Source organism: Pseudarthrobacter sp. MDT3-1, from assembly GCF_054510755.1.
The window spans coordinates 1-55,891 of sequence record NZ_JBTNDX010000016.1 but is presented as its reverse complement, the minus strand read 5'-3'; the positions used below and the strand labels follow the sequence as shown (position 1 = coordinate 55,891).

Annotated in this window: 55 protein-coding genes and 1 pseudogene (1 of these 56 cut by a window edge); 35 read left to right on the top strand and 21 right to left on the bottom strand. The window is 64.9% G+C overall.

Going from position 1 to position 55,891, the window contains the following annotated elements; genetic code table 11:
* The 8 genes from gcvT to purU form a co-directional block, all read left to right on the top strand.
* Positions 1–692 carry the 3' portion of a glycine cleavage system aminomethyltransferase GcvT gene (gcvT, locus tag ACX80X_RS13635; RefSeq protein WP_459312334.1) on the top strand. 421 nt of this gene lie to the left of the window's left edge, so 692 of the gene's 1,113 nt are visible here — the last part of the coding sequence; its start codon lies off the left edge, out of view; its stop codon occupies positions 690–692.
* A 214-nt stretch (positions 693–906) separates the two neighbouring features.
* The gene (gcvH, locus tag ACX80X_RS13630; RefSeq protein ID WP_252598640.1) at positions 907–1,290 is read left to right on the top strand and encodes a glycine cleavage system protein GcvH; all 384 of its coding nucleotides are present in this window, start codon (positions 907–909) and stop codon (positions 1,288–1,290) included.
* The gene (gene glyA / locus ACX80X_RS13625; protein ID WP_308216152.1) at positions 1,287–2,612 is read left to right on the top strand and encodes a serine hydroxymethyltransferase; all 1,326 of its coding nucleotides are present in this window, start codon (positions 1,287–1,289) and stop codon (positions 2,610–2,612) included. The genes gcvH and glyA overlap by 4 nt, the downstream gene beginning before the upstream one ends.
* A 168-nt stretch (positions 2,613–2,780) precedes the next feature.
* The gene (locus ACX80X_RS13620) at positions 2,781–4,178 is read left to right on the top strand and encodes an L-serine ammonia-lyase (protein ID WP_252598639.1); all 1,398 of its coding nucleotides are present in this window, start codon (positions 2,781–2,783) and stop codon (positions 4,176–4,178) included.
* A gap of 13 nt (positions 4,179–4,191) precedes the next feature.
* A complete protein-coding gene (lipA, locus tag ACX80X_RS13615) occupies positions 4,192–5,202 on the top strand; it encodes a lipoyl synthase (RefSeq protein ID WP_058931452.1) in 1,011 nt (336 codons plus the stop codon).
* A 41-nt stretch (positions 5,203–5,243) separates the two neighbouring features.
* Entirely contained in the window at positions 5,244–6,071 is an 828-nt protein-coding gene (locus tag ACX80X_RS13610; RefSeq protein ID WP_459312332.1) for a methylenetetrahydrofolate reductase, read from the top strand.
* The gene (cycA, locus tag ACX80X_RS13605) at positions 6,061–7,554 is read left to right on the top strand and encodes a D-serine/D-alanine/glycine transporter (protein WP_252598637.1); all 1,494 of its coding nucleotides are present in this window, start codon (positions 6,061–6,063) and stop codon (positions 7,552–7,554) included. Before ACX80X_RS13610 ends, cycA begins: the two co-directional genes overlap by 11 nt.
* On the top strand, positions 7,555–8,409 hold the full coding sequence (purU, locus tag ACX80X_RS13600) for a formyltetrahydrofolate deformylase (protein WP_252598636.1): 855 nt from the start codon (positions 7,555–7,557) through the stop codon (positions 8,407–8,409).
* A gap of 146 nt (positions 8,410–8,555) precedes the next feature.
* Here the strand turns inward: purU and ACX80X_RS13595 are convergent, their stop codons facing one another.
* Positions 8,556–9,296 (bottom strand): GAF and ANTAR domain-containing protein, encoded by a 741-nt coding sequence (locus tag ACX80X_RS13595; RefSeq protein WP_252598635.1) that lies wholly within the window; start codon positions 9,294–9,296, stop codon positions 8,556–8,558.
* A 128-nt stretch (positions 9,297–9,424) separates the two neighbouring features.
* Positions 9,425–10,159 carry a GAF and ANTAR domain-containing protein gene (locus ACX80X_RS13590; RefSeq protein ID WP_459312329.1) on the bottom strand — a complete coding sequence of 245 codons (735 nt, stop codon included), beginning with the start codon at positions 10,157–10,159 and terminating at the stop codon, positions 9,425–9,427.
* Positions 10,160–10,272: 113 nt separating this feature from the next.
* Here ACX80X_RS13590 and ACX80X_RS13585 point away from each other — a divergent pair, with 113 nt between their 5' ends.
* Positions 10,273–11,484, top strand: coding sequence for an AAA family ATPase (locus tag ACX80X_RS13585; protein WP_256471253.1), 1,212 nt, complete (start codon positions 10,273–10,275; stop codon positions 11,482–11,484).
* A 28-nt stretch (positions 11,485–11,512) separates the two neighbouring features.
* Here the strand turns inward: ACX80X_RS13585 and ACX80X_RS13580 are convergent, their stop codons facing one another.
* On the bottom strand, positions 11,513–11,728 hold the full coding sequence (locus ACX80X_RS13580; protein ID WP_252598633.1) for a hypothetical protein: 216 nt from the start codon (positions 11,726–11,728) through the stop codon (positions 11,513–11,515).
* A gap of 122 nt (positions 11,729–11,850) precedes the next feature.
* On the opposite strand from ACX80X_RS13580, the gene ACX80X_RS13575 reads away from it, so the two are divergent.
* Positions 11,851–12,669 (top strand): pyruvate, water dikinase regulatory protein, encoded by an 819-nt coding sequence (locus tag ACX80X_RS13575; protein ID WP_252598632.1) that lies wholly within the window; start codon positions 11,851–11,853, stop codon positions 12,667–12,669.
* 153 nt (positions 12,670–12,822) lie between these two features.
* Positions 12,823–15,222, top strand: coding sequence for a phosphoenolpyruvate synthase (ppsA, locus tag ACX80X_RS13570; RefSeq protein ID WP_252611521.1), 2,400 nt, complete (start codon positions 12,823–12,825; stop codon positions 15,220–15,222).
* A 620-nt stretch (positions 15,223–15,842) separates the two neighbouring features.
* Here the strand turns inward: ppsA and ACX80X_RS13565 are convergent.
* From ACX80X_RS13565 to ACX80X_RS13530, 8 genes are all read right to left on the bottom strand, one after another.
* Positions 15,843–16,259, bottom strand: a complete 417-nt coding sequence (locus tag ACX80X_RS13565) for a hypothetical protein (protein WP_459312326.1) — start codon at positions 16,257–16,259, stop codon at positions 15,843–15,845.
* A gap of 122 nt (positions 16,260–16,381) precedes the next feature.
* A complete protein-coding gene (locus ACX80X_RS13560; RefSeq protein WP_252598629.1) occupies positions 16,382–17,386 on the bottom strand; it encodes a beta-ketoacyl-ACP synthase III in 1,005 nt (334 codons plus the stop codon).
* A gap of 239 nt (positions 17,387–17,625) precedes the next feature.
* Positions 17,626–17,865, bottom strand: a complete 240-nt coding sequence (locus tag ACX80X_RS13555; protein WP_252598628.1) for a hypothetical protein — start codon at positions 17,863–17,865, stop codon at positions 17,626–17,628.
* Positions 17,866–17,913: 48 nt separating this feature from the next.
* Positions 17,914–19,653 carry an aa3-type cytochrome oxidase subunit I gene (gene ctaD / locus ACX80X_RS13550; protein ID WP_252598627.1) on the bottom strand — a complete coding sequence of 580 codons (1,740 nt, stop codon included), beginning with the start codon at positions 19,651–19,653 and terminating at the stop codon, positions 17,914–17,916.
* Positions 19,650–20,387 (bottom strand): class I SAM-dependent methyltransferase, encoded by a 738-nt coding sequence (locus tag ACX80X_RS13545; RefSeq protein ID WP_252598626.1) that lies wholly within the window; start codon positions 20,385–20,387, stop codon positions 19,650–19,652. The genes ctaD and ACX80X_RS13545 overlap by 4 nt, the downstream gene beginning before the upstream one ends.
* Positions 20,384–20,650, bottom strand: a complete 267-nt coding sequence (locus tag ACX80X_RS13540) for a hypothetical protein (RefSeq protein ID WP_252598625.1) — start codon at positions 20,648–20,650, stop codon at positions 20,384–20,386. The genes ACX80X_RS13545 and ACX80X_RS13540 overlap by 4 nt, the downstream gene beginning before the upstream one ends.
* Positions 20,651–20,667: 17 nt before the next feature.
* On the bottom strand, positions 20,668–22,407 hold the full coding sequence (locus ACX80X_RS13535) for a SulP family inorganic anion transporter (RefSeq protein ID WP_252598624.1): 1,740 nt from the start codon (positions 22,405–22,407) through the stop codon (positions 20,668–20,670).
* Positions 22,407–22,784: an ArsR/SmtB family transcription factor gene (locus tag ACX80X_RS13530; protein WP_252598623.1), complete on the bottom strand. Its 378-nt coding sequence runs from the start codon at positions 22,782–22,784 to the stop codon at positions 22,407–22,409. The genes ACX80X_RS13535 and ACX80X_RS13530 overlap by 1 nt, the downstream gene beginning before the upstream one ends.
* 254 nt (positions 22,785–23,038) lie before the next feature.
* Here ACX80X_RS13530 and ACX80X_RS13525 point away from each other — a divergent pair, with 254 nt between their 5' ends.
* The 5 genes from ACX80X_RS13525 (at position 23,039) to ACX80X_RS13505 (ending at position 28,126) form a co-directional block, all read left to right on the top strand.
* Positions 23,039–23,497 carry a hypothetical protein gene (locus tag ACX80X_RS13525; RefSeq protein ID WP_252598622.1) on the top strand — a complete coding sequence of 153 codons (459 nt, stop codon included), beginning with the start codon at positions 23,039–23,041 and terminating at the stop codon, positions 23,495–23,497.
* The gene (locus ACX80X_RS13520; protein WP_252598621.1) at positions 23,494–23,925 is read left to right on the top strand and encodes a DUF6278 family protein; all 432 of its coding nucleotides are present in this window, start codon (positions 23,494–23,496) and stop codon (positions 23,923–23,925) included. The genes ACX80X_RS13525 and ACX80X_RS13520 overlap by 4 nt, the downstream gene beginning before the upstream one ends.
* A gap of 330 nt (positions 23,926–24,255) precedes the next feature.
* Positions 24,256–26,115, top strand: coding sequence for a phosphoenolpyruvate carboxykinase (GTP) (locus ACX80X_RS13515; RefSeq protein WP_252598620.1), 1,860 nt, complete (start codon positions 24,256–24,258; stop codon positions 26,113–26,115).
* 113 nt (positions 26,116–26,228) lie between these two features.
* Positions 26,229–27,449 (top strand): NADP-dependent isocitrate dehydrogenase, encoded by a 1,221-nt coding sequence (locus tag ACX80X_RS13510; RefSeq protein ID WP_252598619.1) that lies wholly within the window; start codon positions 26,229–26,231, stop codon positions 27,447–27,449.
* Between the two features lie 248 nt (positions 27,450–27,697).
* Complete coding sequence (locus ACX80X_RS13505) at positions 27,698–28,126, top strand: pyridoxamine 5'-phosphate oxidase family protein (RefSeq protein ID WP_252598618.1); 429 nt, start codon at positions 27,698–27,700, stop codon at positions 28,124–28,126.
* Positions 28,127–28,738: 612 nt separating this feature from the next.
* On the opposite strand, the gene ACX80X_RS13500 is transcribed toward ACX80X_RS13505, so the two are convergent.
* Both ACX80X_RS13500 and ACX80X_RS13495 read right to left on the bottom strand, forming a co-directional pair.
* Positions 28,739–29,140 (bottom strand): VOC family protein, encoded by a 402-nt coding sequence (locus ACX80X_RS13500; protein WP_252598617.1) that lies wholly within the window; start codon positions 29,138–29,140, stop codon positions 28,739–28,741.
* A 22-nt stretch (positions 29,141–29,162) separates the two neighbouring features.
* Positions 29,163–29,588: a helix-turn-helix transcriptional regulator gene (locus tag ACX80X_RS13495; RefSeq protein WP_252598616.1), complete on the bottom strand. Its 426-nt coding sequence runs from the start codon at positions 29,586–29,588 to the stop codon at positions 29,163–29,165.
* 259 nt (positions 29,589–29,847) lie between these two features.
* On the opposite strand from ACX80X_RS13495, the gene ACX80X_RS13490 reads away from it, so the two are divergent.
* From ACX80X_RS13490 to ACX80X_RS13480, 3 genes are all read left to right on the top strand, one after another.
* Entirely contained in the window at positions 29,848–30,051 is a 204-nt protein-coding gene (locus ACX80X_RS13490; protein WP_252598615.1) for a helix-turn-helix transcriptional regulator, read from the top strand.
* On the top strand, positions 30,044–31,234 hold the full coding sequence (locus tag ACX80X_RS13485; protein WP_252598614.1) for a type II toxin-antitoxin system HipA family toxin: 1,191 nt from the start codon (positions 30,044–30,046) through the stop codon (positions 31,232–31,234). The genes ACX80X_RS13490 and ACX80X_RS13485 overlap by 8 nt, the downstream gene beginning before the upstream one ends.
* 442 nt (positions 31,235–31,676) lie before the next feature.
* Positions 31,677–34,211 (top strand): AMP-binding protein, encoded by a 2,535-nt coding sequence (locus tag ACX80X_RS13480; RefSeq protein WP_459312320.1) that lies wholly within the window; start codon positions 31,677–31,679, stop codon positions 34,209–34,211.
* 51 nt (positions 34,212–34,262) lie between these two features.
* On the opposite strand, the gene ACX80X_RS13475 is transcribed toward ACX80X_RS13480, so the two are convergent.
* Entirely contained in the window at positions 34,263–35,027 is a 765-nt protein-coding gene (locus tag ACX80X_RS13475; protein ID WP_252598612.1) for an alpha/beta fold hydrolase, read from the bottom strand.
* Between the two features lie 356 nt (positions 35,028–35,383).
* Here ACX80X_RS13475 and ACX80X_RS13470 point away from each other — a divergent pair, with 356 nt between their 5' ends.
* The 3 genes from ACX80X_RS13470 (at position 35,384) to ACX80X_RS13460 (ending at position 37,215) form a co-directional block, all read left to right on the top strand.
* Positions 35,384–35,674: a hypothetical protein gene (locus ACX80X_RS13470; protein WP_252598611.1), complete on the top strand. Its 291-nt coding sequence runs from the start codon at positions 35,384–35,386 to the stop codon at positions 35,672–35,674.
* 176 nt (positions 35,675–35,850) lie between these two features.
* On the top strand, positions 35,851–36,606 hold the full coding sequence (locus ACX80X_RS13465) for an ArsR/SmtB family transcription factor (RefSeq protein ID WP_252598610.1): 756 nt from the start codon (positions 35,851–35,853) through the stop codon (positions 36,604–36,606).
* A 234-nt stretch (positions 36,607–36,840) separates the two neighbouring features.
* On the top strand, positions 36,841–37,215 hold the full coding sequence (locus tag ACX80X_RS13460) for a cupin domain-containing protein (RefSeq protein ID WP_252598609.1): 375 nt from the start codon (positions 36,841–36,843) through the stop codon (positions 37,213–37,215).
* Between the two features lie 105 nt (positions 37,216–37,320).
* Here the strand turns inward: ACX80X_RS13460 and ACX80X_RS13455 are convergent, their stop codons facing one another.
* Entirely contained in the window at positions 37,321–38,529 is a 1,209-nt protein-coding gene (locus ACX80X_RS13455; RefSeq protein ID WP_252598608.1) for a Fic family protein, read from the bottom strand.
* A gap of 306 nt (positions 38,530–38,835) precedes the next feature.
* On the opposite strand from ACX80X_RS13455, the gene ACX80X_RS13450 reads away from it, so the two are divergent.
* Positions 38,836–39,342 carry a hypothetical protein gene (locus ACX80X_RS13450; RefSeq protein WP_459312317.1) on the top strand — a complete coding sequence of 169 codons (507 nt, stop codon included), beginning with the start codon at positions 38,836–38,838 and terminating at the stop codon, positions 39,340–39,342.
* 132 nt (positions 39,343–39,474) lie between these two features.
* Here ACX80X_RS13450 and ACX80X_RS13445 read toward each other — a convergent pair whose 3' ends face one another.
* Positions 39,475–40,449, bottom strand: coding sequence for a hypothetical protein (locus tag ACX80X_RS13445; protein ID WP_459312315.1), 975 nt, complete (start codon positions 40,447–40,449; stop codon positions 39,475–39,477).
* Between the two features lie 306 nt (positions 40,450–40,755).
* Between ACX80X_RS13445 and paaA the strand changes: the two genes are divergently transcribed.
* The 8 genes from paaA to ACX80X_RS13405 all read left to right on the top strand — a co-directional run bounded on the left by paaA (position 40,756) and on the right by ACX80X_RS13405 (position 48,592).
* Positions 40,756–41,763, top strand: a complete 1,008-nt coding sequence (gene paaA, locus ACX80X_RS13440; protein WP_252598605.1) for a 1,2-phenylacetyl-CoA epoxidase subunit PaaA — start codon at positions 40,756–40,758, stop codon at positions 41,761–41,763.
* On the top strand, positions 41,760–42,077 hold the full coding sequence (paaB, locus tag ACX80X_RS13435; protein WP_252598604.1) for a 1,2-phenylacetyl-CoA epoxidase subunit PaaB: 318 nt from the start codon (positions 41,760–41,762) through the stop codon (positions 42,075–42,077). Before paaA ends, paaB begins: the two co-directional genes overlap by 4 nt.
* Positions 42,074–42,910 carry a 1,2-phenylacetyl-CoA epoxidase subunit PaaC gene (gene paaC / locus ACX80X_RS13430; RefSeq protein WP_252598603.1) on the top strand — a complete coding sequence of 279 codons (837 nt, stop codon included), beginning with the start codon at positions 42,074–42,076 and terminating at the stop codon, positions 42,908–42,910. Before paaB ends, paaC begins: the two co-directional genes overlap by 4 nt.
* Positions 42,907–43,428, top strand: a complete 522-nt coding sequence (gene paaD, locus ACX80X_RS13425; RefSeq protein ID WP_252598602.1) for a 1,2-phenylacetyl-CoA epoxidase subunit PaaD — start codon at positions 42,907–42,909, stop codon at positions 43,426–43,428. The genes paaC and paaD overlap by 4 nt, the downstream gene beginning before the upstream one ends.
* Positions 43,429–43,437: 9 nt before the next feature.
* The gene (gene paaE, locus ACX80X_RS13420; protein WP_252598601.1) at positions 43,438–44,679 is read left to right on the top strand and encodes a 1,2-phenylacetyl-CoA epoxidase subunit PaaE; all 1,242 of its coding nucleotides are present in this window, start codon (positions 43,438–43,440) and stop codon (positions 44,677–44,679) included.
* 105 nt (positions 44,680–44,784) lie between these two features.
* Complete coding sequence (locus ACX80X_RS13415) at positions 44,785–45,564, top strand: enoyl-CoA hydratase/isomerase family protein (protein WP_252598600.1); 780 nt, start codon at positions 44,785–44,787, stop codon at positions 45,562–45,564.
* A 775-nt stretch (positions 45,565–46,339) separates the two neighbouring features.
* Complete coding sequence (locus ACX80X_RS13410; protein ID WP_459312311.1) at positions 46,340–47,512, top strand: acyltransferase family protein; 1,173 nt, start codon at positions 46,340–46,342, stop codon at positions 47,510–47,512.
* Between the two features lie 282 nt (positions 47,513–47,794).
* Entirely contained in the window at positions 47,795–48,592 is a 798-nt protein-coding gene (locus ACX80X_RS13405; RefSeq protein ID WP_459312309.1) for an SGNH/GDSL hydrolase family protein, read from the top strand.
* A 44-nt stretch (positions 48,593–48,636) separates the two neighbouring features.
* Here ACX80X_RS13405 and ACX80X_RS13400 read toward each other — a convergent pair whose 3' ends face one another.
* From ACX80X_RS13400 to ACX80X_RS13390, 3 genes are all read right to left on the bottom strand, one after another.
* Positions 48,637–49,101 carry an Lrp/AsnC family transcriptional regulator gene (locus ACX80X_RS13400; protein WP_056345240.1) on the bottom strand — a complete coding sequence of 155 codons (465 nt, stop codon included), beginning with the start codon at positions 49,099–49,101 and terminating at the stop codon, positions 48,637–48,639.
* 141 nt (positions 49,102–49,242) lie between these two features.
* Positions 49,243–49,872 (bottom strand): RES family NAD+ phosphorylase, encoded by a 630-nt coding sequence (locus ACX80X_RS13395; RefSeq protein ID WP_459312307.1) that lies wholly within the window; start codon positions 49,870–49,872, stop codon positions 49,243–49,245.
* Positions 49,872–50,456 (bottom strand): helix-turn-helix domain-containing protein, encoded by a 585-nt coding sequence (locus ACX80X_RS13390; RefSeq protein WP_459312305.1) that lies wholly within the window; start codon positions 50,454–50,456, stop codon positions 49,872–49,874. The genes ACX80X_RS13395 and ACX80X_RS13390 overlap by 1 nt, the downstream gene beginning before the upstream one ends.
* A 305-nt stretch (positions 50,457–50,761) precedes the next feature.
* Between ACX80X_RS13390 and ACX80X_RS13385 the strand changes: the two genes are divergently transcribed.
* The 4 genes and pseudogenes from ACX80X_RS13385 to ACX80X_RS13370 form a co-directional block, all read left to right on the top strand.
* Positions 50,762–51,979 (top strand): thiamine pyrophosphate-dependent dehydrogenase E1 component subunit alpha, encoded by a 1,218-nt coding sequence (locus ACX80X_RS13385; RefSeq protein ID WP_459312303.1) that lies wholly within the window; start codon positions 50,762–50,764, stop codon positions 51,977–51,979.
* On the top strand, positions 51,976–53,088 hold the full coding sequence (locus tag ACX80X_RS13380) for an alpha-ketoacid dehydrogenase subunit beta (RefSeq protein ID WP_459312301.1): 1,113 nt from the start codon (positions 51,976–51,978) through the stop codon (positions 53,086–53,088). The genes ACX80X_RS13385 and ACX80X_RS13380 overlap by 4 nt, the downstream gene beginning before the upstream one ends.
* Before the next feature lie 2 nt (positions 53,089–53,090).
* Complete coding sequence (locus ACX80X_RS13375) at positions 53,091–54,470, top strand: dihydrolipoamide acetyltransferase family protein (RefSeq protein ID WP_459312299.1); 1,380 nt, start codon at positions 53,091–53,093, stop codon at positions 54,468–54,470.
* Positions 54,471–54,617 (top strand): annotated as a pseudogene (locus ACX80X_RS13370) (helix-turn-helix domain-containing protein); the annotation flags it as partial. It abuts the gene before it with no gap.
* Positions 54,618–54,707: 90 nt separating this feature from the next.
* On the opposite strand, the gene ACX80X_RS13365 reads toward ACX80X_RS13370, so the two are convergent.
* The gene (locus tag ACX80X_RS13365) at positions 54,708–55,121 is read right to left on the bottom strand and encodes a DUF7793 family protein (RefSeq protein ID WP_459312297.1); all 414 of its coding nucleotides are present in this window, start codon (positions 55,119–55,121) and stop codon (positions 54,708–54,710) included.
* Between the two features lie 248 nt (positions 55,122–55,369).
* Positions 55,370–55,795, bottom strand: coding sequence for a DUF302 domain-containing protein (locus ACX80X_RS13360; protein WP_459312295.1), 426 nt, complete (start codon positions 55,793–55,795; stop codon positions 55,370–55,372).
* Between the last annotated feature and the right edge of the window lie 96 nt (positions 55,796–55,891).

Sequence of the window (55,891 nt, the reverse complement as noted above, 5' to 3'; positions counted from 1 at the left end):
CCATCACGTCGCTGATCGCGGTCCAGGGTCCCAAGGCAGAGGCCATCCTGCTCAAGCTGACCGCTGAGGCCCAGCACCCGCTCGTCACAGACCTGAAGTACTACGCGTTCAACGAACTCACCGTGGCCGGCCACAACGTCATCCTGGCCCGCACCGGTTACACCGGCGAGGACGGCTTCGAGCTCTTTGTAGCGAACGACGGCGCCGCCTCCCTGTGGGCATCCGTCGCCGAAGCGGGGGCCGAGTTCGGCATCGTCCCGTGCGGCCTCGCCTCCCGCGATTCGCTCCGCCTCGAAGCGGGCATGCCGCTGTACGGCAACGAGCTTTCCCTCGAAGGGTCACCGTTCGACGCCGGCCTGGGTGGCGTTGTGGCGCTCAAGAGCAAGGAAGGCGACTTCGTGGGCCGCGCCGCCCTGGAAGCCGCCAAGGAAGCCGGGTCAAAGCGTAAGCTGGTGGGCTTGAAAGGTCTCGGCCGTCGCGCCGGCCGCGGGCACTACCCGGTGCTCAAGGGCGGCGCAGAGGTTGGCGAAGTCACCTCCGGCCAGCCCAGCCCCACCCTCGGCTACCCGGTCGCGATGGCCTATGTCGACGTCGAGCACGCCGAGGTTGGCACCGCCCTGGACATCGACCTGCGCGGCAAGGCAGAGCCTTTCGAGGTTGTCGCCCTGCCGTTCTACAAGCGCCAAAAGTAAGCCAAGTCCGGAACCGGCAGGCCGGAGTTTTCACGCGTGCTGCTCCTTCGTCGCTCTGACGCACGCTTTCGAAAACCCCGTCCCGCCGGCCCCTCGGGGGGTCCGCGGTATCCGGCAGCATGCGTCAAAGCGAGGAACGAGCAGCATGCAGAGGATATCGGGGAACGCCCGGCCCAACTCGACCACCCACAGATTTCGAACGTAAGGAACACACATGGCTAAGGTTGCCGCTGAACTGAAGTACTCCGCTGAGCACGAGTGGATCGCCTTTGATGGCTCTGGTCCGTCCGTTGTTGGCGTGTCCGCTGTTGCCGCTGAGGCGCTGGGCGACATCGTCTACGTGGACCTGCCCGAGGTTGGCTCCACAGTGACCGCGGGGGAGACCTGCGGCGAGATCGAGTCCACCAAGTCCGTCTCTGACCTGTACTCCCCGGTGACGGGCGAGGTCACGGAAATCAACGAAGACGCCATCGGCGATCCTGCACTGATCAACTCCGATCCGTACGGTGCCGGCTGGCTGTTCAAGGTGACCGTCGAGTCCGAGGGCCCGCTGCTGTCCGCCCAGGAATACGCCGAAGTAAACGGTGGCGAACTGTGAGCCCCGCTGCAGCAGGCACCGCAGTTTTTGAGCAGGTAGTTTCCGCGAGCCTGGACACCGACCTGTCGGTGCTGGACCCCGAGATCGCCGTCAAGATCGACGACGAACTGCGCCGCCAGCGCAATGGCCTGGAAATGATCGCCTCCGAGAACCACACGGCCGTTGCCGTGATGCAGGCGCAGGGCTCGGTCCTGACCAACAAGTACGCCGAGGGCTACCCGGGCAAGCGCTACTACGGTGGCTGCGAGCACGTGGACGTCATCGAGCAGCTGGCCATCGACCGCGTCAAGGCCCTGTTCGGTGCCGAGTTCGCCAACGTGCAGCCGCACTCCGGCGCCCAGGCCAACGCCTCGGTCATGCACGCGCTGATCAAGCCGGGCGATACCATCATGGGCCTGAACCTGGCCCACGGCGGCCACCTGACCCACGGCATGAAGATCAACTTCTCCGGCAAGCTATACAACGTGGTCCCGTACCAGGTCCGCGAAGACACCCACACCATTGACATGGCCGAGGTGGAGCGCCTGGCGCTGGAGCACAAGCCGCAGCTGATTGTCGCCGGCTGGTCGGCCTACGCCCGCCAGCTGGACTTCGCCGAGTTCCGCCGGATCGCCGATCTGGTGGGTGCCTTCCTGATGGTGGACATGGCGCACTTCGCCGGTCTGGTGGCGGCTGGCCTGCACCCGAGCCCCGTGCCGCACGCCCACGTCACCACGTCCACCACGCACAAGACCCTCGCCGGTCCGCGCGGCGGCATCATCCTCTCCAACGACGCCGCGATCGCCAAGAAGATCAACTCGGCTGTCTTCCCCGGACAGCAGGGCGGCCCGCTGGAGCACGTCATCGCCGGCAAGGCCGTGGCCTTCAAGATCGCAGCAACGCCGGAGTTCAAGGAACGCCAGGAGCGCGTCCTCGCCGGCGCCAGCATCCTGGCCGACCGCCTGGTCCAGCCGGACGTCACCGCCAAGGGCATCAACGTGATCTCCGGCGGCACCGACGTCCACCTGGTCCTGGTTGACCTGCGCAACTGCGAATTGGACGGCCAGCAGGCCGAGGACCGCCTCGCCGCGATTGACATCACCGTCAACCGCAACGCCGTACCGTTCGACCCGCGCCCTCCGATGGTCACCTCCGGCCTCCGGATCGGCACCCCCGCGCTGGCCACCCGTGGTTTCGGCGAGGCAGCTTTCCGTGAAGTTGCGGACATCATCGCCGAGGCATTGATTGCCGACGCCGACGCGGACCTTTCCGGCCTGCGTCACCGGGTAGAGGCACTCGCCGCCGCCCACCCGCTGTACCCGTCTGTCGCAAACCTCAGCTGAGGTGCCGGGGCCGGCGGACCGGAGTTTTCACGCGTGCTGCTCCTTCGTCGCTCTGACGCACGCTTTCGAAAACCCCCGCCCGCCGGCCCCTACAGGGAGTTCGGTCTTCCTGCGGCTTACGCAGGATGCCCGGCTCGTCATTAGTAATTTTTTAGTTAGGAAGTCATCATGGCCGTTGGAGTCTTTGATTTGTTCTCCGTCGGGATCGGGCCGTCGAGCTCTCACACGGTGGGGCCGATGCGCGCTGCCGCCGTGTTTGCCGAGGAGCTCAAGGGCTCCGGCAGCCTGGACGGGGTGGCGGGGCTGCGGGTGGACCTGTACGGGTCGCTGGCGGCAACCGGCCATGGCCACGGCACCATGACGGCCATCCTCCTGGGCCTGGAGGGTTTCCACCCCGAGAAGATCCTGCCGGCCGAGGTGGAGGAGCGGCTCGCCGCCATCGCCGAAACCGGTACCCTCCAGCTCGCTGGTTCCGTTCCCCTGCCGTACGGGGTCAAGGACATGGTCCTGCGGCCGCTCACTGTCTTGCCGCGGCACACCAACGGCATGACCTTCACGGTCACTGACGAGGCAGGCGAAGTCCTCCACAAGGCAACGTTCTTCTCCGTCGGCGGCGGCTTCATTGTCCGCGAAGGCGAAGAGGACGCGGCCCTGAAGGAACTGGACGAGTCCAAGAAGGAACTGCCGCTGCCGTTCCGCACCGCCGCGGAGTTGCTGGGCCGGTGCCAGTCCAAGGGCCTGTCCATCGGCGACATCATGTTCGTCAACGAACGTGCGTCCCGGTCCGAGGCGGAAATCCGCGAAGGCCTGCTGCACATCTACTCCGTGATGGAGGAGTGTGTGGCAACCAGCCTCAAGCGTGAGGGGCTGCTGCCCGGGGGACTGAAGGTCCGCCGTCGTGCTCCGGACTGGCATGAGCGGCTCGAAAAGGAGGACAAGGACCGGGACGCGAAGTACTGGCAGGAATGGGTGAACCTCATCGCCCTGGCAGTGAACGAGGAGAACGCGTCCGGCGGCCGGGTTGTCACGGCGCCCACCAACGGTGCTGCGGGGATCATCCCGGCAGTCCTGTACTACGCGCTGCATTTCGCGCCCGGCATGGACAAGGCCACGCAGCAAGACCGCGACGACGTTGTGGTCAAGTTCCTGCTCACGGCCGGTGCCATCGGGGTGCTGTACAAGGAGCAGGCGTCCATTTCGGGTGCCGAGGTGGGCTGCCAGGGCGAGGTGGGATCGGCGTCGTCCATGGCGGCTGGTGCACTCGCTGAGGTGATGGGCGGGACGCCCCAGCAGGTGGAGAACGCGGCGGAGATCGCGATGGAACACAACCTGGGCCTGACGTGCGATCCGATCGGCGGGCTGGTCCAGGTGCCGTGCATCGAACGGAACGCGATTGCGGCGGCGAAGGCCATCAACGCAGCAAAGATGGCCCTGTGGGGGGACGGTACGCACCGGGTGTCCCTGGACGAGGTGATCGTGACCATGCGCGAGACCGGCAGGGACATGAGCTCCAAGTACAAGGAAACAGCCATGGGCGGCCTCGCCGTCAACGTAGTGGAATGCTAAGGGAAGAGAACTGATGACACTGGCACCAGAAGGCCGGAAGCTGCTGCGCGTTGAGCAGCGCAACTCTGCAGTACCTGTGGAGCGGAAGCCGGAGTGGATCAAGGCGAAGGTCCAGATGGGTCCGGAGTATGTCCAGCTCAAGAACCTGGTCAAGAAGGAAGGCCTGCACACGGTGTGTGAGGAGGCCGGCTGCCCGAACATTTTTGAGTGCTGGGAAGACAAGGAAGCCACGTTCCTGATCGGCGGGTCCGAATGCACCCGGCGCTGTGATTTCTGCCAGATCGACACGGGCAAGCCGTCCCCGGTGGACATGTTCGAGCCCACGAAGGTGGCCCGCTCGGTCCTGGCGATGCAGCTGCGCTACGCCACGGTCACCGGTGTGGCCCGTGATGACCTGGCCGATGAGGGCGTGTGGCTGTATGCCGAGACGGTCCGGAAGATCCACGAGCTGAACCCGGGCACCGGCGTCGAACTGCTGATCCCTGACTTCTCCGGCAAGCCCGAGCACATCGCGGCGATCTGCGATTCGAAGCCGGAGGTCTTCGCGCACAACGTCGAGACCGTGCCCCGGATTTTCAAGCGCATCCGGCCCGCGTTCCGGTACGACCGGTCCCTGGATGTCATCACCCAGGGCCGCAAGCTGGGGATGGTGACCAAGTCCAACCTGATCCTGGGTATGGGCGAGACCCGCGAGGAGATCTCAGAAGCCCTGCGGGACCTGCACGAGGCCGGGTGTGACCTGATCACCATCACCCAATACCTGCGCCCCTCCGAACGGCACCTGCCGGTGGACCGCTGGGTCAAGCCGCAGGAGTTCGTGGACCTCCAGGACGAGGCCAATGAGATCGGGTTCCTCGGGGTCATGTCCGGGCCGCTGGTCCGTTCCTCCTACCGGGCCGGCCGGCTCTGGGCCACCGCGATGCGCAAGAAGGGCTGGGAAATCCCCGCCGAACTCGCGCACATCGAGTCCTCCGGCAGCACCCGCCAGGAAGCCAGCTCACTGCTGGCCGCCCACGCCAGCTGACCGTTCCGGTATTCAGAGCCGAGATCCAGAAAGGACCGAAGATGCTCCCTACAAGAATCGAAATCATCCCCTCAACCGGGATTGTTGACCAGGTCCAGGCGCTGGTTCCGCTGACCACCACGCTGACCATGACGTGCCTGCCGCACCACGGCATCGAGCGGACCATGCGCACGTCGGTGGAGCTGAGCACGCTCGGCTACACCGTCATCCCGCACCTGGCCGCACGCAGCATCCACGACCGGGCCGAGCTGACCCGGATCATGCGGGAGTGCGACGGTGCCGGCATCCGCGAGGTGTTTGTGATCGGCGGCGACCGGAAGCAGCCCGCCGGGCCGTACGAGTCAGCGCTCCCGCTGCTCGAGGACATCGCCCACTACACCGGCGGCCGGATGCGCGCCGGCGTGGCAGGCTACCCGGAAGGCCACCCGACCGTGGCGGCCCTGGACCTGCTGGACGCCCTGCAGGACAAGCAGGACCTGGCCACCCACGTGGTCACCCAGATGTGCTTCGACGCCGCCAAAATCCTCGACTTCGCGGCGCTCCTGCGCCGCGAAGGCGTGGACCTGCCCGTCTGGGCAGGCATGGCGGGGTCCGTCCCGCGGACCAAGCTGGTGGCACTCGCCACGCAGATCGGCGTCGGAAGTTCCCTGAAGTTCCTTAGCCGCAAAGGCCCACTGGCGCGCAAGCTGCTCAGCGGTGACCGTTACTCACCCCACCCCCTGGTGGCCGGGCTCGAAAGCCAGCCCGGCATCGCAGGGATCCACCTTTACAGCTTCAACAACCTCGATGCGGTCCCCAACGAAGCGGCCGCGTCTTCCACAACGGCACTCCAGCCAGCATTGATTCGAGGAGCAGCACGTGAGTACTAAAACCGTCACCACCCCGGAAACGCCCCATCTTGAACGCCAGCTCAGCAACAGGCACATCCAGCTGATCGCCATTGGCGGCGCCATCGGCACGGGCCTTTTTATGGGCTCAGGCAAGACCATCTCGGCCGCCGGCCCGTCCGTAATTTTCGTCTACATGATCATCGGCTTCATGCTGTTCTTCGTGATGCGGGCCATGGGCGAACTGCTGCTGTCCAACCTGAACTACAAGTCCTTCAGCGACTTCGCCGCTGACCTGCTGGGCCCGTGGGCCGGCTTCTTCACCGGCTGGACCTACTGGTTCTGCTGGGTGATCACGGGCATCGCGGACGTCATCGCCATTGCTGCCTACTCGGAGGAACTCTGGCCGGGGGTGCCATTGTGGATTCCGGGCATCGCCACCGTGATCATCCTTCTGGTCCTGAACCTCGCAACGGTGCGGGCATTCGGTGAGACCGAGTTCTGGTTCGCGCTGATCAAGATCATCGCCATTGCGGCGCTGATCATTGTTGGCCTGTTTATGATCTTCAGCGGTTTCCAGTCCGACGCCGGCCCGGCCACCTTCACCAACCTGTGGAGCCACGGCGGGTTGTTCCCGAACGAATTCATGGGCTTTGTGGCCGGCTTCCAGATCGCCGTCTTCGCCTTTGTGGGTATTGAACTCGTAGGCACCACCGCCGCCGAGGCCAAGGACCCGGAGAAGAACCTGCCCAAGGCCATCAACTCCATCCCCATCCGCGTGCTGCTCTTCTACGTAGGCGCCCTCATCATCCTGATGTCCGTCACGCCGTGGACCCAGTTCCAGGCCGGCCACAGCCCGTTCATCGCCATGTTCTCCCTGGCCGGCCTCGGCGCCGCGGCCACCATCGTGAACCTGGTGGTGCTCAGCTCGGCCATGTCCTCTGCCAACTCCGGCATCTACTCCACCTCCCGCATGGTGTACGGCCTGGCCCAGGAGGGCGACGCCCCCACCGTCTTCAGCCGCCTGTCCGCCCGCAAGGTCCCGCAGAACGCCCTGTTCCTCTCCTGCATCCTGCTGCTCTCCGGCATCGTCCTGATGTACGCCGGCAAGGACATCGGCAAGGCCTTCGACATGGTCACCACCGTGGCCGCCGTCTGCTTCGTCTTTGTCTGGTCCATCATCCTGGCCAGCTACCTGAAGTTCCGTTCACGCCGTCCGCACCTGCACGCGGCGTCCAAGTTCAAGATGCCGGGCGGCATCCCCATGGTCTGGGTGGTCTTCGCGTTCTTCGCCTTCGTCCTGTGGGCACTGACCACGCAGCCGGATACCCTTCTGGCGCTGCTGATTACGCCCATCTGGTTCGTCATCCTGGGCGTCGCCTGGGTCATCCTGCGGAAGCGTCCGGCTCACCTGGCCCGCTACGCGGAGTTCCAGAAGGACCTCGCCGGCGAGAAGGAAGTGGCCGAGGAGAAGGCCCTGGCCGACGCGGAGCTGGCCGACGCGAAGGCATCGCGGGAGAGCTAAGTGGCAACCGAACATGTTCTGACCGTCAACTGCGCCGAGTCGCCGGGGATCGTCCACGCGATCACCGGGTACCTGCTGGATCACGACTGCGACATCATCGACACCAAGCACTTCGGTGACCGCCAGGCCCAGCAGTTCTTCATGCGGGTGCATTTCGAATCCGGCAAGCAGCCGCTGACCACGGAGGACCTGCGCCGGGACTTCGGGCCGCTGGCTGCTGAGTGGGCCATGAACTGGCAGCTGGAGCCGCACGGCCGCAAGCGCCGTGTGCTGGTGATGGTGTCCAAGTTCGGGCACTGCCTCAACGACCTGCTGTTCCGGGCCCGCACGGGTGATCTTCCGGTGGAAATCGTGGCCGTGGTCTCCAACCACACGGACCACCAGGAACTGGTCAAGTGGCACGGCATCCCGTTCTTCCACCTCCCGGTCACCCAGGAGACCAAGCCGGCGCAGGAAGCCCGCCTGCTGGAGCTCGTGGATGAATACGATGTGGAGCTGGTGGTCCTGGCCCGCTACATGCAGGTCCTCAGCGACGAGCTGTCGGCGCAGCTGACGGGCCGGACCATCAACATCCACCACTCGTTCCTGCCCAGCTTCAAGGGCGCCAAGCCGTACCACCAGGCGTACGACCGCGGCGTGAAAACCGTGGGCGCCACGGCGCATTACGTCAACGCCGAGCTGGATGAGGGGCCGATCATCGCCCAGCAGGTCATCGACGTGGACCACACGTACACGGCCGATGACCTGGTGCGCGTGGGCCGCGACGCTGAGTGCAAGGCGCTGAGCAACGCGGTCCGGTGGCACTGTGAAGGCCGGGTAATGCTCGACGGCGGGCGCACAGTGGTTCTGCGCTGACGGTTCTGCGCGTCCCCGCCCAACTGAGTAGCGCTAAGTGTCGTTATGAGCCCTCATAACGACACTTAGCGCTACTTACATTCGGGGGAGTGGGGCGGGGTGCGCAACAGTCGTGGCGCCCTTAACGCTCGACGGCGGGCGCTGCGTCAGGCGCGCTGCTGGAAGTGTGTGGGCGGAACCCCGCCCGGGAGCGGGCGCAGCATCGCTTCGGCGGCGTCGCGGATGGTCAGGTTCCGATGGTTCGATGCGAGCGTGAGCATCTGCAACGCCGACTCGTAGGAGCACCCGTTCTGGCCCATGATCACACCGCAGGCGACGTTGACAGCGGTGCGGCTGGCCATGGCTGCGCGGAGATCCGCGGATTGGGCCAGGCCAGCCCGGACCTGCAGTGCCAGGACCAGGCTCTTGGCCGCCACGTCGGAGAACTCCAGCGCCTGGCTGGCGACAACCGGGGTGAACACGTTCGTTTCCGCTGAATACAACGTAAGTGCGGCCCGGTAGCCGCGTTCCAGCGGCAATGGCACGGCGACGGCGGAGCGGAAGCCGGCTGACCTGAGACTTGCCGGGTACTCGTCCCAGCGCTTGTCCAGGCAGTGATCATTGAGAATGATGGTCAGGCGGCCGCCCAGTGCCCGCGAGGTGGGACCCCGTCCGGCGAGCTGGTCCCACCGGGAAAGGCCGCCGGCGGCGTCGGTGGTTGCCGCTGTGAAGGGCGTCCCGTCCGGCCGCACGAGCGTCACCGTGCTCTCCACGGGGTAGCCGGCAATCTCGCTCACGGCGGACGCCGCAATCCGGGCCAGTGCGCACGCCGATGCCGCTTCCGAGTGTCCACGGATATCCAGCAGGACCCCCGAGACGCGCCAGTCCACCAGTTGATCGATCATCATGCCCCAGCCCCCATGTGTCGGTACGCCCTCATCGTAAAAGGCCCTGCCGGGGTGGCACACGAGTAGTGAGTACTCGCTTTTTTCCAGGGCGGGCAGGTAGCCACCAGGCCCGGGTTTCGTTGGTGTCCCTACATGTCGAAGTAGGTGCTGGCTTCCTCGCCCGAGACCTTCCGGACGATCTCGTCGGCCACGTCCCGGAGCTTCTGGTTCCGGTGGCTGGAGACCTTCATCAGGATGGACATCGCCTCGGTCTGGCTGCAGCGGTTCTGGGCCATGATGATCCCGCAGGCAATGTTGATGGCCGTGCGGCTCATCATCGCCGCGCTCAGGTCATCCGCGGCGCTCTCGGCGGTTCCCACCCTGACGGCGAGGCGGACGGCACTGCCGGCGACGTCGGCGAAACTGGCCGCCTCGCTGATGGTCGCCTCGGTGAACACGCCGGTGGCCGGCGCGAAGAAGTTCAGGACTGCGGCCGCGTTTTCGCCGAGTTCAAGCGGGACGCCCAGGGCGCTGTGGATGCCCTCCTCGATCAGTCGTTCCTGGTAGGTCGGCCAGCGCGGGTCGGTGCGGACATCGGCCAGCAGTACAGGGGTCGCTGCCTTCAACGCTGCGATGCACGGCCCGTCGCCCACGGCCTGTTCGATGCGGTCCAGGTGGACTGCGCGCTCGGTGCTGCCGCCTACGGTGGTGGTTTTCCTGGCGTGCTTAAGGGTGACCCCGCACTCCACCGTGGCGCCGGCCGAGCGGCTCAGAGCGGCCGCGGCGATGATGGAGAGCCCGCCTAGGAAGTCCGCCACCGATCCCGTGCCGATAATCAGGTCCTGCAGCTCAATGAGCAGCTCATGTTCGGGCGAATTGGTCATGTCCAAATCTAGGCCGAACCCAGAGTGCTCACAAGCTAAGCGGCCGAAGCCCGGCGGTTCGGTTCTAAAAGATTTCTGTTAGAATCATGAATAATAACAATATTTTGTAAGTACTGAGTAGCCGGGGAGTTCCCATCAAAAACCCATATCGTCCCGGAGCGGCCAACACGCCCCTTTTTCTTGCGGGACGTGAAAGTCAGGAACGAATCCTGCGGGCAATACTCAGGGGAGCCCCCGAGATCCCGGCCAACTATCGCATTACCGGGCTCCGGGGCGTGGGGAAGACAGTGTTGCTCAAGCATTTCGAAGAAGTGACGAAGGGGGAGCTTAACTGGGCCGTCGGCAGGCTCCAGTTAGAGCCTCGACACAATCGTGAAGACGCCATCGTCGGGGTGCTCCATGACCTTCTCTTGGACGTTCAGGCCCAAGTATCACGGACTGAAAGTCTTCGCCAGAAGACGGAGGCCGTCATTAGTGGTGCGCGATCGCTGGCGACCATGACATTTGAAGATGTCACCGTCTCTTTGGGCGGCTCAGCCAACTCCAAGGAATCCAACCTTGCATCAGACCTTCTGGAAACGGCTCGCATCGCGGTGAAGTCCGGGAGGGCCGGCCTTGTCCTGATGCTCGACGAGGCGCAGGTACTCGTGGACGACAAGGATCGGGACGGGCAGCATCCGCTGTCGCTGCTCATCGCCGCGGTCAACACACTCCAGGAGCAGCAGGTGCCTGTTGCCCTCGTGCTTTGTGGACTGCCGACTTTGATCGCGAACCTGCTCAAGGCTCGAACGTATAGCGAGCGGATGTTCCGCGGGGAAGAGGTAGGGCGCCTGACGCGGGACCAGACGCGTGAAGCGTTCCTTCGTCCGTTGGATGGCACCGGCAAAGAGGCCAGCGAAGACCTTCTGAGTGCCGTGATGGACGACGTGGAAGGGTATCCGTACTTCGTGCAGCTGTGGGGTGCGGAGCTCTGGGATGATGCGGTCGACACATCATCGAACGTCCTGACCCTTGACCTGCTGAAAGGTCTCCGCGAGGCGATCTTCAAACGCCTGGACCACGATTTCTACTCTCCCCGGCTCGACTCCTTAACCCCTGCCGAGCAGGACCTCCTCCTGCTCACCGGCGACTGCGACTATCCGCCGCTGCGGACGGCTGACATACACAACGTCACTTCCCGCAAACAAGGCAACGTCAACGTCCTGATGGGCAGGCTGGCGGACCAGGGAGTGGTCTATCGGCTGCAAAAGGGCCTCTACGAATACACGGCCCCCAAGTTTCACGAGTACCTGATTCGGCGCAAGTCCCGTTCGATCTGGACATAACAACACTCCGCACAGTGCGCCTTTTAACCTACCCGGCCACATGCGGGGCCGCCACTTTGATGATCTCCAGAGCGTCCGGGTCCAGCAGCTTCCGCGTGCCGGTCCTCGCGTCCAGGATCCAGATCAGTTCCAGTGAACGTACGACGTCGGTCACCCGGCCTTTGTGGAAGAGCTTGCCGTTGTGCCACGCCTCGATGTGGTCGCCGAGTTGGATTCGTTCCGTCTGCACCTTGTCAGTGATCATGCTGTGCCCCCTGCTGGTTGTCCCCGTAAGCCCAGCATGCCCCGGCCAGGTTGCCGCAGTGTTTCTGCCGGGTAAAAGCCCGGGTTTCGACAAGCTCAACCACCGGATGGTGGAATGCCTTCATGACCAATGACGAGATTCGGCCTGTCTACTTCCTTTCGGACAGCACCGGCATCACCGCGGAAACGCTCGGCAACACCTTGTTGACGCAGTTCCCCGCGAACAACTTTGACCGCATTACGGTCCCGTTCATTACCACCGCCGAACAGGCCAGAACCGTGGTGGGCACCATCGACAAACTGGTCGCCACCGGCCCGCGGCCCATCGTCTTTTCCACAGCCGTCAGCAGCGACATCAGACAGGCCATTGCAACGTGCCAGGGGATAATAGTGGATCTCATCGGGACGCATGTGGGACAGCTGGAGGAAGCCCTCGGCTCCCCGGCCAGCGCTGAACCCGGCAGGGCCCACGGCCTCGGCAACGCGGAGCGGTATCAATCCCGGATGGCCGCCGTCGAGTACGCCATGGAACACGACGACGGCCAGAGCCTGCGGGCGCTGGAAAAGGCGCAGGTCATCCTGGTGGCACCGTCCCGCTGCGGAAAAACGCCCACCACCATGTACCTGGCGCTGCAGCACGGCATCTTCGCCGCGAACTTCCCGCTGGTGGACGAGGATTTTCAACGGGAAGGGCTGCCCAAGCCGCTGCGGCCTTTTGTTGAGAAGTGTTTCGGACTGTCCTCCAACCCCCTGCGGCTGAGCCAGATCCGCACTGAGCGGCGCCGCGGCTCACCCTACGCGTCGCTACGGCAGTGCGGCTTCGAGCTGCGCAGTGCCGAGCAGTTGTACGTCTCCCACCGGATCCCGTACTTGAATTCGGCGACGGTGTCCGTGGAGGAAATGGCGGCCACCATCCTGCAGCGGATGAACCTCAAACATTAGGGAAAAATTTCACAAGCCCCGTGTGGCGCACATCATGTTGGAAAGAACGCTCCGGACCTGTCACTGTAGACAGGATCCGCGCCCACCAACCGGCCACAGCCGCGAGCGGGCGGCGCCCCGGCATGCCATCATCCCTGCAAAGGAGCAGCAATTATGACAACAGACATCCTGTGGTTCTCAGAACTCGGACTCAAGGACCTGGACCGGGTAGGGGGCAAGAACGCCTCCCTCGGTGAGATGGTGCAGAACCTCACCTCCGCCGGCGTCCAGGTCCCTGACGGCTTTGCCACGACGGCGGACGCCTACCGCAGCTTCCTGGCTGATTCGGGCCTGGACCAGAAGATCGCGGACCGGCTTGTGGGACTGGACACCGATGACGTGACGGCCCTGGCAGCTGCGGGCAAGGAGATCCGGGCGCTGATGCGCGAGACGCCCTTCCTGCAGGACTTCGAGGCGCAGATCCGGAACGCCTACCAGCAGCTGGTGGACAAGCACGCGGGCTCCGAGGACCTCTCCTGGGCCGTCCGTTCCAGCGCCACGGCGGAAGACCTCCCGGATGCCTCCTTCGCCGGGCAGCAGGAAACCTTCCTGAACGTCCGCGGCATCGAGAACATCCTGATCGCCATCAAGGACGTGTTCGCGTCCCTCTACAACGACCGGGCCATCGCCTACCGCGTGCACCACAAGTTTGAACACGCCGAGGTGGCACTCTCGGCGGGCATCCAGCGGATGGTGCGCTCCGACGTCGGCGCCTCCGGCGTGATGTTCACCATGGACACTGAGTCCGGGTTCCAGGACGCCGTGTTCGTCACGTCCTCCTACGGCCTGGGCGAGGCCGTGGTCCAGGGCGCCGTGAACCCTGATGAGTTCTACGTCTACAAGCCCGCGCTGCAGGCCGGGCGGCCCGCCATCCTCAAGCGCGGACTGGGCGAGAAGGCCCTCCAGATGACCTACACCAACAGCCAGGAGATCGGCCGGACCATCGACTTCGTGCCGGTCGAGGCCTCCTTGCGGAGCCGCTTCAGCCTCAGCGACGCCGACGTCGAGCAGCTCGCCCGGCACGCCGTCGCCATCGAGAACCACTACGGCCGTCCCATGGACATCGAATGGGGCAAGGACGGGACCGACGGCGGCCTGTACATCCTGCAGGCACGCCCGGAGACGGTGCAGTCCCGCCGGGCCGCCGGCAGCCTCAGCCGTTTCCGCCTCAACGCGACCGGCCGAGTCCTGGCCGAGGGCCGCGCGATCGGCCAGCGCATCGGTGCCGGCAGCGTCCGCATCCTCACATCGATCGACCAGATGGCCGCCTTCAAGACCGGCGATGTCCTCGTCGCGGACATGACCGACCCGGACTGGGAACCGATCATGAAGCGCGCCTCGGCCATCGTCACCAACCGCGGCGGACGCACCTGCCACGCGGCCATCATCGCCCGCGAACTGGGGATCCCCGCCGTCGTCGGCACCGGAAGTGCGACGGATTCCCTTACCGACGGCCTCGAGGTGACCGTCTCCTGCGCCGACGGCGAGACCGGCACCATCTACGAAGGCCTCCTGGACTTCAGCGTCGAGGAGACCGCCATCACCGAGCTTCCGGAGGCCCCGGTCAAGGTCATGATGAACGTCGGAACCCCGGAGCAGGCGTTCACTTTCGCCCAGCTGCCGAACCACGGCGTGGGCCTGGCCCGGCTGGAATTCATCATCAACCGCCAGATCGGCATCCACCCCAAGGCGCTCCTGAACCTGGACAGCCAGCCGGCGGACGTGGCCGCGGAAATCCGGGAACGGATTGCCGCGTACAGCAGCCCGCGCGACTACTACATCAAGCGCCTGGCCGAAGGGGTGTCCACCATCGCGGCGGCTTTCGCGCCGGAGCCGGTGATTGTGCGCATGTCCGACTTCAAGTCCAACGAGTACGCCAACCTCATCGGCGGACCGGCCTACGAGCCGCACGAAGAGAACCCGATGCTCGGCTTCCGCGGCGCCTCCCGGTACCTGGAGCCGTCCTTCCGGGACTGCTTCGACCTCGAGTGCGAGGCCCTGTCCTTCGTCCGCAACGAGATGGGGCTGACCAACGTCAAGCTGATGATCCCGTTCGTGCGGACCCTGGACGAGGCCCGCGGCGTGATCGAGCTGCTGGCGGAGAACGGCCTGGTCCGTGGCGAGAACGGCCTCGAGGTGATCATGATGTGTGAGATCCCCTCCAACGCGCTGCTCGCCGACGAATTCCTGGACTACTTCGACGGCTTCTCCATCGGCTCCAACGACATGACCCAGCTGGCCCTGGGCCTGGACCGGGATTCCGCGATTGTCTCGGGCGGCTTCGACGAACGCGATCCTGCCGTCAAGAAGCTCCTGAGCATGGCCATCAAGGCCTGCAAGGCGCGCGGCAAGTATGTCGGCATCTGCGGCCAGGGTCCCAGCGACCACGCCGACTTCGCCGAGTGGCTGGTCGGGGAGGGCATCGATTCCGTCTCCCTGAACCCCGACACCGTGGTGGACACCTGGCTCCGGCTCGCCGGCACCCCGGTGATTGAGCCTGTCGAAATCCGGTAACTAGCGCGAACTGAACGGACGACGTCGGCACCCGGGTTGGGTGCCGACGTCGTCCGTTCCCGGTGGTCGAGGATGTACTCCTCGACACGGAAGCGGCTTGTCGCTGCGCATATTCCGTGGCGCTATCTGAATATCACCGGCGCCAGGAAATATGCGGGTCACGGTCGGGTTTGCGCGTCGACAACCGCAGAACGCGTACGACGGCGGGGCGCGCCGGCCGCTGCCAGTTTGCGTTCCAGCTTCCCGGGTTCCATCAGATCGGCCGAGTCCCACCTCACCACGTTGAACCCAGCGGCCCGGATCCGGTTCTCGCGCTTCGTTTCCTCCGCCACTGACTGCGACGCCGTCCGGCCCTGGAGGAACTCCGGTTTGATGTATCCCGGCCTTCGAGAACCACAGACCGAAGCGGCGGGAGGGGGAGGGGAGAAAATCATGGTCCTCCGCGTTCCTGCGGTCGGCCTGCAAAACGTTGTGGTTGACGTACTGCACGGACAGTTCGGTGTGTGCGCGGCCGAGTGCCAGCGCCTCGAGCTCAAGCATGACATGGGTTCCGGTCGCGTCCTGGGTGCGGGAAAGCTGTCTTGGTTCTGATTTGTCCGTAGTTCCGCCGCACGTGAATCTTAGTCCGGGCGGTTGAGGCCGCCGGTTTCATCGCGGTGCGCCTGCTGGGGGGTGTCCGCGTCCAGGGACTCATGCGAGGCCGGTCCGCCTATGCCGTAGAAGTCGCTTTCTGGTGGCGCGTAGGCCTTCGGGCGGTCGCGTTTAGGGGTGCCGGATGCCGCCCCGTCCTTGGGCCGTGTGGTGTCGTGCGCGGGTGCGCCGGTGATTTCTTCCTTCGTTTTCTTCCCCGACTGGCTTGCCTGTTCCTGAACTTCAGGTGTGTTCCTGGCGGTGTCGGAGACTTTGTCCCTGTGTGTCGGGCCCTCCCGGAAACCGCGGACTTTTAGTTTGAGTTTCTCGTAGCTGTCCCTGCCTGCCCGGGTGCCAAGGACATAGCCGACTGCTATACCTGATACGAATACGAGCTTATTTTTCATTTCGGTGCTCCTGCTTCTTTTCGGTGACAGAGCGTATTTAGGTTTCGGTACTTCGTTCGCGGCCCCGTAAGTGCCGATGGTCGTGCCCCGGCACCGCGCGAGGCGGTCCGGAGGGGGCCGGGTCACCTGCCGGGGGGAATTGCTGCGGTGTTCCGGGGGGTTCGGATGACCTGGCCGGCGAAGGCAAAACCGCCGCCGAATCCGAAGAGCAGGGCGGGGCTGTCCGGGGGGACTTCCCCGGTGCGGACGAGTTTGGCCAGTGCGATCGGGATGCTGGCTGATGAGGTGTTTCCGGAGTGGATCACGTCGCGGGCGGTGATTGCCCGGGGGATACCCAGCTGGTCGGCGAGGGGTTCGATGATGCGCAGATTCGCCTGGTGCGGAATGAACGCGGCGAGGTCCTCGGGGCGGATTCCCGCCAGTTCGCAGGTCCGGCGTGCCAGTTGCGCTGCCTGTGTGATTGCCCAGCGGTAGACGGTGAGGCCCTCCTGTTCCAGGTGCAGGGAAGGCTCTTCGATTCTGACTGCCTGTGCGAGGGCCGGTACTGAGCCCCAGTGGACGGGCCCGACCCCGGGTTCGTCGGTGGCAGTCAGGAGTGCCGCGCCGGCACCGTCTCCGACCAGGACGCAGGTGCTCCGGTCGGCCCAGTCGGTGAAGTCGCTGAGTTTTTCCGCTCCGATGACTAGGGCTGTGGTCGCGGACCCGGCCCTGATTGCCTGATCGGCGATGGCCATCGCATGGGTGAAGCCGGAACAGGCGGCGTTGACGTCGAAAACGGCTGGCGAGGCGGCGCCGATGCTGGCCGAGACCCGGCCTGCGGTGCTGGGGGAGCGGTCCTTGGCCGTGACGGTGGCAACGATGATCAGGTCCAGGTCCCGGGCGTCCATCCCGGCGTTCTGAAGGGCGTCCTGTCCGGCTCGGATGGCCATGTCGGCTACGGATTCGGTGTCGGCAATGTGGCGCGATTCGATGCCGACTCTGCTGCGGATCCATTCGTCACTGGTGTCCACCATCAGGCTCAGCTCACTGTTGGTGAGGATCCTGGCCGGTTGGTAGGATCCGACGCCGACGACACGGGATCCGCGGACGAGAGCATCCGGCAGGCTGCGGGGCGGGGACGGGTTCATGGGGGGCTCCTGGTCTGGGTGCGGTATGGCATGACGGGGCCCGTCAGCGCGGGGTGTGTGGGGACGTATTTCGGCGCCGGCATGCCCCCGGGGAGGGGGGAATTGAGGTGATCGATGCGGGCCGTGAGCCGGATGAGTTCTTGGTGTATTGGTGGCCAGGCCGCCCCCGCGCACGGGTGGCGTCCCGGGCCGGTGGACCGGACCGGGCTTCGTTGTCGGTCCCTGCGACGGGACGGGGCTTACAGGTCGCGTACCGCATCGCGGTTTCCCGGGGTTGGGGCGATCCTGGGCCGGCGGAGCGTGTCGAAGAGTTCAGGTAAGTCCATGTTGGCAGCCGCCGCGACCTCTTCCGGGGGTATCTGGGCCGCCATGGCCGTGCACAGGGCATGCACGAGGGCTTCATGGGCCTGGTCGATCTGCACCTGGAGCATTTCCAGTTCGGCGGACGCGGCCCAGATGCTGGTCAGGTACCGGTCCATGATGGTCCTGCTTTCCGTGAGGGGCGGACTGTAAGGAGCGCGGCGAGGTCAGTCATTGGGATCCGGGGAGCGGACATCACCTTCTCCGATCTCGGCGGCTCCGAGGGCAGCGGCCGCCGGGCCGTGCGTGGTGTCATGGCTCCGTTGTGCCAATTCAGGGTGGTGGAGGTCCAGGGCGGGACGCTCTGAACGGATCCGGGGCAGGGACGTGAAGTTGTGGCGCGGCGGCGGGCAGGACGTGGCCCATTCGAGCGAGGCCCCGAACCCCCACGGATCATCCACTTCGACCTTCTGCGCATTGCGGGCGGTGATGAAGATGTTCCAGAAGAACGGAACCAGGGAAGCGCCGAGGAGGAAGGAGGAGACGGTGGAGAACTGGTTCATCCAGGCGAAGTTGTCCTCGGGCAGGTAGTCGGCGTAGCGGCGGGGCATGCCTTCGACGCCGAGCCAGTGCTGGATGAGGAAGGTGCCGTGGAAGCCCAGGAACAGGAGCCAGAAGTGGATTTTGCCCAGGCGTTCGTTGAGCATCTTGCCGGTCCATTTCGGCCACCAGAAGTAGAACCCGGCGAACATCGCGAACACCACGGTGCCGAAGACGGTGTAGTGGAAGTGGGCGACCACGAAGTAGGTGTCGGAGACGTGGAAGTTCAGCGGCGGGGAGGAAAGGATGATCCCGGTCAGGCCGCCGAAGAGGAACGTGACGATGAAACCCAGGCTCCAGAGCATGGGAGTTTCGAAGGTCAGGGACCCGCCCCACATGGTGCCGATCCAGTTGAAGAACTTCACGCCGGTGGGCACGGCGATGAGCATCGTCATGAACGCGAAGAACGGCAGCAGCACGGAGCCGGTGACGTACATGTGGTGTGCCCACACGGTCACGGATAATGCGGCGATGGAGATGGTTGCGTAGACAATGCCCTTGTAGCCGAAGATCGGTTTGCGGCTGAAGACCGGGAAGATCTCCGAGACGATGCCGAAGAACGGCAGGGCAATGATGTACACCTCGGGGTGGCCGAAGAACCAGAACAGGTGCTGCCACAGGACCGGGCCACCGTTTTCGGGGTCGAAGATGTGGGCGCCGAATTTCCGGTCAGCGCCGAGGGCGAAGAGGGCTGCGGCGAGCGGCGGGAACGCCATAAGGATCAGGATGGCCGTGACCAGGGTGTTCCACGTGAAGATTGACATCCGCCACATGGTCAGGCCCGGGGCGCGCATGCAGATGATGGTGGTGATGAAGTTCACCGCGCCCAGGATGGTGCCGAAACCGGACAGGGCCAGGCCGAAGACCCACAGGTCCCCGCCGACCCCCGGGGTGAAGGTGGTGTTGGAGAGCGGCGCGTACGCGAACCAACCGAACGACGCGGCTCCCTGGGGGGTGATGAACCCGGAGACAGCGATGAGGGAGCCGAAGAGGAAGAACCAGAACGCCAGGGCATTAAGCCGAGGGAAAGCAACGTCCGGGGCGCCGATCTGCAGGGGCATCATGACGTTCGCGAACCCGGCGAAGAGCGGGGTGGCGAACATCAGCAGCATGATGGTTCCGTGCATGGTGAACAGCTGGTTGTACTGTTCCTTGGTTTGCAGGATCTGCATGCCTGGCTCGAACAGCTCGGCCCGGATGAGCAGCGCCATGACCCCGCCGAGGCAGAAGAACGTGAACGATGCGATCAGGTACATGTACCCGATAATTTTGTGGTCGGTGGTGGTAATCCAGCTGACCACGATGCGTCCCTTGGACCGGGGGACCACGGCGGCGGGGGCAGCGGCGAGGGTTGTGCTAGCGGTCATGACGGGACCTTATGATCGGTGTTCCTGGTGGACAAGGGTGTGTTGAAGGCCGGTACATCCGGGGCCCGGGCAGGTTTGCGGGCCAGGAGGACGCAGTCCAATGCGGGGCGCCGGTCCCCGGGAACGGGCCGGGAGAGGGTCTCGGCTGATTCGACTTCCAGGCCGGACCGCCGAGCCCACGCGGCGACTTCGGTGCTGCCATGCAGCATGGATTGGTCCCGCGGGCCTGTGGTGCCTTCGCGCGGGTCTTCCGGATCATGGCCGATGAAGAGGAGGATTCCCCCGGGGGCGAGGGCCAGGGCGGCGCGGGCGAAGACCCGTTCGAGGTCCGGTCCGGGCAGGTCCAGGAAGGCGGCCAGGACCAGGTCCAGGCTCGCCGGGTCCGGAGTGTGCACCGTTACTTCGGCGACTGTCCAGGTGACCAGGCCGGTGACTCCTTCGGCGAAGGCACGCTCCCGCCCGAGGGCCAGGGCTTCTGCGGAAAAGTCCAGGGCCTGGACGTGCCAGCCGCGCCCGGCCAGCCAGACCGCGTGCCGGCCGTCCCCGGACCCGAGGTCCAGTGCCCGCCCGGGCGTGAGCCCGTTCACTGCTGAGCGCACAGTCGAGCTGGCGGGGGACCAGCCATAGGCGGCGCTGGCGTACCACCGGTCCCAGGCTTGCGCGTCCGCGGGGTACCCGGTTCCGCCGGGTCTGGAGTGCTTCCACGCCGGCAGCGGCATGCCGTCCACGCTCATCGCCGGCTCCTGCCAGGGTACGGCGCGCCAGCTCCCGCAGGACCGCCGGATGAGGCATTGCGGCGTCGGAACGCGGCGATCCCGGCGGGGATGCCGACGGTCGGGCCGGTCAGTACCACCGCGGCCAGCCAGGCCGGGTTCGTGGGCCCTGCGAGAAGTGCCGGGAGGTCGAACAGCAGAAGGGCCGCGAGTCCGAAACCCAGGAGGTAGTGCGGCACGTGATCCCGTTGCGGCCTGGATTCCGCGGTGGCTGTCGGTGGCAATGGATGCTCCTGAACATTCATCGGACCGTGGTGTTTCCGGGAGTAGTTCCCGCAGCCCGGCCACGGACGGGGTCCTGGCCTGCGTCGGGTGCCTTGTCCTGTGGGGGATGTTCGGTGGCACGGGTGGCCCTGGCCCGGGCGACGTGGCTGCGGGCGTGTTCCACAGCCGGGGGCAGATCTTCGAACAGGTGTTTGTGGTGGCGCAGGGACTCCAGCACACCTACCCGGGTGACCAGGGCCAGGTGGCGTTCCTGGATGCCTTTGATCAGCACGGTAATTCCGCGGCGTTCGAGGGCGTTGACGATGTCGGTGATGACCCTTGCCCCGGTCGCGTCCAGGACCTGGAGCTGGGACATGCGGATAATGACCACGTCGACGTTGCGGATCGCGCTGACCCGGTCCAGGACGCGTTCGGCGGCGGCGAAGAACAGGGCCCCGTCGAGCCGGAACACGGCAATGTGTTCGTCCCCGTCCTGGACCGGTCCCGGGATTTCTTCGCGGTGCACGCCGCTGGAGTTGACCAGGGTGCGCAGGGCGAAGAAGGACGCGACGGCGATGCCGATCGCAACGGCCTGGATCAGGTCGAAGGACACAGTGATCAGGGCGGTGATGAAGAAAACGACCGTGTCTGCCCTGGTGGAGCCGATCACGCTGCGCAGCGTGGCGAGGGACACCATGCGCGTAGCGGTGACTATCAGGACACCGGCGAGGGCCGCGAGCGGGATCCGGGAGACCGGGCCGGTGGCCAAGTAGACCACGGCCAGCAGGACCAGGGCGTGGATGATCGCGGCAAGCCTGGTCCTGCCGCCGGAGCGGATGTTTACCGCGGTGCGGGCGATGGCGCCGGTGGCAGGCATGCCGCCGAAGAACCCGGAGCAGACCGAAGCCAGTCCCTGGCCGAGGAGTTCGCGGTCCGCGTCATAAGGGCCGGTGTCAGAGATCGAGGCGGCGACCCGTGCTGAGAGCAGCGACTCGATCGCGGCCAGCGCCGCGATCGTGGCCGCAGGGGCGGCCAGCGCAGCCACTGCGCCCCAGTCCAGGGCGGGGATCACCGGGGCGGGCAGGGTGTCCGGCAGGGCACCTATCCGGGCCACAGGAAGGTCCAGGACCTGGGCGGCGATGCTGGCGACGATGATGGCAATGAGCGACCCGGGGATCTGCGGGTGGATCCGGGGGGCCGCGATCATGATCAGCGCGACCACGGCCACCAGTGCCACGGGGGCCAGGAGAGCGGCGGGGGACGCTGTGGTGAGCCCCTGGACGGCAGAAACGGCGGCGTTGCTGCTCGGTCCGGCTTTAACGCCGAAGGCCGCCGGGACCTGTTGGAGGAAGATGATCATCGCGATCCCCAGGGTGAATCCTTCGATCACCGGCCACGGCAGGAGGGTAACGACCCGGCCGAGTTTGAGTACCCCGGCAACGATGACGATCACCCCGGCCAGGACCGAGACCGCGGCCAGCGCACCGATGCCCTGGGTGGCAATGACCGGGCCCAGGACGACGACCATCGCCCCGGTCGGCCCGGAAACCTGGATGTTCGAGCCGCCAAAAACAGCCGCGATCACCCCCGCGATCACCGCAGTGATCAGTCCGCTGGCCGCACCGGCGCCGGAGCTGACACCAAAGGCCAGCGCCAGCGGCAGCGCGACGATACCGACCGTGATGCCCGCGACCAGGTCCCCTTTCCAACTGCGGGGCAGTTCACCATAATCCCGCCAGGTCGGCAACAGCGCACGGGCCGTGTCCAGAGCGCTCATCAGACGCTGCCTGCAGGGGCAGCCGCAGGAGAGCTTGCCGCCGAATATTCGAGCTGGTCACGGGTGTTGCGCAGCATGTCGTTCAGCAGCAGCTTGGCCACCGCGAGGAGGTCCGCGACCTGGGGGTACGCCAGGGAATAGAACATCTGCAGGGCCCGGCGTTCAGCCGTCACCAGGTGGTAGCGGCGCAGCACGGACAAGTGCTGGGACAGATGCGAGGCCTCCAGCCCGGTCGCGGCGAGCATGTCGGTCACCGACACTTCCGGTGCCGCGGACAACATCTCCAGCACCCTGATCCGCACCGGATGCGCCAGACCTTTGAACAGGTTGGCCTTTACCTCATATAAGGGCGCCCGGAAATCCGAAAAATCGTCCATGCCTGCCTCCCGGCCTCACAGCAAAACCTTGCTTGACTATTTTATCCTTCTATCATCCAATATAACAGGGGGTAAAGCAGTTGCCCCCGCCGGGCCCGCTGGCGCGGGCTCGGACACAGCCCATATCGGTGGGCACCGTCACGGACGTTGGCCGGCCGGAAAGAGGTCACCATGCCCATGGCAGTAAAGCCCCAGCCGGCCCCCACGGCCCGCCGCGCGTCAAAGCCCCATCGCCGGGCCGGGGCGGGTGCGGCATGAGGGACCCGCTGACGACATCGGGGGTCGAGCGGCCAGCGCCCGTTCCTGCTCCCACGCCTCCGGCTCCGATCATCACCGGGGTCTCGGTGGACACCTCCGGACCGGACGTGCGCGTGGAATTTGAACTGAACAGGCCCCCAGCCGGGGGAAGCTACCTGGTAGGGCTCCGTGCCGGCGACGCGGACCGGAGCACGATCAGGCACCTCACAGTCAGCCTCCGGGACGGCCGCGTCACAGGCCAGTCCACCTACGATTTCGGGACCGTCACCCGCACGGTGCACCCTCGAGGCGGCGCGACCTGCGCGGGTGCGTCCGTCACGGCGCTCTTCCCGCGGGCATCCCTGACCGGGCTGGGGGAAGATCGCGATATCACCGCGTACAGCTCCCTCAACGGACAGGAACTCCAAGCAGGGATTCCCCTCACCCGGATGGCGACCGGAGGCCTCAGGCTATGAGCGGACAGCCCGCGGATTTTTCCCGGCACGGCCCAGGTGCCGGCACCGCCCGGGACTACGCAATCTTCTTCACCCGGGAACTGGCCGGCGGCGTTGTTGCCGTCGAAAAACAACTCGATGCCCATCTGGGGCAGTGCAGCAGCCTCCGTCAATGGGCAGCGGCCCGCGGCGCAACGCTCGCTGACGCCGCGCAGGGGATCGAAGTACTCGGAGGACTCCTCACCGGGCCGGAGAGGATCGAGCTGGCGCCGTGGCGCCTGAAGGTAGAAGCCGGACTCTTCATCGGAACCGTCCTGGTCCGGAACTCCCCGCGGTGCGGTGGCTCCTGCTGCCCAACGGCCACCCCGTCGTCCACCTTGCGGAAAACAAAGACCTGGACGTCATCGCCCTCGCCCGCGCCCGCCTGGAAATCGGGGCCCCGGACCTGAGGACCGTCCTGCCCTACGCCGAAAGCCTGACGCCGGGACCTTAGCACCTGCCGGCGCACCGCCCAATCCCTGCCGTTGCCCGGCCGAAGGGCCGCCTCACGGGGGCGTCCGAGCATCACGATCTCAGGGGCAGGGCAGCGCAGGTCCGCGACTACCTGTTATATTAGATGATGTATCCATCAAACAGTAAACCTGCGGCCAGTTTTCTTTACCGCGAGGCCGGCGGGCCCTGCCTGTCCCGGGCCGCTTGGCCGCGGCTTCACGAACCATTCCCCATGAGCTTTCTAAGACCGCCCCGCCCGCCGTCAGTGCGGGGGAAGGAAGAGAATCGTGCACAACACCACATACTCCAGCCTCCTGGACACCGCCCCCATTGCCTCCCCCCGTCTTCTGGACTGGGTCGGCGAAGTAGCCGCCCTGACCGGACCGGACCGCATTCACTGGGTCGACGGATCAGAGGCCGAATACCGTGCGCTCACCGACGGGCTCGTCGCCGCCGGTACGCTGACGCGCCTGGCCGAGGACAAGTTCCCCAACTCCTTTGCCGCCTTCTCCGACCCCAAGGACGTCGCCCGGGTCGAAGAGCGGACGTTCATCTGCTCCGAAGACGAACGGGACGCAGGTTTCACCAATAACTGGATGGAACCCGCGCAGATGAAGGAAAAACTGCATGAGCTCTTTGCCGGTGCAATGCGCGGGCGCACCATGTACGTGATTCCGTTCGTGATGGGCCACCTCGACGCGGAGGACCCCAAATTCGGGGTTGAGATCACTGACAGCGCCTACGTCGTGGCGTCAATGCGGATCATGGCGCACACCGGTGCGGGCGTGCTGGCCAGAATGGTCGAGCTGGACGCGGATTTCGTCCCGGCGCTGCACTCGGTCGGCGCACCGCTGGAGCCAGGCCAGCAGGATGTCAGCTGGCCCTGTAACGAAGAGAAATGGATCGTTCACTTCCCCGAGGAGAAGTCCATCTGGTCCTACGGCTCCGGCTACGGAGGCAACGCGCTGTTGGGTAAGAAGTGTTACTCACTGCGCATCGCCTCCGCGATGTCCCGGCAGGAGGGCTGGCTCGCGGAACACATGCTCATCCGCAAACTCACCAGCCCGGCACAGAAGGTCTACTACATCTCCGCCGCCTTCCCCTCGGCCTGCGGTAAAACCAACCTCGCCCTGCTGAACCCCACCGTGGAGGGCTGGACGGTGGAAACCCTCGGGGATGACATCGCGTGGATACGTCCGGGCAAGGACGGGGAACTGCGCGCCACCAACCCGGAAGCGGGTCTCTTCGGCGTCGCACCGGGCACCGGCTGGCACACCAACCCCAACGCGATGGACGCCATCGCCAAGGGCAACACCATCTTCACCAACGTCGCCCTCACCGATGACGGCGGCGTCTGGTGGGAAGGCATGACCCGGGAGACCCCGGAGCACCTGACCGACTGGACCGGACAGGACTGGACCCCCGCCTCCGGCCGGCCCGCAGCGCACCCCAACTCACGGTTCTGCACCCCCATCAGCCAGGTCAGTATCCTGGCCGAGGAATACTACCAACCCGAGGGCGTGCCGCTCTCCGCCATCTTCTTCGGTGGCCGCCGGAAGACAACCATCCCGCTGGTCACCGAGTCCAGAGATTGGGCGGGCGGTGTCTTCATGGGGTCGATGCTGTCTTCCGAGACGACAGCGGCAGCCGCCGGTCAGGTCGGGGTCGTCCGCCGCGATCCGATGGCCATGCTGCCCTTCATCGGCTACAACGCCGGGGACTACCTCAACCACTGGTTGGAGACCGGCCGGACGGCCAATCCCGCAAAACTGCCCCGGATCTTCCTGGTCAACTGGTTCCGCCGCGGCGCCGACGGGAGTTTCCTCTGGCCCGGATTCGGAGACAACTCCCGCGTCCTGAAATGGGCCATCGAACGGCTCGAAGGGACAGCGGCTGCCATCGAAACCCCCATCGGCTTCGTCCCCGCACCGGAGTCCCTCGACATCGAAGGCCTTGACGTCACCCCCGGACACCTCAGTGCCGCATTGGCGGTCGATTCACACGAATGGGCCCAGGAAATCGACAGCATCGATCAGTGGTACGCCCGGTTCGGTGACTCGCTGCCCGCCGAGTTGCCGGCCGAGCTGCAACATCTCAAGAACCGCTTCGCTGCCCGCCGGGGGACGCCGCGCATCAGCTCCCGATAGGTGCCAGACGCGGTGCCCGGTCCCCTCCGCGCACCGGGCACCACTTCCGGGTTCGCAGATGTCAGAGACCACCATCGGTGTGGGTCAATGTGCCCATGAATCAAGGAGACGGTATGAACGAAAAGATCAAGGTTGTTGGCTCCATTGTGGAGCTTGACGGCGACGAGATGACCCGCATCATCTGGCAGTTCATCAAGGACCGCCTGATCGTCCCGTATCTGGATGTGGACCTGAAATACTTCGATTTGTCCATCCAGAACCGTGACGCAACCGATGACCAGGTCACGATCGACGCCGCGAACGCCATCAAGGAATACAACGTCGGCGTTAAGTGCGCCACGATTACCCCTGACGAGGCGCGCGTTGAGGAGTTCGGCTTGAAGAAGATGTGGCCGTCCCCGAACGGAACCGTCCGTAACATCCTGGGCGGCGTCGTTTTCCGCGAGCCCATCATCATTTCCAACATCCCGCGCCTGGTTCCGGGCTGGAACAAGCCGATCATCATCGGCCGTCACGCCTTCGGCGACCAGTACATGGCGACCAACTTCAAGGTCCCGGGTCCTGGCACGCTGACTATGACCTTCACCCCCTCCGACGGCGGCGAAGAGATCAAGCAGACGGTGGTCACATACCCCGACGGGGGAGGGGTTGCCATGGGCATGTATAACTTCAACGACTCCATCCGGGACTTCGCCCGCGCCTCCTTCGCCTACGGACTGCAGCGAAACTACCCCGTGTACCTCTCTACCAAGAACACCATCCTGAAGGCCTACGACGGCCAGTTCAAGGATCTCTTCCAGGAAGTATTCGACGCCGAGTTCAAGGACCAGTTCGAAGCGGCAGGCCTCAGCTACGAGCACCGGCTGATCGATGACATGGTCGCTTCGGCGATGAAGTGGGACGGCGGCTACGTCTGGGCCTGCAAGAACTACGACGGCGACGTCCAGTCCGACACCATCGCCCAGGGCTACGGCTCGCTCGGCCTCATGACCTCCGTGCTGATGACCCCGGACGGCAAGACCGTCGAGGCTGAAGCCGCACACGGCACCGTGACGCGCCACTACCGCCAGCACCAGTTGGGCAAGGTGACCTCGACCAACCCGATCGCCTCGATCTTCGCGTGGACCAGGGGCATTATGCACCGCGGGAAACTGGACAACACCCCTGCCGTCATTGACTTTGCTGTGACTCTCGAAGACGTCGTCATCAAGACGGTCGAAGCCGGCCAGATGACCAAGGACCTGGCCCTTTTGGTGGGGCCGGACCAGGAATGGCTCACCACAGAGGAGTTCCTCGCAGCACTGGACGACAATCTTAAGGCACGCCTCGTCTAGTCCCCCCGCCCGACCCGTCCCGGCGATCCACTCGCAAGTTCCAGAAAACGCCGAACGTGCTCAGCGCAGTTCTAGCTTGGTCGGATCGGCCGCTTCCGTGTCCTCCTGGGCCGAGCCCGGGTCGGGTCGTGGAGGGCCAAGGGGTCCAAACCCGGCGTTAGGCTGGGCGGTATATCTTCGGCGCAAGAGCGCCGGATGAGGCAGACAACAAGGCCAAACGGCATGTCCGGGGCCATGGAAGGACGATCATGCTCTCTGACGCGCAGTATCCCGCGGCGAACCTGGCCCCGGATGAATGCTGGGAACTGCTGGCCGGTACGACAGAGGGCCGGCTGGCCGTGAGTGTGCATAACAAGCCTGATATTTTTCCCGTGGAATTCCACGCCCAGGACGGAAAAATACTTGTGCGAACGCCGCAGGGCGAAATGCTTGTGGAACTGACCATCAACCCTTCGGTGGCCTTTGAAGCGAACGGCCGGTCGGAAGCGTCCGCCTGGATCGTTGTCGTTCAAGGGACGGCCCGCGAACTGCAGAACTGGTCGGAAATCGACGCCGCTCAGCAGAAGGCCCAGCGCCCCTGGACGCCGACCGCGAAAGGGTCCTACGTGGAGATTGTCCCGACCGGGATCACCGGCCGGCGGCGGCCGGTCGACACCCAGATGGACGCACAGGAGTAAGAGAGGAGGGCCGGGTAACATCCGAGCTCCCCCCTGCACCTGCCGGGTTGCGGATGTAGTACCCACCGGAACAGGTAGGTGGCGATCCCTGCCCCGGTGAGGGCAATAGCGGACATGATCTAGGCAGCTGCCGGATCAAACGGCTCGACGGGCATCGCCGCGGAGTGCCGGAACGGGCTCAGATCCTGCAGCCGGGCAGGCAGGCGGTTTGCCTGTCCCCTCAGAGTACTTTGCGGCCCTTAGGGCTCCGGCTGCCTCCGAACGCGACAGCGAAGGAATGGAGCGCATTCGCCTCGTGCGCGACGACATTCAGGCCCGGTCCAAAAGCTTTAGCCCGTGAAGGACGCGGTCGCGGGCCAAGAGAAGCGGTGGAAGGTCGGTCATGTAGCGAAGATGCCAGCTGCGCGCCCTCGGCGCGAGGGGTAGGTGCCGCTATGTAGAGAAGTTCTGGCGACGCGCTTGTGCGTTTCCGACCCGCACCTCCACGGGCGCACCCGGAATATGGACTGCGTAGTGGAATATCCGGGTCGAAAACGAATCTGCGCGTCACAGAACCGGGGAGGAACGCACGACGTCGGCCCCCGGGTTGGGTGCCGACGTCGAACGTTAATGTCAGCCCTGGTTGATGCGGATCATGTTGCCGGACGGGTCGCGGAAGGCGCAGTCGCGCGGGCCCCACGGCTGGACGATGGGTTCCTGGAGAACCTCGGCGCCTGACGCCCGGAGGGTTTCGAAGGTGGCGTCGAGATCGTCCGTGTTGAACACGAGCATGGGCATAACGCCTTTGGTGAGGAGCTCCTGGATGGAGTCCCCGTCGGCCTGGGAGCGGCCGGCGTGGGGAGGGGAGAGGACGATCTCAAGGTCGGGCTGGGCGGCACTGCCAAGGGTGACCCAGCGCTGTCCGTCCGAGCCGACGTCGTTCCGGACTTCCAGGCCAAGGGCGTCGCGGTAGAAGGCGAGGGACTCATCGAGATCGTTGACGGTGACGTGTGCGTACTTCAATAAAATGTTCATGTCTCCCACGCTAGGGGAGCGGCTAGGAAGAGGCTTCTTCAATCCTGCTCGGTTTGCGCGCGGGCCGGGTGTGCTGGCGGGCGATGCACGTGGGCATCGCCTTTACGGCGTGGTGTTCGCGGGCCCGGTAGGCGCTGGGCGTCATGCCGACGATCTCGGTGAACCGCGAGCTGAAGGAACCCAGGGACGTGGAACCCACCTCCATGCACGCATCGGTCACGCTGGCGCCGGCGCGCAGCAGGGCCATGGCGCGTTCGATCCGCCGCGTCATTAGGTAGTTGTACGGCGTCTCACCGTAGGCGGCCTTGAACTGGCGGGAGAAGTGCGCCGCTGACATGAGGGCCCCGGCGGCCATGGTGGGCACATCGAGCGGCCGGGCGTACTCGCGGTCGATCAGGTCCCGCGCCCGGCGCAAATGTGCCAGGTTGGCCAGCTCCTGCGGTGTCATGAGGCAAGTCTAGTTTCACAAAGCCCCTGACACGCCGGGCTTTTGCGTGTCCTGGGCGGAGGGGCTGGGGAGGAACGTCCGACGGCGGCAGCCGCCCCGGGCAGTGGATGATCGGAAATATCCTTCTGATTCAAGCGTTTGCCCGTGATCATGAAGGGCAACAACGCATTTTCACAAATATGTTGCAGATTTGTATCCAATAGGGAAAAGTGGGCGGTGAAACCAGAGGAATCAGCAATATATTTCAGAAGGAGCCGCAGTGGAGGACGTCGCAGCCATCGGGGCGAGCATTCGGCGCGCCCGAAAGGAGGCTGGTATCACCCAGGGCACGCTGGCCGACCTGATCGGTACGTCCTCCCGGACCGTTCACGCCATCGAAACCGGGACCGGCAATCCATCCCTGGTCACGGTGGCCGCCGCGGCCAACGCTGTGGGGCTGCACCTCAAGGCTACCGATGCCTGACGACCTGGGGCGACTGAGATTCGTCCGCAGCGCGGATGTGTACAAGGCAGGTGTCCTGGCGGGACGTTTGAACCGGACCAGCCGCGGCAGTGTCGTCTTTTCCTACACGCCCGACTACCTCAGCACCGCCGGCCGCCCTATCGCGACCACCCTGCCTGTTGTCGCGGAGCCGGTGGAAGCACCCAGTGGCGCGCTGCCGTCCTTTTACTCAGGCCTCTTACCCGAAGGCCACCGCCTCACGGTCCTGAGGGACGCCGTGAAGACCAGCCTCGGTGATGAGCTCAGCCTTCTGCTTGCCGTCGGTGCCGACGTTCCCGGTGACGTGCAGATCGTACCCGCCGGAAAAGTGCCGGGGGAGCCACTGCCGCTGGCGGACACGTCGCGTCCGGAGGACCTGGACTTCGCTGTCCTCGCCGACGCAGTGGACCCTCACGGGCTACCGGGAGTCCAGGCCAAAGCCAGCGCTTCGATGCTGACCACCCCGGTCGCCTTGGCCAACCGGCGGTACCTGCTCAAACTGGATCCGCCGCGGCACCCTCATCTGGTCCTAAATGAAGCAGCGCACCTCACGGGGGCTAAGGCGCTGAAAATCCCGGTGGCCAAGCACAGCGTTGTCTCGGACCGGAATGGCCTGCCCGGACTCCTCGTGGAGCGGTTCGACCGCACGCAGGACCACGGGCTGCTGCGCCTGGCCCTGGAGGATGCCGCACAGGTCCTGAACCTTCCTCCGGCATCAAAATATGCCGTGAGCTCCGAGGAAGTAGTGGAGGCGTTGGCTGGGCTGTGCAAAGCCAAAGCTGTTGCCGTCAGGAACCTCTACCTGCAGTTCGTCTTCGCGTGGCTGACCGGAAACGGTGACCTGCATGCCAAGAACGCGTCGGTCCTGGAGGGCCTGTACGGCGGCTGGGTAGTGGCGCCGGTCTACGACATCCCCTGCGCGCTGCTCTATGGCGATGACACCATGGCCCTGACCGTCTCCGGCCGCGTCAAGAACCTCAAGGCCCGGCATTGGCAGGAGTTTGCGGCCAGCATCGGGTTGCCCCCACGCGCGGCCACTGCCGCCAACAATATCGCGTTGGCGGCAGCCACCGCTATCGATCTGGAAGTCCTTCCCTTCGCGGGGTCACCTTTGAACGGGGCGCTGCGGGAACTCCGCTTCCGCCGCGCCGAGCTAAAGGGCTGATCGGATGTCCTCCCGGTGATCGAGCCTGTCGAAATCATGACGCCTCGATGAGCAATTCCCATCCCGCCGGAACCGGGCCCTCTTGAACTTATCCAGGCCGATAATTTAGTACCTGCCGCGCGCCGGTCGTGGCGACGCGCAAACGGTCTGGCGCTACGCAAACGCGCCGGGGACCCCCGAATACGGGTGTCGACAGCGCGGGTGCGCGTCCTAAGGGAATGTGCGCGTCGTGGAGGAAGTGGGGAGGAACGTCCGACGGCGGCACTCGGCGAGGGTGCCGACGTCGTACGTCCCCGGTGGTCGAGCCTGTCGAGACCCCGGCATTACGCCAGCGGCTGGAGAAATACGGCATATTTTAGTTTCTTAATTCACCAGGGCTCGGTGTAAAGTTTCGGAGTTAGGCTCCCCTAATCTCTCCGAAGACACCTATGGACCCCATGCTATGAGCACCCAACTTGACCTTCAACGCCTGTCGTTTGCCGCGAACCTCGCGGACAACGGTGACAGGACTGCCATTGCCACCAGCAACGGGGTCCTGACGTATCGGGAACTGGCCGACCGTGTTGAGGAGCTGGGCCGGCGCCTCGGTACCGAACGACGCCTGGTGGCACTGACGGCCGGTAACGATGTTGACTCATTGGTGGGGTACTTGGCGGCCATGGCGGCCGGTCATCCGCTGATCCTCCTGCCCGCGGACAAGCCTGCCGCCCTGGAGTCCCTGGTCGAGGCCTATGATCCGGACGTTATCCTGAGTTCGGCGAACGGCCGGACAGTGCTGGAGGAGCGGCGGCCTGGCACCGTACACTCTCTGCACCCGGACCTGGCCCTTCTGTTGAGCACCTCAGGTTCCACCGGTTCACCCAAGCTTGTGCGGCTGTCCTATGAAAACCTCCAGGCGAACGCAGAGTCCATCGCGGAATACCTCGGCATCACGGAGTATGACCGGGCAATGACCACGCTGCCCATGTCCTACTGCTATGGACTGTCAGTGATCAACAGCCACCTGCTGCGCGGTGCCAGCCTGGTCCTGACGGATCTGTCCGTGGTGGACCCCTGCTTCTGGGATCTGTTCCGCAGCGAGGGTGCCACATCGTTCGCAGCCGTTCCCTACACCTTCGAGTTGCTCGAGCGGGTGGGGTTCGCCGCGATGAATCTGCCCACGCTCAGGTATGTGACCCAGGCTGGCGGCAGGCTCGGCCCTGACCTGGTCCGGCGCTACGCCGGACTGGGCGCAAGGAGCGGCTGGGATCTCTATGTGATGTACGGCCAGACGGAGGCCACCGCACGCATGGCATACCTCCCGCCCCGGCTGGCAGGTACGTCGCCAGGGGCCATCGGAATCCCTGTCCCCGGCGGCGCCTTCCGGATAGACCCGGTCCCCGGACTGGAGCATGGGGAGCTGGTCTATTCCGGGCCCAACGTGATGCTGGGTTACGCCCAGACGCCGGAGGACCTCGGCCTCGGACGGACGGTGGATGAACTCCGCACCGGCGACCTGGCGCGCAGGACCGCAGACGGACTGTACGAGGTCGTGGGAAGGCGCAGCCGGTTCGTCAAGATCGTCGGCCTGCGCGTCGACCTTGGCCAAGTGGAACGGATCCTTGCCGACCTTGGTATTCAGGCCGCGAGCGCCGGCACGGACCAGGGACTCGTCGTCGCCGTCGAGGGTGAACACGACCCAGCACTGCTGGGCAAGCTCCTCGCCCAGGGCATAGGCCTGCCCCGCGCTGCCCTGGAAGTCCACGCGGTGCGGGAGCTTCCGCGTCTGGCGTCCGGCAAGCTGGACTACCCTGCCGTCCTGGCGCTCGCCAAACCCACAGGTCAAGACGCGCCTTCCAGCGCGAACTCCGGAGCTACGCCGCAGGACAGTGTGGTGAAGATTTTTGAGGACACGCTGGAGCTGACGGACATTGCCGACGACGACACGTTCGTTTCGCTGGGCGGGGACTCGCTTTCGTATGTGGCAGCGTCCGTGCGGCTTGAGCAGGCGTTGGTGCATTTGCCCCCGGACTGGCACATCACCCCGGTGGGGGTGCTGGGGGCCCGCCTTGAACAGCCGCGGACGCGGAAGCGCCGCCTGTTCGCGCGGCTTGAAACCAGCATCGTGCTGCGGGCGGTCTCGATTTTCCTGATTGTCAGTACCCATATTGGATTCCTGCACTGGCAGGGTGCCGCCCACGTGCTCATGGCTGTGGCGGGGTTCAACTTCGCCCGGTTCCAGCTGTCCGGGGAACGCATGCCGCGGCTGCGGAAGCAAGCTGCCAGCCTGGCCAGGGTCATCATCCCCAGCATGGCCTTCATCGGCTTCGCCTACCTGGTCACCGACAGATACAGCCCGGCGAATATCGTCCTGCTCCACGCCATTATCGGACCCGAAGAGGTGACCACCCGGTCGCATTTCTGGTTCATCGAGGTGCTGGTCTACGTGCTGGTCAGCATGACGGCCCTGCTCGCCCTGCCCTGGGTCAGCCGGGCCGAAAAGCGCTTCCCGTTCCTCTTTCCGCTGGTGCTCCTCGCCGCCGGACTGCTCACCCGCTATGAGCTTTTTGAGCCGGGAATTCCGCACACAACGCCCATATTCTGGCTTTTCGCGCTGGGATGGGCGGTTTCCCGGGCCCGCCATATCCTTCAGCGAGGCGCCGTGAGTGTCGTTGCCGCTTTGACCATCCCGGGGTTCTTCGACAACCCCGCCCGTGAACTGACTGTCCTGGCCGGGATACTCCTGCTCCTGTGGCTGCCCAGTATTCCCGTCCCGGCCGGGCTCCGGCGCCTCAGCGTTCTGCTGGCCAGCGCGTCCCTGCACATCTATCTGGTGCATTGGCTGGTCTACCCGCTGCTGGTTGAGCTCAGCCCCGCCCTCGCCGTCGTGGCCTCACTGGCCGCAGGCTCCGCGTACTGGGCACTCTGCAACCTGGCGCCAACCTTCATCGGCCGCGCTAAAACCCGGAGATTGAACTTGTCGAAATCCGCCCGGTGATTGAGTCTGCCGCCCTCGCGGCGCCTGTCATGTACGAGGCAACCCTCAGGCTCAACACGGCATCATGGGAGGCATCCTCGTCGTGAACTGCCGGATGATCGCGGCCACCATGCCCGGATCGTTCTGGAACGCGAAATGGCCGTGTCCTTCGAGGACCCGCATCTCGGTGTTGGGGATTGCAGCGGCTGCTCGATGTGCTAGGTCCTTCACTTCTGGAGGGGTTTCCGAGCCCGTCAGCATCAAAGTTCGCGCGGTGACGGCGTCGAACTGGCCGGGCCGGTAGGTCCAGCTTTCTTCAGTCCTGCACTCCCTTGGCAGAGTCGGGGCAGACGCGAGGCGCACCGGCCACAGAGGGCTGGACCTCATCGAGTCGCGTTCATTCTCTGTCAGCGCGAGGGCGCCGAATGCCATGAAAATCGCCGCTTCCCGATCGCCCGCGGCCAGCGCCTCCTCGATCGCCTGGATCGAACCGGTTGGATAGGCGAGGCCGAGACCCGGCTCGTAGAGGATGAGCTGACGCACGTTGCTCGTCAGGGCGGCTGCGCCCATGGCGCAACCTGCTCCGTAGGAATGACCCCAAAGCGCGACCTGCCCGATACCGCGCTCCGCCACCGTATCCACGACGGCCGCAACATCTTCGAACTCCCGCTCGATGGAGTAACCGTCGGCGTCGGCGCTTGCACCGAAACCGCGGCGATCCATTGCGAAAGTCGTTATGCCGTCCCGGAGTTCCGCGACGAGAGGATCGAACCGCTTGTGGTCGCACATCGAGCCGTGTACCAACACCAGCGGAGGCCCGTCGCCGTCGACCCACACGGCGAGAGATGTGCCATCTCGCGACCGGACATCTAATCGACTCGCCCTGCTCACAGTACCCATTGTCGACCAGCGGACTGACTCACGCCAGACGGACGGCAACGGAAACGCGGACACCATCAACCGGGGCTTGCATCTCCTCAACGGGTTTGGCTTCCAATGCTCGCTGGCGGTCCCTGGGCTTTTTCCCCTGAGGCGCCGGGGTCGCTGTTGCGGTTTAACCTTGCGCGGAGGGCCTGTCGGGTCCTTACTAATGAAAGGAACCGCAGCACCAGGTAGATTTTGCTCTTGCGTCAGAGCACGCTCGTTCCACTGGCAAGAAGGTTCCAACGACGGATTACTTGGAGGAAATCGAAATGTTCGCCAGAGTCAGCACCTACGGAACGGGACCGGAAACCATCTCGGATGCCCCCTCGGAAGACATCATTAAGACGGTGCATGAAATTCCCGGTTTCAGGGGAATCTATTACCTGCACGGGAAAGGAACCGGCAAAGACCTGTCCATCACTCTGTGGGACTCCGAAGAATCCATGACCGCGAGCCGGGAGACGGCGAACAGGATCAGGACAGAGACCAGCATTGCTGAAAAAACGCAGATCCTTGCCGTGGAGGAATTCGAAGTCACGGTCAGCAGTCTCAAGGAGTGAACGACGGACCGGGCCGCGCGGACCAGGCCCTGGTTCGGTGCGCCCTTCATCGTTGTTCACCTCAACTCAGCGGATGTCAGGGAGTCTAAACCAAATTCAAGTGGATGCTTGAATATGGCTCCCAAAAGGAGCTACATTATCAAGTAGCTACTTGAGTGGATTTGAGGGATAGGCCGATGAACAAGCCCGGGAAGAGCACCGAAGACATGGGCAGTCAGACTTCCCTGGGTCACTATCCAGGTGGCCACAAGGCGAAAAGGGAACTCTTTGACGGATTCGCATCCGTTGCCAAGGTCCTTAGCAGCGGAAGGCGGGCGGAGATCGTGGACATCCTCGCTCAGGGCGAGCGCCCGGTTGATGGGATTTCTCACGAAATCGACCAAACGATCGCAAACACGTCACAGCACCTGCAGCAACTGCTCCGCGCAGGATTGGTGAAGACCCGGCGCGAGGGGACCAGGATTTACTACTCACTTAGCGGGCCCGCCGTATCCCGGCTCTGGGCTGCCGTCCGGGAGGTGGCCGGCGAACACCTCGCCGAGCTTGATGAACTTGCCACGTCCTACCTGGGCGACCGCTCAACTCTGATGACCATGACCCGCGCTGAACTGCGTGAGCGCATAGGCGATGGTGATTTGATAGTCATTGATGTCCGGCCAGAGGCCGAGTTCGAGGCGGGCCACATTGCCGGCGCGATGTCCGTGACGCTTAAGGAGCTGGAGACGCGGCTGGATCAACTACCCAACGATCGCATCGTTGTGGCATACTGCCGGGGCCCGTACTGCGTCTTCGCCGACAATGCCGTCCGGACCTTGAATCAGCATGGCATCAGAGCCGCACGTTTGGAGGAAGGCTACCCCGAGTGGAAAGACGCAGGGTTCCCCGTGGAGGCTTCCACCACCGACTTGCTTGGGCATGACCGTGCTTCGTAGACCATGGCAAGAAAGGGCGCCCCGGCCGCCCATCCAGCCACTCGGGCTGGAGGTCAGGCAACCGGGGCCAGAGGCCAGGTCGCCGCCAGAGCGGGCAAGCGGAGTACCGCCTTAGAGTTCGGTTCAGCCCTTTACGGCACGCCGTCCCGGGCCCCGCCGGACCTGCATTCCCGGAGCACTAATCGCGCCTCCGGAGGAACAGTTATAAACAACTCCCTATTGAGGAGAACTGAAATGCCTGCAGTAAGTGTCACAACCCTTGAATCAAAGTCCTTCAACGAACCGGATGAAAAGCGCCGTCCGCCAAAGACAGAAGTTGACGTCGTCAACATTAGTGGCACCACGCTGGGCAGGTTCACCTTCGAGCCCGGTTGGAAGTGGTCCGAGACCGTCAAGACCGTGGTCCACACCGACAGCTGCCAGAGCAACCATCTGGGCTTCTGCACCGCCGGTACACTCACGGTTCAGTTGGAAGACGGGACCCGCACCACAATCCACGCCGGGGACGCCTACGCCATCCCTCCGGGCCACGATGCGTGGGTTGAAAACGACGAGACGTTCGTGGGGTACGAAATCATGAGTGCGGCCTCGTACGCCAAGCCTGCCTAGAAGGCTAGTCGCGTTTGTTTTGGCTGCTGTCCTTTCTAGTAGTGGTGCGGCGGGCGTTGTGTTGGTGTCTTCGGCGCCAGCGTGAGCGTTGTGGGAGCTTGGGGCTCAGCCGCGGCTGCGGCGCCCGGCGCGTTCCGCGAAGGCGTCGAGAGCCTCGAGCATTTCCGGTGCCCGCCAGAAGCGTCCCTTCTTGAACTTGTCCACGCCGACGACGACGCCGGCCGCTTCCAAGACATCCAAAGCGCGCTTCTGGCGCATGTAATCCAGGCCGAGCTTGGTCTCCAGAACGGCGGCGTTCACCACCGGCTGGCGGGCGAGCAGATCCAAAACCGGCCAGACCGCGGAGTCCCGGCGCGCCGTGATCTTCGAGGCCCATGACTCCGTGATGGTCACGACGTCGTCGGCGAGTCGAGTGCCGTTGTCGATGGCAAGGAACGAGGCTTCCGCCGTCACAGTTATTATCGGCTCCGGGTTACCGGCACGGTAAGCAGTCAGTGCGTCGTGGTAGTTGGTGACATTGGCGAGCAGGCCGGCCGACACAGGGACGGTGACATGCGAGGCCACGCCACGGTGTTTGAGCATTGCGTGCAGCAGCGCCCGCCCGGTGCGGCCGTTGCCGTCAGTGAATGGGTGGATAGTCTCGAACTGCGCGTGCGCGACGGCACCCTGGACCATGGCGGGAAGGTCGGTGCGGCGTGCATAGTCCATTACGTCCTCCATCAGGGCCGGGACCCGGCTGTGATGAGGCGGTACGAAGTCGGCACCGATCGGGCTGACGTGACTGGAACCGATCCAGACCTGTTCGTCGCGCCACTGTCCGGCGATTTCTGCGTCGTTCGAATCGTGCATCAGCGCCCGGTGCATGTCCAGAATGCTCTGCGGAGCCAAATTGTCGGCGGCGGCGAGGGCAGATTCCATTGCGCGGACATTGCGCACTATGAGGGTCGCGTTGGCGCGGTCGTCGACGCCAAGTTCGGCTTCGGCAAGACTGCGGGCACTGGCGGTCAAGTTTTCGATCCGGGAGGACGCTGCGGATTCGCTGCGCAGCAGAAGTGCAGCGAACGGACGCACGTGTTCCCCGTAGCGTTCGTCAAAGCGGCTGATGGCCTGCGCAGCTTCCTCGGCAAGGGCCGCCGTGCTGGGGGATGGCAGGTAGGCGGAATCGGCGATCAGGGGCGGGATGAAGGCGTTGTAGGACTGCCCGGTCATTCCCGACAGGTAACTGCTGGTCCGGAATGCGTCCACCTTTCCTACCCACTCATGGCTCTCGTACCCGCCCGCTGGCCAACTTGCGGCGAACTGCTGCTGTCCCATGCGGGCGACCTATCTGTAAGAATCTCGTAGAAGTTCTTACATTTATATGCCTAAGTGTTAGAACTCGGCAAGGATTCTCGCATTTACGGACTCAGCAGCCGCCCGCCGGTAGTGGGGACGCGCAAACGGTCCCGGCGCTACGCATGCGCCCTGTCGACACGCAGATACGCGTGTCGACAGGGCGTTTGCGCGTCCTGGGCGGAGGAAGTGGGGAGGGACGCACGACGTCGGTCACCCGGCCCTGGTGGAAAAACTTGCCGTTGTGCCACGCCTGGATGTGGTCGCCGGTCTGCAGATTTATCTTCTGTGACTGTTGTGTCGTCTGCGGACGACTCCACCGCTGTTGGGATGGACCCAAAAGAGCTGCCTCAAATGGCCTACAAGGGTCGGCTCGTGCACGAGTTGCATGGCATCTACCGGTTCCCGGACCTTCCCACGGATGACACTACCCAGCTCAGGTTGGCCCTGCTCTGGGCTGGGCAGGGAGCTGTGCTGGACGGGGAAACTGTTTTGGCGATGTTGGACCTGTGCGACGTCAATCCGCGAGTCATTCACGTCGTCGTTTCTCCTGGCGTCCGCGTCCGCCGTCAGGGCAGGCCGGTTTTTCGTCTTCATAAAGGGCGGGTCGAGGTTGATTACCACCGGGGCCTTCCCATTGTGAGCATCCCGCAGGCTATTAGGCGGGCTGCCGAGAATGGGATGCGTCTTGACCTCGCCCGGCAAGCCGTCGACACGGCCGTGCGTAAGGAACTTCTGGTGGAAAGCCAAGCACGAAAACTGCGCACTGAATTACAAAACATGGGGCGGCGATGAAGCGTTCCGTGTATGCGGAACACTTCCCACCACGGAACCGTTGTGTCTATCGGTTCGTGTCACGATGCAGCGTGACGCTACGCATATGACCTGCCGCGAACGCAATACCGGTAGCGACAGGGCGTGTGCGCGTCATAGGTTCGTTCGCGCGTCAAGTTCCGCAGAACGCGCCCGACGGCGGGGCACGCCGGCCGCTGCCAGCATGCGTTCCAGCTTCCCCGGATCCTTCAGATCGGCCCAGTCCCACCTCACCACGTTGAATCCGGTGGCCCGGATTCTGTTCTCGCGCTTCTTTTCCTCCACCACCGCCTGCGATGCCGTCCTGCCCTTGAGGAACTCCGGTTTGACGTACTTCTCCTCGCCATCGAATTCGCCCACCACCCTTGCCAGCTTCCAGTAGAAGTCGGCATAGCCCACAAGCCCGTCCTTGTCGTGGATGGCTTGCTGCAGGACCGGCGTTTCGAAACCGGCAACCTGGATCAGCGCGCGGCTGTAGGACTCTCCCGCCGAACCGGACATTGGATCCGCGAAAGCCAAGGCGGCCAGTATCCTTCGCCCGGCCGCCGCCGAGTAGTTCGCACCGATGCCCGTCACCAACCCATCCTTGGTCAGGGCCCTCAGTCCCAGGGCGCGGTCCGGCTTCAGCACGTGGTCCAACGGGGCGGCCGCCTCCGTAAACGGCGTAAACGCGGCCAGATCCAGCACCGTGCGGAGGCGGCCGGTGACGAGCAGGCCCTCCCGCTGGACCACTCTCAGACCCGCCGGATCAGCGAAGTGTCGGACAACCCCGGCACGGGACCGGCCGCCGTCGTTCTTCATCGTCAGGGCGTGGACAGGATGGTGCAGGCCAATGGTGGGAATGCTCCAGACAGACGCGGCGGAATGTCCGGCAAACACAGTAGGACGTTCGAAGGTTTCCGCCGCCGCGCTGATGCGGAGCCTGTACTGTTCCCAGGGCTTCAGTCGCTTCCACGCGGGGCCGTCGGTGTAGACGCCGTGCCGGATCCGGACAAGCGAACCGGCATTGACTCCCTTGGCGAGGTCCTTGGCGGTCAGTCCGTGCTGGATGCGGTCGCGGGCCAAAAGGAGCGGTGGAAGGTCGGTCATGTACCGAAGATGCCAGTTGCGCGCCCTGTGCGACAGATCAGGCTGCCGCCATGTGGAAAACTACCTGCACCACGGTCGACGCGCACGGTCGCAATCGACGCGCATCCGCTCTGACGCTCACGGAATACGGGCCGCGTCAGGGAATGTGCGCGTCGACAAGGAATATGCGCGTCGCCGCCCGGTGAGAGAGCGTCGGGTGTGGGTGGCATCGGGCCCCTCCTTGACGCCCTCCGCGCCCTCCGCATATCCTGAACGAACGGTCGGTAAATAAATGCGACCAATCCAGGCAGGTGCATAGGAGCAACCATGGAAGCCAACGCCCCGCGTAACGCGGACCGCCAAGCCGCGGACAGCCAGGCCAAGGACCGCCAAGACGCGGACGGCCAGGCCAACTTTGACCGCGTGATCGCCGAAGACTCCCGCATTGAACCAAAAGACTGGATGCCGGACGCCTACCGCAAGACCCTTCTGCGCCAGATTTCCCAGCACGCCCACTCCGAGATCATCGGCATGCAGCCGGAGGCCAACTGGATTTCCCGCGCCCCGAGCCTGAAGCGCAAGGCCATCCTCATAGCCAAGGTCCAGGACGAGGCCGGCCACGGGCTGTACCTGTATTCAGCCGCCGAGACCCTGGGTCAAAGCAGGGACAAGATGACGGCGGATCTCATCGCCGGCAAGGCCCGCTACTCCAGCATCTTCAACTACCCGGCCCTGACCTGGGCGGACATGGGTGCGATCGGCTGGCTGGTGGACGGCGCCGCCATCTGCAACCAGGTGCCGCTGTGCCGCGCCTCCTACGGCCCTTACGGCCGAGCCATGGTGCGCGTCTGCAAGGAGGAGTCGTTCCACCAGCGCCAGGGCTTCGAGATCCTGCTGGAACTCGCCCACGGCACCCCGGAGCAGAAGCAGATGGCCCAGGACGCCGTGAACCGCTGGTACGCCCCGGCGCTGATGATGTTCGGCCCGCCGGACGACGATTCGCCCAACTCCCGACAGTCCATGGCCTGGAACATCAAGCGCTTCAGCAACGACGAACTCCGCAGCCGCTTCGTGGGCATGATGGTGGAGCAGGTCCGCGTGCTGGGCCTCACCCTCCCGGACAGCGAGATCCGCTTCAACGAGGACACCAAAAAGTGGGAGCACGGCCCGCTGGACTGGAACGAGTTCCACGAAGTCCTCGCCGGCCGCGGCCCCTGCAACGCCCAGCGCCTTGAGCGCCGGAGGGAAGCGCACGACGACGGCGCCTGGGTCCGCGAGGCAGCCGCGGCGTATGCAGCAAAACAGTCACTGAAGACAAAGGAATACGCAGCATGAGCGAGACACAAGGCCCGGAGGCAACCACCGACCGCAACGCCTGGGGCCTGTGGGAGGTCTTTGTCCGGTCAAGCCGCGGACTGTCCCACGTCCACGCCGGGTCCCTGCACGCGCCGGACGCCGCCATGGCCCTGCGCAACGCCCGCGACCTCTACACCCGCCGCAACGAGGGTGTGTCCATCTGGGTGGTCCCGGCCGACGCCATCGCAGCCAGCGATCCCGACTCCAAGGGTTCGTTCTTCGAATCCCCGCAGGGCAAGGACTACCGGCATGCCACGTACTACACCAAGAGCGAAGGGGTGAAGCACCTGTGAGCAACGAGTCCGCCACCCGCATCACCCCCGGCAACGCCCTGCGCCCGGAGGACATCGCCCTGGAGGTCCGCACCGGCCTGGCCAAGCCCACCGAGGACGTGGCCGAGTACGCGCTGCGCCTCGGGGACGACGGCCTGATCCTCGCGCAGCGGCTGGGCCACTGGATCTCCCGCGGTCCCGAGCTGGAGGAGGACGTGGCCCTGGGCAACATCGCCCTGGACCAGCTGGGCCACGCCCGGAGCTTCCTCACCTACGCGGGCGGCGCCTGGGACAAGACCGAGGACGAGCTGGCGTACTTCCGGCGCGAGCCTGAGTTCCGGTCGGCCGCCATCTTCGAGCAGCCCAACGGCGACTTTGCGGCAACCATCGCCCGCCAGTTCGTGGTGAGCTACTACCAGTTCGAGCTCTACCGCCGCCTCACGCAATCCACAGACGCCACACTCGCCGCCATCGCCGCCAAGGCCGTGAAGGAAGTGGACTACCACCGGGACCACAGCGCCCAGTGGGTCCTCCGCCTCGCCGGCGGCACCGACGAATCCCGCGCCCGGATGATCCAGGGCCTGAAGCAGATGTGGCCCTACGTTGCCGAGCTCTTCCAGGACGCCGAGCTGACCACGCGCCTGACGGAAACCGGCGCCGCCGTCGAGCCTTCCAGCCTGCGCGGCGACTTTGACCGCCTGACGGGGGAGATCCTGGCGGAAGCGGAGCTGGAGGTGCCGGACGTCCCGGCTGCCCCTGGCGGCGGGCGGCATGGCCGGCACTCCGAGCACCTGGGCTACCTGCTCGCGGAGATGCAGGTGCTGGCGCGCGAGTACCCCGGAGCAAGCTGGTGACCGCCGTGGCCACCGCTGCGCACGAGCGGACACAGCAGCAGCAGGCGTGGGACATCGCCGCCACGGTCTGCGATCCGGAAATCCCCGTGCTCACCATCGAGGACCTGGGGATCCTCCGCGACGTGCAGGTCACGGAGGAACGAGTCCGCGTCACCATCACGCCCACGTACTCGGGCTGCCCGGCCATGGACGCCATCCGCGACGACCTGAAGGCAGCGTTCGCCAGGGAGGGCTACAAAGCCACAGAGGTGAACCTGGTGCTCGCCCCGGCCTGGACCACGGACTGGATGACGGACGCGGGGAAGGCGAAGCTGCGGGAGTACGGCATCGCACCGCCGTCGGGCATGGCAGCAGCCGGTGGCCACAGCGGCCCCATCAGGCTCAAAATGGCCGTCAAGTGCCCCCAGTGCTCCAGCCTGAACACCAAGGAGCTCACCCGCTTCGGTTCCACGTCCTGCAAGGCGTTGTACGTCTGCAAGGACTGCCTGGAACCGTTCGACTACTTCAAAGTCCTGTAAGGAAGCCCCATGCCTGTTGTGCGCCAGACCGCCGCCGAATCGGCGCTAGCCAGCGGCCGCCGTCGTCCGTCCTTCCACACGCTGACCGTCAATGAGGTGCGCCGGCTGACTGAGGACGCCATCGAGGTCACGTTCGGAGTGCCCAAAGAGCTCGCCGGCCAGTTCGATTACCTGCCCGGCCAGTACGTGGCCCTGCGCACCACGCTGCAGGATGAGAACGGCGAGCCGCATGAGGTGCGCCGCAGCTACTCGATCTGCGCCGAGCCACGCAGCTTCCCGGACGGCAGCAGCGAGATCCGGGTAGCGGTGAAGCAGGACCTGGGCGGGCTGTTCTCCACGTGGGCCAACGCGGAGCTGAAGGCGGGGGACACCCTGGACGTTATGAGCCCCATGGGCGCGTTTGTGTCCAAGCACGGCCGGGACGGCAAGGCCGTGGAGCAGAACGTCATGAACTCCATGAACCACCCGGAGGAGCTCGCGGGGGAGGCCGCGTCGAATGGCGCTGGCACCTTTGTGGCCATCGCGGCGGGGAGCGGCATCACCCCGGTGATCGCCATCGCCCGCACGCTGCTGGCCGCCAACCCGGAGACGCGCTTTGACCTGATCTACGCCAACAAGGCCGCCATGGACGTGATGTTCCTGGAGGAGTTGGCGGACCTGAAGGACAAGTATCCGCAGCGGCTGGCCATCCACCACGTGCTGTCCCGCGAGCAGCGGATCGCGCCGCTGCTCAGTGGGCGGATCGACGCCGAAAAGCTCCAGCAGCTGCTGGGCGCCGCCATCCACGCGGACGATGTGGACGAGTGGTTCCTGTGCGGGCCGTTCGAGCTGGTGCAGCTGTGCCGGGACACCCTGGCCGAGCGCGGGGTGAAGCCGGAGCACGTGCGGTTCGAACTGTTTACGTCGGGCAAGCCGGACCGCCCGGAGGGCCACGCCGGCCGCCCCGTGGTGGTGGATGAATCGCAGGAGACGTACAAGATCACCTTCAAGCTGGACGGCCTGCAGGGCGAGGTGGCCAGCCCCACGCACGCCCGCGAGTCGATCCTGAACGCCGCGCTGCGGGTCCGCGCGGACGTGCCGTTCGCGTGCGCCGGGGGGGTGTGCGGCACCTGCCGCGCCAAACTGGTCACCGGCACCGTGACCATGGACGAAAACTACGCGCTGGAGCAGGATGAGCTGGACAAGGGGTACGTCCTGACCTGCCAGAGCCACCCCACGAGCAAAGACGTAACAGTCGACTTCGACGTGTGATCGGTGATTTCGGTGGTCGAGCTTGTCGAGACCCAGAAATCCGGTGGTCTCGGCGGTTGAGCCTGTCGAAATCGTCGATACCCCGAACCCAACCCAAGGAGCCCAATGATCTCCCTCTCCATCGCCAACAACGTCGCCGAAGTCGTCCTGGACGCGCCCCACAAGCTGAACTCGCTCGACGAGCAGGCGCTCGCGGATTTAACACAGGCGTACGACGACGCCGCTGCCGCCGCCTCACGTGGTGAGGTGCGGGCGCTGCTGCTCAGGGGAGAGGGCCGCGCCTTCTGCGCGGGCCGGGACATCTCCGCCGTGACACCGGAGACGGACGACGCCGAAGCGTACCTGGGCGGGCTGGTGCAGCCGCTGCTGAAGAAGATGAGCGCATTCCCGGCACCGACGTTCGCCGCCGCCCATGGCGCCTGCCTGGGCGTGGGGCTGGGCCTGCTGCTGGCCACGGACGTGGTGTACGTGGCGGAGAACGCGAAGTTCGGCTCGCCGTTTGCCAAGCTGGGCGCCACGCTGGATTCGGGTGGGCACTGGTACTTCACCGAGCGGCTGGGCATGCACCGGACGCTGGACCTGATCTACACGGCCGAGCTCATGTCCGGGACGGAGGCGGTGGCGCAAGGGATGTTCAGCCGGGCCATGCCTGCGAACGAACTTTTGGCGAATGCCCGGGAAATTGTGACGAAGGTTGCCACCGGAGCAACGGGCGCCTTCACGGCGAGCAAGGAGCTGGTGGCGCACATCCGCGACCAGCGGCTGGGCCTGTGGGACGCCATGGCCGAGGAAAACGCCGCGCAGGCCCGGCTCTGCAAGAGCGCAGACTACGCCGAAGGCTTCCGGGCGTTCCAGGAGAAGCGCGAGCCTAAGTTTGTCGGCTGACGGTTGTTTCAGCTGCCGGGCGAACGCACTCCGTGAATGCAGGGACCAAGGCTGTTATTCGTCGGTATTTGCACATCGTGTCGAAGTTTTGCCGATCGCGGAGGACATTCGCCGTTCCGGTGGCCAGCGAGCCTGCCAGTTTCACTCGATGAGTACATGGGACTATCGTCGCAGTCTTTTGCCGTACTTCCGCACGCTTGATCATGTCGGTGTCCCGTAAGAATGCGACTGATGTTTCATGGAGCCAGGCGCGTCCAAGTAGTCACTATTGGAAATTCGAGTACTCACCACCCTTAGATTCGGGCTGCTGAAGACTGAGCCTTGAGGAATGACGGCTTACATCGTAGAACTTCAAGCCCTTGAACACCGCTGCCAATGCTGTGGGGAGACGGCAATAGGAGTCTTTTGCGTTGACTGCCAAGATCACGACGACCCGTAGACTCGGTGCCTGGCTGTTGACGTAGGTTTGAGGCGTCGTCGTCGATGACTTCGACGGGCTTGCCGACGGACTGCTTTACGGCGTTGATCTCGGTGGCCGGCCCTGCTGTTCATATTGGCCGGGATCGCGGCGGCGCCAGCTCCGGCCCGGGCGGGCAACACCGCATGATCGAAACACTGGACGGCCGCAGTCCGCAGCCCGCCGGCGTCGGCCTCTTGACAACGAGTCACGTGGTTGATCCCATCCAGCTGGCGTCCAGCCTGCGCCCAGCCGAGCATATGGTCTCTTAACTACGCTCGTTGAGTGATTTTTCGGCCAAGTACGCGACTCCCGACCATGGTGGAACGCCCGTTGGCGCCCGAAACCGGGCTGATGTCCGGGCGGCAGCACTCACTCGATGGGCTGCGCACCATCGCGGTAGCGGGCGTTTTTCTCTTCCACACCATAACCGGGTTCGCCCCCGGTGGATCCATTGGCGTGGATGTTTTCTTCACGCTCAGTGGCTTTGTCATCACTCTCCTGATCATGAAGGAGTACCGCTCCACCGGCCGGCTGCGCATTGGAGTTTTCTACGCCAAACGGCTCGCCCGGCTCTGGCCGGCGCTGCTGGTTCTTTGTGCTGTGGTGGTCATGGTCGGCCTGATCTTTCCGACGTCGGGGTGGGGCGGCCAGGCAGCCGATGCCATCCCGGCGGTTGGCTACGTGATGAACCTGTCCAACTTCGGAGCCTTCGGTTCTTCGACCGGCGGCGGCGCGCTGAGCCCCACCTGGACCCTCGCCGTCGAGGAGCAGTTCTACCTGATCTGGCCGGTGCTCCTTCTGTTGATGCTGCGGTTCTGGAAGGTCCGCACCGTCGCCTGGATCACGGCCGTCCTGGCGGCGGCGTTCCTGGTTTCACGGTTCTTCCTGGTCTCCAGCGGGGCATCGCTGGCCAGGATTTACAACGGGCCGGATACCAGGGCTGACGAGTTGCTGCTGGGGTGCGCCGTGGCTCTGGTGTTGTCGTCCATCAGCCCAGGCTCGCGGCTCCATGGCTCGCTGCAGGCCGGTGTACGCCGCGGCGGTCCGTTCGCGGGACTCGCCCTGGTGCTCGCCGTGTTCTTGCTCAAGGAGCCGACCGCACCCGGGGCCTGGTTCGATATCTTCTGGACCGTGGGCCCCACTGCCTTGGCATTGCTGGCCGGGCTGGTCATCGGCTGGCTTGTCCTGCTGCCGGACGGCCGTATCTCAAAGATCCTGGGCCACCGGTGGCTTTCCCGCCCGGGCCGGGACCTGTCCTATGGGATGTACCTCTGGCACTTGCCGGTCTTTATCCTGCTGATTCCCCTGGTCCCATCGCTCGCCGTCCGCGTACCGCTGACGGCAGCCCTGACCTTGCTGCTTGCTTACGGATCGTTCCGTTTTGTGGAGAGTCCTATCCGCCGCTGGGCCTCCAGAAGGTTGGAACCCGCCGTCGTCCGTCCCGCCCCGGAGCCCGCCCGGGAACTGGAGCTGGCCGGACGGATCTAGGCTCCTTCGCGCCGAGACGACGGTCTGCAGCCTGAGCACGATCGAGGAGGCCAGCACCACGGTCGGGATTGGGCACTTTGGTGACCAGGCCGTCGTCGTCCATTGCCCGGGCCCCTGCCCCCGGACCATTCTCCGCTGCCGTCCGCCATCAGGTTGGCGGCGCCCAGCAGCAAAGGGAGGTGCCACCGCCGAGACGAAACACCTCTGACCAGAACAGGCTGAGTTTCTCCGCGACGACGCCGGTATGATGTGCCGGGTGACGAGAAACGGCGGAGACCCAGCATGACCAAGCAGGAATGGATCGAGTACGGTGCACTCTTTCTGCTGGCCGTGGTTGCCTTCGGTGTGGCAGGAATCGCCCTGACGAATCCGCGCGGCCCAGGCGAAGCCGTCAGCCCTGTGACGGCAAGCTCTCCGGTGGCCACGCCGACTGCTACGGCGACCCCGGCGCCCACAGCCACTGCAACGGCCCAACAGCTGAAAATCCAGCTTCCTGCCCAGCCCGTCCTCCTGATTCTTGGCGATTCGTACACTGCCGGTGAGGGTGCGGACCAGCCAGGCCAGGGGTGGGCGTACCTTGTTGCCAACGCACTCGGATATCCCACCAACATCGACGGTGCGGGCGGAACCGGCTTCGCGTGGGGCGGTGGTCCGCAGGACAACCAGGCCCGTGAGTACGAAGTCCGGCTGCGGGAAGCCGCTGTGGATCCGCGCTTCGTCCCCAACGTCCTCATACTGCAAGGCGGCCAGAACGACGCCCTGGTCACCAGCCCTGATGAAATCCAAACCGCCACGGCGCAGACCATCGAGGCGTCCCGCACGTTGTGGCCCGGCGTCCAGGTCATTGTTCTTGGGCCCTCGGCCCCCCAGCCGTTAGCGGAGGAACTGCAAGGTGCGAACAGCGCCGTCCGCGCCGGGGCCGCAGCGGCTGGTGCTCCGTTCATCGACGCCTACGAGGCCGGCTGGTTCACGGGTGCCAACAGCCCGGGATTCGACTTTGACGGTGCGCACCCGAACGCCGCCGGCCACGCGCATCTTGCTGAGAAGTTCCTGGAGTCCTGGGCCACGCTGATTCAGTGAGCCGCCTTCTGCGGACGCGGCGATGCCTCTTGGACACCATCTACTCAGCGCGTATCAACATCCTCAAACACCAGAAAAGTCTGCGTGTCCTGGACGCCCGGCATGGCCTGCAACTGATCGAAAATCACCCGGCGCAGGTCGGTGTTGTCGATGGCGCGCACCAGCAGGATCACATCAAAATCGCCTCCCACCAGGGCGATGTGATGGACCTCCGGGATCGCGCGCAGCTGCTCGCGCAGCTCACGCCACGAATGCTGGCTCACTTTCAACGTCACGTAGGCGGAGGACTTCAATCCGGCCTTGATGGGGTCCACTAAGGCCGTGAATTTGGTCAGCACGCCTTCGCCGGTCAGCCTGGCGATGCGCGTGTATGCGTGGGCCCGGGAAATATGGACGTTCTCGGCCACCTGGGTCACGGACATCCTCCCGTCCCGGGTGAGCTCGGCGATGATCCTGCGATCGACGTCGTCCAGGGGCACCTCCCCGGAATCTCCCTCAAGTCGTGCCAACTCGTCCACCGCTCCTGCTCGTTGTCCAGATCACATTTCAATTCGTCTTCCAGAGTAGGTCCATCCGGCGGAACCTTCCACGATTCGGCGAACTACTGGATACGAAAGTTCTTCAGGGACGGTTAGCAGTGGTGGGTGTGATCAGAGGACGATGTTGCTGGTGTAACGGATCTTCGCAGCAGCTGCCATCACATCGGAGACGATGCCCGGCGCGTTCAGGGGTGAGGAGAACTCTGGGGCGGCCGGTATGGCGTCCTCGGACCACAGTGTCACCACCTTGCGGCTCAGGGCCATGGCCGAGAGGGAGTACACGCCATCAAGGTCCGGCCACGTCTCATGGATGGCACGGGCCCAGGCTCGGGTTCGCTCCTTCCCACCGAAAGCGATCTGCGCCGAAGCGCCGGCCGGCAGCAGCCAGTCTCCCGTGAGGTCAGCCAGTACGAGGTCACGCGTGGTACTAAACGCAGTGACGTAAGGGTCGTCGCGATCGACGTCGACGAAACGGGTCAGCTGGAATACCTCCGCCAAGCACGTAAGCACATCCTCAGCGAGGTAGGCGGCACCCAGCGGCGCGGCATCACCTGGCGGCAGCGGGTGAGGTTCCCAGCGTGAGCCCGGCACGGGCCCCCAGGTGCGCAGTCGGTTCCACGGCACCACAAGCCCCGAGGCGGTGAAGTGGATCCGCCACAGCACGGTGCCAGCCGGTATCGTCTTTGCCTCGTACCCCAGGGCCCGCAGGGTAGCCGCGTCCGGCGGGTACTGGTCTGGCATCAGTAGCCGGCCGCCAGTCCCTCGGCAAGGTCGACGACGACCTTCTTGCTGCCGCCGGCCTCCAGCCATGACTTGGCCGAGACATGCATTCCGTTCAGGACCAGGTCGGGTTGGGGCGTCAGGAAGAACCCGGCCACCGCCTGCGGGTGCAGGTCGTCGGGCAACGCACCCAGAACGTCCTCCAAGGAGGGGATCGACTGGTCACCCGTATCGTTAAACTGCCATTGCGGGAAGGCTAGCTTGCCGTTGACCAGGTACGAGTAGAGCTTCCGTGCCGACTTGTAGTGCCGGATGGTGGACGCGGACATGTGCATGCGCTCGGCGACCTCGGCGGCCGTGAGGGCAGAAGCGTCAAAAACGAGCCGGGCGGCGGCGTTCGCCGCGGAGGCGATAGCGACGGCGGCATGGTCGGCTGCGATTCCCGAGTTCTTGTCCCAGAAGTCCCGGTCGCGTGCAGACAGGTCGGCTGCCGTCGTGCTGCGGGTCATGTCTTCCAGGGCTGAGACCAGGTCCTGTTCAGAAAACGAGGGACGGGCAGAGTTGATCCATGCATTGAGGGTGCCGGCCCCGTGGTCGGGCTTCATTCCGGTGCGGCGGTCCTTGATAGCGATGACGTCTCCTAACGACCTCCACAGTCTATGCCATTGCTCATGATTGTGGGAAAGGAAGTTCTAGCCGCTTCCGACGAATGAAATCGTCGCCCTGACCAATAAGGTCGGGGGCGTGCCAATTCGTCCACCGCTCCCGTCTGTAGCCCAGCTCACATTTCAATTCGTCTTCCAGAGTAGGTCCATCCGGCGGAACCTTCCACGATTTGCCGAAGTACTGGATACGAAACTTCCTCGAGGATGATACTGGAAGCGACTAGTGGCTACAGAAGGACGGAACAATGACGATCTCCGCGGACCACACTGCGCCGGACCAGGCCCAGCGTTTGCCGGCCGAAGATGCTGCATCCGAAGCGGTGCGCAAGTTCGGCATCACGGTGGAGGACTACATGCTGCCTGCCCGGCACCAGATCCAGATGGTGGATCCGGAGGGACGGCTCAAAGCAGAAGGTGAGCAGGGGACCGAACCCGGCCACGAATACCCGTTGCCCGCTGATGAGGAACTGCTAGCTGCCTACGAGCAGCTCGTCGTCGGACGCCGCGTCAACGACCAGAACTCGGCGCTGGTCCGCCAGGGGCGCATGGCCGTGTACCCGTCCAGCCACGGCCAGGAAGCCTGCCAGGTGGCAGCCGCACTCTGCCTTTCCGCCGGCGACTGGCTGTTCCCCACCTACCGGGATGCCGTGGCGGTCATGGCACGCGGTGTTGATCCTGTGGAGACCATGACCATCTTCCGCGGTGACTGGCACAGCGGCTACGATCCGGCCAGGCACAAGGTGGGCATCCAGTGCACGCCGCTCACCACCCAGCTGCTGCATGGCGTGGGTGTGGCGCACGCGGCCAAGCTCCGCGGCGAAGACACCGTAGTCCTGGCGATGTGCGGGGACGGCGCCACCAGCGAAGGTGACTTCCATGAGGCCCTGAACTTCGCCGCCGTCTTCCACCTGCCCGTTGTCTTCTTCGTCCAGAACAACAAGTACGCTATCTCGGTTCCGCTGGCGCACCAGTCCGTGGCGCCGTCGCTCGCCCACAAGGCCGTGGGTTACGGCATGGCCGGCGAACGGGTGGACGGCAACGACGTCGTGGCCCTCCTCGCTGTGCTGGACCGGGCCGTGAAGCTCGCACGGGAAGGTTCCGGGCCGCTCCTCGTGGAGGCACACACGTACCGGATGCAGGCACACACCAACGCCGACGACGCCACCCGGTACCGCCAGGACAGCGAGGTGGCCGAGTGGCTGGCCAAGGATCCCATCAGCCGGATGAAGACGTACCTCACCGGGCGTGGACTGCTGGACGACGACGGCGCCGCGCGGATTGCTGCTCACGCTGAGGACGTTGCCACTCAACTTCGTGAGGGGCTGGGTGAGGACGTTCCGGTGGACCCCCAGGAACTCTTCCGGCACGTGTTCTCGGTGCCCACACCACAGCTGAAGGAGCAGTCCGCCATGCTGGCTGACGAACTTGCCCGTGAAGCGTCCTCAGAGGAGTCTGCGAAATGAGTCCGACCATCACCACCTCGTCCGAGGCGAACGGCAACGTCAGCGCAGCAACAGCCCGGGCTGCCGCTTCCGCCGCTTCTGTGGCTGAAGCTTCCGGACCGCAGGCCGTCACCATGGCCAAGGCCATCAACACGGCTCTGGCGGATGCGATGCACGCGGACCCGTCCGTCCTGGTCTTCGGCGAGGACGTGGGCCTGCTGGGCGGGGTTTTCCGCATCACGGATGGCCTCACCAGGACCTTCGGGGAGCAGCGCTGCTTCGATACCCCGCTGGCAGAGTCCGGCATTGTGGGCATGGCCGTGGGGATGGCCATGAACGGGATGCGGCCGGTGGTGGAGATGCAGTTCGACGCGTTCGCGTACCCGGCGTTCCAGCAGATCGTCAGCCACGTGGCCAAGATGCACAACCGCACCAGGGGTTTGGTGAAGCTTCCCATGGTGATCCGGGTTCCCTATGCCGGCGGGATCGGGGGAGTGGAGCACCACTGCGACTCCTCCGAGTCCTATTACGCCCACACCGCGGGCCTCAAGGTGTTCACGCCCGCCACCGTGGCCGACTCGTACCGGATGCTCCGCGAAGCCATCGATTCGGACGACCCCGTCATGTTTATGGAGCCCAAGAAGCTCTACTGGTCGAAAGACATGGTGGACCTTCAGGATCTGCGGGCGCAGCACGCCGCCAACGCGGCAGTCGGGACGTCCTCGGAAGGCCGTGCCGCCGTCGCCCGTCCAGGCACCGACGCAACGCTCATCGCCTACGGACCGTCCGTGCCCACGGCGCTGGCTGCGGCCGCCGCTGCTGCGGAGGAGGGGCGCTCGCTGGAAGTCATCGACGTCCGCTCCATCGTTCCGTTCGACGATGAGACCGTGTGCGCGTCCGTCCGTAAGACCGGCCGGGCCGTGGTGATCGCTGAAGCGCACGGCTTCGCGTCCGTGTCCTCCGAGATCGTGGCGCGGGTCCAGGAACGCTGCTTCCACTACCTCGCCGCGCCCATCCGCCGCGTGACGGGATTTGATGTCCCGTACCCGGCGCCGAAGCTCGAGCACTACTACCTGCCCGGCGTGGACCGTATCCTCGACGCCGTAGACGACCTCCAGTGGGAGAACTGACCATGAGTGAACCGAAAGTATTCCTGCTCCCTGATCTGGGCGAAGGCCTGACCGAAGCCGAACTGGTCAACTGGCTCGTTTCCGTAGGGGATGAGATCCGGGTGGACCAGCCCATCGCCGAAGTGGAGACGGCCAAGTCCATGGTGGAAGTCCCGTCTCCCTACGCCGGCACCGTGACGGTGCTCCACGGCGAGCCCGGCCAGACGCTGGACGTGGGCAAGCCGCTGATCTCGGTGCTCCCGGTGGGCTCGGTGGTTGAGCCTGCGCCGGTGGTCGAGCCTGTCGAGGTGGCTGAGCCCGTCGAAACCAAGCCTGCCGAAACCGGCGCAGCGGACACGTACCGTGAAGAAGAGAAGGCTGGTTCCGGAAACGTGCTGATCGGCTACGGCACTCCCGGCGGCAACAGCCAGGCGCGGCGCACTCGGGCTCCGCGAAAGGAGGCTCCGGGGGTGGGCGACCTCTCGCTACTCCGTACTCGCGTCCCCGGCAAGCTCGGTGCCGTCATTTCTCCGCTCGTCCGGCGGATGGCCCGGGAACACGGTGTGGACCTGGGCAACATTCACGGGTCGGGTGACAGCGGACTGATCATGCGCCGGGATGTTGAGGCCGTGATCCATCCGGCGGTTGAGGTTTCGACAGGCTCAACCACCGGCGGCGTGGACGCGCGCACAGGTCTGGGCATTTCGTCCCGGACGCCTGTCAAGGGTGTCCGCAAGGTCGTGTCCGCCAACATGTCCCGCAGCCGGTCGGAGATCCCTGAGGCTACCGTCTGGGTGGACGTGGACGCTACGGCGCTGGTGGAACTCCGGGCAGGCCTCAAGAAGTCTGATCCGCACAATACGCCTGGCCTCCTCGCGTTCATCGCACGTTTTGTCACCGCTGGGTTAAAAAGATTCCCGGACCTGAACACCCGCATCGAAACCACTGGCGACGGCTCCCAGGAGATCATCGGGTTCGCCGGTATCAACCTGGGATTTGCGGCCCAGACGGACCGCGGACTGATGGTCCCCTCGATCCGCAACGCGGACAAACTCAGTGCCCGCGAACTGGACGCGGAGATCCGCCGCCTCACCGCCGTCGTACGCGAGGGCAAAGCGACGCCCGAGGAACTGGGTAGCGGCACCTTCACGCTGAACAACTACGGCGTCTTCGGCGTGGACGGATCCGCGGCCATCATCAACCACCCCGAGGTGGCGATCCTCGGCGTTGGCCGGATCATCGACAAGCCGTGGGTAGTGGAGGGGGAACTCGCGGTCCGCAAGGTCACCGAACTGACGCTGACGTTCGATCACCGCGTGTGCGACGGCGGCACAGCAGCCGGATTCCTGCGGTTTGTAGCCGATGCGATTGAGAGGCCGACGTCCATCCTCGCCGACATATAGGTGGCCTTGGTGGACGAAACCGCAGAGCTGTTGGGCGAGCACCTGAAGCAATGGAGAATCGTGCTTGGCCTCAGCCAGGAGCTGGCCGCGGACCGGGCTAATCTCTCCATGCCCACAGTGCGCCGCATTGAACGCGGCGACACGGGCGTCAGGCTGGGAAGCGTCCTGGCCCCGACGTGCGCGCAGCTGCCAGGTTTCGTCCCAGTTGCAAGCACAACGGCCCTACCCTCAGTTGTATCAATGGGCAGTGTCTCCCAACAGCCAGCTCATTGCTTCGCTCCTGTAAGTGAAGAACTTCGTGGGGGCATGGGGCGCGTTGATGCCAAGGAAAAAGTTAGCAACGACTCGATCTACCGGGCTGGAACCGAGTAGGGCGATCCGTGAAGCCGCGCACGGGATGGACCATACCGCGCGCGCTTCGCGGCTGACAGTTTCCGTAGCAGCCATATCGACCAGCATGGGATGATCGACGCCGTTGCAGACCTCGTTGACCATCGCCATCGCTGCCCTGGCGTCGGCTACGTCGATTGTGGCGTGGGGCGTCCAGATTAGATGGACGATACCGTCGCCTCGGAGCTCGACAGAGCCTTTTCCTCCTTCTAGTGGAGTTCGCCGCACTCGATGGCCTTCCGTATTGGTTCTGGACCCCATGATAGTCGGCACCAACGCGGTTGCTACACCGGCCCCGGCGGATGCCGGAAGCAAGGCCTGTACTTCTCACGGACCCTTCCCCGCAAGCCTCTCCGATGCGAACTGCGGCCCGTAGGGCCAGACCAAAATAGTCCTGCGGCCAGGGGGTCGGTTCTGATACGAAGGCCCGCACCCCATCACCTGGCTTATCTGGCCAGGCTCAACCCGGGCACAGGCTTCTCTGCATTTTGCAAGTGCCTACACTTTGGTCAGTTGGAGATGTCTTTTGCATCGCTGAGCCCGGCGAGGGCTTTGCGGAGTCGGGCATCGGCTTCGTCCGCGACCTCCCGGACGGCCGGGCTGTCGCTGAGCTGGACCATGGTTTGTGGGTCGATGGCGTCGATGGTGGTTTCGTGCGCGTTCTTGCCTCGTCTGACAACGACATTGCATGGAAGCAGCGCACCGAGTTCCGGCTCGGCTGCGAGGGCGCGGCTCGCCAGGGTGGGGTTGCAGGCGCCGAGGATTACATAGTCGCCGATGGCGTCGGCGGCCTCGGTCCCGAGTTTGGCCTCAAACGTGGAGCGGACGTCGATTTCCGTCAGTATGCCAAAGCCTTGTTCACCGAGCGCCTCGCGGGTGCGCTGGACAGCGTCCTCCCAGGCCAGCGGGACGGTAACAGTGTGGGTATAGCTCATGAGCCTGCTCCTCATATGTCGTTACAGATACGGCCGGTTCAGGTTGGGGGCCGCGCCGGGGCAGTTTGGGGGGAAACTGCCCCGGCACGGGGTCTG

Excerpts from the sequence above, each read along its gene's own strand:
- ACX80X_RS13595 (WP_252598635.1), bottom strand. The coding sequence starts at position 9,296 with ATGATGATCGATCAACTGGTGGACTGGCGCGTCTCGGGGGTCCTGCTG.
- ACX80X_RS13460 (WP_252598609.1), top strand. The coding sequence starts at position 36,841 with ATGCCTGCAGTAAGTGTCACAACCCTTGAATCAAAGTCCTTCAACGAA.
- paaB (WP_252598604.1), top strand. The coding sequence starts at position 41,760 with ATGAGCGAGACACAAGGCCCGGAGGCAACCACCGACCGCAACGCCTGG.
- ACX80X_RS13465 (WP_252598610.1), top strand. The coding sequence starts at position 35,851 with ATGAACAAGCCCGGGAAGAGCACCGAAGACATGGGCAGTCAGACTTCC.
- ACX80X_RS13500 (WP_252598617.1), bottom strand. The coding sequence starts at position 29,140 with ATGAACATTTTATTGAAGTACGCACACGTCACCGTCAACGATCTCGAT.
- ACX80X_RS13455 (WP_252598608.1), bottom strand. The coding sequence starts at position 38,529 with ATGGGACAGCAGCAGTTCGCCGCAAGTTGGCCAGCGGGCGGGTACGAG.
- ACX80X_RS13495 (WP_252598616.1), bottom strand. The coding sequence starts at position 29,588 with ATGACACCGCAGGAGCTGGCCAACCTGGCACATTTGCGCCGGGCGCGG.
- ACX80X_RS13565 (WP_459312326.1), bottom strand. The coding sequence starts at position 16,259 with ATGAAAAATAAGCTCGTATTCGTATCAGGTATAGCAGTCGGCTATGTC.
- ACX80X_RS13380 (WP_459312301.1), top strand. The coding sequence starts at position 51,976 with ATGAGTCCGACCATCACCACCTCGTCCGAGGCGAACGGCAACGTCAGC.
- gcvH (WP_252598640.1), top strand. The coding sequence starts at position 907 with ATGGCTAAGGTTGCCGCTGAACTGAAGTACTCCGCTGAGCACGAGTGG.
- ACX80X_RS13590 (WP_459312329.1), bottom strand. The coding sequence starts at position 10,159 with ATGACCAATTCGCCCGAACATGAGCTGCTCATTGAGCTGCAGGACCTG.
- lipA (WP_058931452.1), top strand. The coding sequence starts at position 4,192 with ATGACACTGGCACCAGAAGGCCGGAAGCTGCTGCGCGTTGAGCAGCGC.
- ACX80X_RS13525 (WP_252598622.1), top strand. The coding sequence starts at position 23,039 with ATGAGGGACCCGCTGACGACATCGGGGGTCGAGCGGCCAGCGCCCGTT.
- ACX80X_RS13360 (WP_459312295.1), bottom strand. The coding sequence starts at position 55,795 with ATGAGCTATACCCACACTGTTACCGTCCCGCTGGCCTGGGAGGACGCT.
- ACX80X_RS13555 (WP_252598628.1), bottom strand. The coding sequence starts at position 17,865 with ATGGACCGGTACCTGACCAGCATCTGGGCCGCGTCCGCCGAACTGGAA.
- ACX80X_RS13480 (WP_459312320.1), top strand. The coding sequence starts at position 31,677 with ATGAGCACCCAACTTGACCTTCAACGCCTGTCGTTTGCCGCGAACCTC.
- ACX80X_RS13520 (WP_252598621.1), top strand. The coding sequence starts at position 23,494 with ATGAGCGGACAGCCCGCGGATTTTTCCCGGCACGGCCCAGGTGCCGGC.
- paaA (WP_252598605.1), top strand. The coding sequence starts at position 40,756 with ATGGAAGCCAACGCCCCGCGTAACGCGGACCGCCAAGCCGCGGACAGC.
- ACX80X_RS13485 (WP_252598614.1), top strand. The coding sequence starts at position 30,044 with ATGCCTGACGACCTGGGGCGACTGAGATTCGTCCGCAGCGCGGATGTG.
- ACX80X_RS13415 (WP_252598600.1), top strand. The coding sequence starts at position 44,785 with ATGATCTCCCTCTCCATCGCCAACAACGTCGCCGAAGTCGTCCTGGAC.
- ACX80X_RS13470 (WP_252598611.1), top strand. The coding sequence starts at position 35,384 with ATGTTCGCCAGAGTCAGCACCTACGGAACGGGACCGGAAACCATCTCG.
- ctaD (WP_252598627.1), bottom strand. The coding sequence starts at position 19,653 with ATGACCGCTAGCACAACCCTCGCCGCTGCCCCCGCCGCCGTGGTCCCC.
- ACX80X_RS13385 (WP_459312303.1), top strand. The coding sequence starts at position 50,762 with ATGACGATCTCCGCGGACCACACTGCGCCGGACCAGGCCCAGCGTTTG.
- ACX80X_RS13535 (WP_252598624.1), bottom strand. The coding sequence starts at position 22,407 with ATGAGCGCTCTGGACACGGCCCGTGCGCTGTTGCCGACCTGGCGGGAT.
- ACX80X_RS13560 (WP_252598629.1), bottom strand. The coding sequence starts at position 17,386 with ATGAACCCGTCCCCGCCCCGCAGCCTGCCGGATGCTCTCGTCCGCGGA.
- ACX80X_RS13410 (WP_459312311.1), top strand. The coding sequence starts at position 46,340 with ATGGTGGAACGCCCGTTGGCGCCCGAAACCGGGCTGATGTCCGGGCGG.
- ACX80X_RS13580 (WP_252598633.1), bottom strand. The coding sequence starts at position 11,728 with ATGATCACTGACAAGGTGCAGACGGAACGAATCCAACTCGGCGACCAC.
- ACX80X_RS13365 (WP_459312297.1), bottom strand. The coding sequence starts at position 55,121 with ATGGGGTCCAGAACCAATACGGAAGGCCATCGAGTGCGGCGAACTCCA.
- ACX80X_RS13375 (WP_459312299.1), top strand. The coding sequence starts at position 53,091 with ATGAGTGAACCGAAAGTATTCCTGCTCCCTGATCTGGGCGAAGGCCTG.
- ACX80X_RS13545 (WP_252598626.1), bottom strand. The coding sequence starts at position 20,387 with ATGAGCGTGGACGGCATGCCGCTGCCGGCGTGGAAGCACTCCAGACCC.
- ACX80X_RS13575 (WP_252598632.1), top strand. The coding sequence starts at position 11,851 with ATGACCAATGACGAGATTCGGCCTGTCTACTTCCTTTCGGACAGCACC.
- ACX80X_RS13405 (WP_459312309.1), top strand. The coding sequence starts at position 47,795 with ATGACCAAGCAGGAATGGATCGAGTACGGTGCACTCTTTCTGCTGGCC.
- ACX80X_RS13530 (WP_252598623.1), bottom strand. The coding sequence starts at position 22,784 with ATGGACGATTTTTCGGATTTCCGGGCGCCCTTATATGAGGTAAAGGCC.
- ppsA (WP_252611521.1), top strand. The coding sequence starts at position 12,823 with ATGACAACAGACATCCTGTGGTTCTCAGAACTCGGACTCAAGGACCTG.
- ACX80X_RS13445 (WP_459312315.1), bottom strand. The coding sequence starts at position 40,449 with ATGACCGACCTTCCACCGCTCCTTTTGGCCCGCGACCGCATCCAGCAC.
- ACX80X_RS13610 (WP_459312332.1), top strand. The coding sequence starts at position 5,244 with ATGCTCCCTACAAGAATCGAAATCATCCCCTCAACCGGGATTGTTGAC.
- ACX80X_RS13395 (WP_459312307.1), bottom strand. The coding sequence starts at position 49,872 with ATGCCAGACCAGTACCCGCCGGACGCGGCTACCCTGCGGGCCCTGGGG.
- ACX80X_RS13390 (WP_459312305.1), bottom strand. The coding sequence starts at position 50,456 with ATGAAGCCCGACCACGGGGCCGGCACCCTCAATGCATGGATCAACTCT.
- paaE (WP_252598601.1), top strand. The coding sequence starts at position 43,438 with ATGCCTGTTGTGCGCCAGACCGCCGCCGAATCGGCGCTAGCCAGCGGC.
- ACX80X_RS13620 (WP_252598639.1), top strand. The coding sequence starts at position 2,781 with ATGGCCGTTGGAGTCTTTGATTTGTTCTCCGTCGGGATCGGGCCGTCG.
- ACX80X_RS13510 (WP_252598619.1), top strand. The coding sequence starts at position 26,229 with ATGAACGAAAAGATCAAGGTTGTTGGCTCCATTGTGGAGCTTGACGGC.
- ACX80X_RS13505 (WP_252598618.1), top strand. The coding sequence starts at position 27,698 with ATGCTCTCTGACGCGCAGTATCCCGCGGCGAACCTGGCCCCGGATGAA.